The following is a 54,450-nucleotide window of genomic DNA, read 5'->3' on the forward strand; positions in this document are numbered from 1 at the left end:
CCGGAGGGCGAGGTCTACGCCGCGGTCCTCCCCGGCCTGTCGATCGTCTGCACCTGGGACGCCGCCGGCGACGCCCCGACCCAGCTCGACGAGCGCTTCGTCCGCGAGGCCGCCGGTCGCACCCTCTACCTGCACGCCATGCACAGCGTCGTGGACTTCTTCGCCTACGCGATCTGGGTGCCGGACGGCACGGTCCGGCGCGCGTTCAGCCTCTCCCCCGACAGCGGCGTGATCGAGGACGTCGGCACGCCCCTGCCGTTCGAGGAGAAGTACCTGGCGGGCGATCCGGAGTTCCTCGCCCAGTTGGAGGACGACGACGAGTACCCGTTCCGCTTCCACCCGCTCGACCTGGCCGAGGCGGCACTGCGCGCGTTGTTCGGCTTCAACTACGAAGGAGGCTACGAGGAGGACGACCCGGATCTGGGGCAGATCGTGCTGGCCGGCTACGCCGTGACGCCGCGCTGACCGGTCAGACGACCGCGGAGGGGTCCCTCGGCGCCACGCCGAACGTGCCGTCGAGCGTTTCCAGGATCATGTCGACCACGACGACGAGCTCCTCCGGCCGGACCGGGCCGTCGCCAGCGACGTGCACGAAACCGTCCTCGAAGGACAGTTCGAGGAAGTCCTGCCGGACTTTTCTGCGCGGCACGGGCATCGTCGCCACCTCGATCCAGTGCTCCCGCACCGCGGAGTCATCGGCGGCCTCGGTCACGCGGACGTGCCACGGCCCGCGCCGGAACGTCAGCGTCAGCTCGGGCTGAAGCTCCGAGCGCTGGAGGCGGGGAGTCCAGGCGGTCGCCTGACCAGGGCCGGACACCGAACCGCCCAGCTTCGCGGCCAGCTCGGCCAGGTCCGGGGCCTGCTCGGCGATCGCCTCGGCGCGGACACGGGCGCGGCGCCCCGGAAGCAGCGCGAGCATCACGACCATGATCACAATGAAGATCACGACGTACGGCTGCAGCAGGATCAGCAGGAATTCCATGGCCCCTCCAGCGAAGACGTGTCACGTCATCAAGTCGCCAGTGGCCTGGATTGTTGAGCCGAAACGCCGGACAGCCCCCAGGCGGGATGCCTGGGGGCTGTCCGGCTGAACTGCTAGATCACTCGGTCTCGGTCGCCGGGGCGTCCTGCGGCTCGGTGGCCGCGGGGGCTGCCAGGTCGACCGGCGGGGCGTCCGGCACGCGGTTCGGCTTGGCCTCGCCGCGGAAGACGAAGCGCGCCTTGTCGTGCTCGTCGGACACGCCGTCCCAGCCCTCGACGTCGGTGATGATGATCTGGCCCGGCTGCAGTTCGCCGAACAGGATCTTCTCCGACAGCTGGTCCTCGATCTCGCGCTGGATCGTCCGGCGCAGCGGGCGGGCGCCCAGCACCGGGTCGAAGCCGCGCTTGGCCAGCAGGGCCTTGGCCCTGTCGGTCAGCTCGAGAGCCATGTCCTTGTTCTTCAGCTGCGTCTCGACGCGGGCGATCATCAGGTCCACCATCTTGATGATCTCGTCCTGAGTCAGCTGGTGGAAGACGATGATGTCGTCGATGCGGTTGAGGAACTCGGGGCGGAAGTGCTTCTTCAGCTCGTCGTTGACCTTGTTCTTCATCCGCTCGTAGTTGGACGCGGTGTCCTGACCCGAGGTGAAGCCGAGGCCGACGGCCTTGCTGATGTCGGACGTGCCCAGGTTCGACGTGAAGATGATGACGGTGTTCTTGAAGTCCACCGTCCGGCCCTGACCGTCGGTCAGGCGGCCGTCCTCCAGCACCTGGAGCAGCGTGTTGTAGACCTCCTGGTGGGCCTTCTCGATCTCGTCGAAGAGCACGACGGAGAACGGCTTGCGGCGCACCTTCTCGGTGAGCTGGCCGCCCTCTTCGTAGCCGACGTAACCGGGAGGGGCACCGAAGAGCCGCGACGCGGTGTACCGGTCGTGGAACTCGCCCATGTCGATCTGGATGAGCGCGTCGTCCTCGCCGAACAGGAAGTTCGCCAGCGCCTTCGAGAGCTCGGTCTTACCGACACCGGACGGACCGGCGAAGATGAACGAGCCGGAGGGGCGCTTCGGGTCCTTCAGGCCGGCGCGGGTGCGGCGGATCGCCTGCGACACGGCCTTGACCGCGTCGACCTGGCCGATGATCCGCTTGTGCAGCTCGTCCTCCATGCGGAGCAGACGCGTGGTCTCCTCCTCGGTGAGCTTGAACACCGGGATGCCGGTCCAGTTGGCGAGGACCTCGGCGATCTGCTCGTCGTCGACCTCCGCGACGACGTCCAGGTCACCGTCCTTCCACTGCTTCTCCCGCTCGGCCTTCTGGCCCAGGAGCTGCTTCTCCGCGTCACGCAGCTTGGCCGCGCGCTCGAAGTCCTGCGCGTCGATCGCGGACTCCTTGTCGCGACGCACGTCGGCGATCTTCTCGTCGAACTCGCGCAGGTCCGGCGGCGCGGTCATCCGGCGGATGCGCATGCGCGCGCCCGCCTCGTCGATGAGGTCGATCGCCTTGTCCGGCAGGAACCGGTCGTTGATGTACCGGTCGGCCAGCGTGGCGGCGGCGACCAGCGCGGAGTCGGTGATCGAGACGCGGTGGTGCGCCTCGTACCGGTCGCGCAGGCCCTTGAGGATCTCGATGGTGTGCTCGAGCGACGGCTCGCCCACCTGGATCGGCTGGAAGCGGCGCTCCAGCGCGGGGTCCTTCTCGACGTGCTTGCGGTACTCGTCGAGCGTGGTGGCACCGATCGTCTGCAGCTCACCGCGAGCCAGCATCGGCTTGAGGATCGACGCGGCGTCGATCGCGCCCTCGGCGGCACCCGCGCCGACGAGCGTGTGGATCTCGTCGATGAACAGGATGATGTCGCCGCGCGTGCGGATCTCCTTGAGGACCTTCTTCAGGCGCTCTTCGAAGTCACCGCGGTAGCGCGAGCCCGCGACCAGCGAGCCGAGGTCGAGCGTGTAGAGCTGCTTGTCCTTGAGCGTCTCGGGCACCTCGCCCTTGACGACCATCTGCGCCAGTCCCTCGACGACGGCGGTCTTGCCGACGCCGGGCTCGCCGATGAGGACCGGGTTGTTCTTGGTGCGGCGGGACAGCACCTGCATGACCCGCTCGATCTCCTTGGTGCGCCCGATCACCGGGTCGAGCTTGCCCTCGCGGGCCGAAGCCGTGAGGTTGCGCCCGAACTGGTCCAGCACCAGGGACGACGACGGCGTGCCCTCGCCACGACCGGTCGACTCCGACGCGCCCTTCTCCGTCGAGTAGCCGGACAGCAGCTGCAGCACCTGCTGCCGCACCCTGTTCAGGTCGGCACCCAGCTTCACGAGGACCTGCGCAGCAACGCCTTCGCCCTCGCGGATCAACCCGAGCAGGATGTGCTCGGTGCCGATGTAGTTGTGGCCGAGCTGCAGCGCTTCGCGCAGCGACAGCTCCAGGACCTTCTTGGCGCGCGGGGTGAAGGGGATGTGTCCACTCGGAGCCTGCTGGCCCTGGCCGATGATCTCTTCGACCTGCTGGCGGACGCCCTCAAGCGCGATCCCCAACGACTCGAGCGCCTTGGCGGCGACACCTTCACCCTCGTGGATCAGACCCAGGAGGATGTGCTCGGTGCCGATGTAGTTGTGGTTGAGCATCCGTGCCTCTTCTTGGGCAAGGACAACCACCCGCCTCGCGCGGTCGGTGAACCTTTCGAACATTCGCACTCCCTGACTGCTGCGTCGGCGGTCCTCGGCTCCACCGATCTACCCTGGTGAGCGCGGCACCGTGGCTCCACTGTAGTGGGCGGTACCGAGGCCTGTGGTTCCCGTCAGCGCACAGTGGCGTCCGGCAAACCCTGACGTCGGCATCAACGCAGGTCGGGAGCAACGGATTCCACAGATCGGGCGATGTCCGCTCAGCGCGAACAACCCACCGTTGAGCGATACTCGTGTGACCGGCGCCACCACAGGGGGCGAAGAAAGGCCACCCTTCGCTAAGGTTAGGCAAGCCTCATTCGAATGAGAGAGGACTTGCGCGTTGACCGTACCGGCGAGGGTCTCACGACAGCACCCGCGTGCGCTCACGCCCCTGGCCGAGTCCATCGCCCGTCTGGAAGCGAACTCCGAGATCCGCTTCGGCACCCCGACTTCCCCGGACTGGACGATCTGCTCCGACCTGCTGGCCGAGCCGGCGCGCTTCGACCTGTGGCGCAAGGACCTCGCCGAGTGGATGGTCGAGCAGCACGGCAGGTCCGACGACCGCGCCACCGCCGGCTACGTCATGGGCTGGTACCTGCACGTCCCCGGCGCCCTCGCGGGCCTGCTCTTCCACACCGCCCGCCGCGTCCCCTCGCTCAGGCCGTCCGACATCGCCTTCCGCCTCAACGCCGAGGGCCGCCCGCACCCGGACGGCATCTCCCTGTTCTGCGACGAGTTCGCGTGCCTGCCGGACGACCCGGCCTCGAACCACCCGGCCGCCACCGTCGTCGCGAACGAGGCCGCGCTGGCCGCCCTGCTGCGCGCCCGCTACGCCGCCCACGCCGCCCAGTTCGTGGCCTCCTTCGGCCAGGTCGTCCGCTTCGGCCGCCGCACCCTCTGGGCCGCCGCGACCGACATGCTGGAGTACGGCGCCTGGGCCGCGGGCCGCGCGTGCGGCGACGAGAACGGCGGCGTCACGGACGCCGCGCTGATCCTGCCGGAGAAGCTGGAGCCGTTCGTCTCGGCGTCTACCCTGCACCTCTCCGCCGACGGCTGGAAGCGCAAGCGCAACAGCTGCTGCTTCCACTACGTGCTGCCGGATGCCGAGCCCTGCACGGCCTGCCCGCGCACCTGCTCCTGACCTGACCCCGTTCGACATGAAGGCCCCCTCGCGCCAACGAGGAGGCCTTCTGAGCTGCGTCATCCGGAGCTAGCAGAAGCCGCAGGGGCCGAGGCCCGCTGACAGCATGGCGGTTGTCGGACAGGGTCCGGAAGGGTTGCCAGGTTTCCAAACGACGGCCCGCGACGGTGCGTCTTTGTTTCCCCTCCGCCGCCACACCTTCCGCAACAAATCAGGAAGGTCCATTCTGGTGTCGAACGCAAGGGGTCTGCTGTAGCGCCAACTGCCGCGGACGCTCTCCCGGTGCTTTCACCCGAGCAGTCATCCGGAGCACAGAGCAAGCAGCAGGAGGTAACCGACGATGGCGTCGAAGCGACGTCCTGAGCCCAGCGCGCCCAAACGCGGGCGGCGGGAGAATCCCCTGGTAGGCCCACCGGGCTGCCCGCACGTGACCATCGCGGGCGCGCTGCGCGCCCTGCGCGACGACAAGGCCGGCCGGCCGTCCTACCGCTGGATGGCCAAGCAGGTGCCCATCTGCCAGACCGCGCTGGCCAGGGCGGCGAACGGGCGGCAGCAACCGAGGTGGGAGGTGGTCCGCCTGTACGTCCTGGCCTGCGGCGGGGACGTGGACCACTTCGAGCGCCTGTACCTGTCGCTGTACGGCAGCCTGCGGTGAACGACTTCGGCATCGCCCTGCACCGTCTCCGCAAGGAGAAGGGCATGTCGCTCGCGCAGCTGTCGAGCGCGACCCACTACTCCAAGGGCTATCTGAGCAAGCTGGAGAGCGGCGTCCGCACAGCGACGGAGACGTTCGCGCGGACCTGCGACAACGTCCTGGGCACCGACGGGCAGCTGCTCGCGGTGTTCAGGGAGAGCGAGGTGGCCAAGGCCGAACAGGCGCAGGCCCTCGCGCTCCTGCCCGCACCGGAGGCCCCGCGCGACGACCGCGCGGACAAGTTCCGCGGCAGCGTCGACGTCTACTGCCTGCAGCTGAAGGAGACCGACCAGACGCTGCGGAGGATGGGGCACTACATGAGCCCCGAGGTCATCCTCCCGATGGCGCTCACCAACGTCGACACGGCGAACAAGGTGCTCCGGTCGGCCCGGCCGGGCAGCACGGGCGAACTCCTGAAGGTGGTCGCGTCGATCAAGGAGTACGCCGGCTGGATGGCCCAGGAGAACGGCCAGATCGAGCTGGCCACGCGACTGACCGAAGAAGCGGCGGCCGTGGCGGAGGCCGCGGGTGACCCCCGGCTCAAGGTGTGGAAGCTGATCAGATCAGCCGACATCGCCCTGTACCGGGGCGACGGGCTCACGATCGTGCAGCTGACGAGCAGGACGCTCGATTCGGAGGACGTCGACACGCACACGCGCTCGGTCGCGTGGCAGCGCCGGGCTCAGGGGCACGCCCTGCTCGGAGATCGTCCGGGCTGCCTGTACGCACTGGACCGCGCCAAGGCGTTCCACGAGGCCGGGAAGGCGGAGGAAGCCGAACGGCCGCTCGGCACGACGAGCATCGCTCATCCGATCGAGATGACCAGAGGATGGGCGCTGGTCGACCTGTGTTCCCACGAGGAGGCCGCGGTCGACCTGCGCAAGGTGGTCTCCGAGATCGCGCCGGGCAAGGTGCGGTCACGGGTGCGGTTCACGACCCGCCTGGCGCTCGCCTACGCGTCCTGCGGAGACGTGGACCAGGCCTGCGAGACGATCCGCACGGTGCTCGCGGACATCCACCGCGTCGACTCCGACACGGTCCGCGTGGACCTGAGGGCGCTGGCCGGGGTGCTGCAGCACCGCTGGTCCCGCAACTCCCTCGTCATCGACCTCCTCTCCGAGCTGAAGCCGCAGCTGGGTGGATCGGCGGGTGTCGGATGAAGGTGTTCGTCAGCTACTCGCGCGCCGACCACCACGACGAGGCGTCCCTGCGCGAGCTCGAGGATCGGGTCAAGACGCTGTTCCCGGACAGCACCCCGTACATCTGCGACCTGCGGGGCGGCCACCACAAGCGGAACCAGGACGTGAAGCGCGCGTTCGAGGAGTGCGTCCAGTTCGTGGCGGTCGTGTCCCCCCGGTACCGGCGGACGCGGTGGACCCGCAAGGAGTACCGGTGGGCGATCAACCGCCGGATGCCGATCCACCTGATCCAGAAACAAGACCTCACGGCATTGGCCGCTTGAAACGAGGACGATGGCGATGACCTCCCCCACCAAGCCGTGCCCGACCTGTGGACACGTCCCCGCACCCGAGAAGCCCGAGACGAACGAACAGCGCGCGTTCATCAGCCAGCGGACGACCTTGATCACCGTCACCGCGTTCGCCTGCGCCGGTGTCGTGGGCGTGCTGACCTACCTGATGAACCACAACGTGCCCGGTGCGGTGCTCGCCGGTTTCTGCGCGCTGGGCACCGTGATCGTCGCCCTGCACCTGCTGCTGGGCGGCTAGCGGTGCCGCGACCCGACCGGGACGACGAGCGGCGTCCCGGCCACCGGGTCCTCCACGACGCGTGCGTCCAGCCCGAACACGTCGAGCAGCAGCTGCTCGGTCAGCACCTCGGCGGGCGTGCCCTGGGCGACGATCCGGCCGTCCCGCATCGCCACGATCGTGTCGGCGTAGCGGGCGGCCAGGTTCAGGTCGTGCAGCACCATCACGATCGTGCGGCCCATGGTGGCGTGCAGCTCCTGCACCAGGTCCAACACGTCGATCTGGTGTGCGAGATCGAGGTACGTCGTGGGTTCGTCGAGCAGCAACAGGTCCGTGCCCTGCGCCAGCGCCATGGAGATCCACGCGCGCTGCCGCTGGCCGCCGGACAGCTCGTCCACGGTCCGCTCGGCCAGGTCGGAGATGCCGGTCATCGCGAGCGCGGCGTCGACCGCGGCCGCGTCGTCGGTCGACCACTGCCGGTACCAGGCCTGGTGCGGGTGCCGTCCGCGCGCGACGAGGTCGGCGACGGTCAGGCCCTCCGGTGCCGACGGCGACTGCGGCAACAACCCCAGCACCCGTGCGACGTCCTTGGTCGCCATCCGGTCGATCTGCCGGCCGTCGAGCAGCACTGCGCCGGAACGCGCGGGCAGCAGGCGGCCCAGGGCGCGCAGCAGGGTCGACTTGCCGCAGCCGTTCGGGCCGATCACCGCAGTGACGGTGCCGCTGACGATCGACAGGTCCAGCGTGTCGACCACCAGCCTCTCGCCGTAGCCGACCGAGAGCGACGAAGCCTCAAGACGGACACTCATATCCGCGCCTCCCGGCGACTGCGAACCAGCAGGTACATCAGGTAGGGCGCACCCAGCACGGCCGTGACGACGCCGACGGGCAGTTCGGTGCGGTAGATCGTGCGCGCCACCAGGTCCGACAGCATCACCAGCGCGCCGCCGACGACCACGGACCCGAACAGCGGCGGTTGAGCCGTGCCGGCCAGCCGCAACGCGATCTGCGGCGTGGCCAGTGCCACGAAGGCGATCGGCCCGGCCGCGGCGGTGGCCACGGAGGCCAGCACGATCGCCACGACGATCAGCCCGGACCGCGCGAGGTCGACCCGGACGCCCAGCCCGCGCGAGGTCTCGTCGCCGAACTGCAGCGCCCCGAGCACGTGCCCGCCGACCAGCGCCACCGGCACGAGCACGGCCAGCGCCACCGCGACCGGCACGACGTGCTCCCAGCCGCGCCCGTTCAACGACCCGGTGATCCACACCATCGCGCGGCCGGCGTCCTGCACGTCGCCGACCGTCAGCAGGTAGTGCGTGAAGTTGCCGGCCACCGCGGTGACGCCGATGCCGACCAGCACCATCCGGAAGCCCTCGATGCCCCGCCGCCACGCCAGCGCGTACACCAGCAGCCCGGCGACCAGCCCGCCCGCCAGGCCCGCCATCGGCAACCCGACGCTGGCCGCGCTCCCGGTCACCACCCCCAGCGACCCGGCGAAGGTGATCACCGAGACCGCCCCGGCACCGGCTCCCCAGGTCACCCCGAGGATGTCGGGCGAGGCCAGCGGGTTGCGCACGATCGCCTGGAAGATCGCGCCGGACAGCCCGAGCGCGGCACCGACGAGCAGGCCGGTCAACGCGCGCGGCAGCCGCAGCTCCGTCACCACGAACTGGTCGCGGCGCGTGCCACCGCCCAGCAGCACGTCGACGACCTGCGCCGCGGTCAGCGGGAAGTCGCCGATCATGATGCCGACGACCAGCAGCGCCACCAGCACCACGAGCGCTGTCGCCACCACCAGCAGGGGGCGGCGCCGCAGCCTGAACGAGGCGGGACCGAGCCTCAGAGCGGTCAAATCTTCACCAGCCTCTTGCGGCGCACCAGGAAGATGAAGAACGGGGCGCCGAGCAGCGCCAGCATCACGCCGACCTCCACCTCGGACGGACGGGCGATCACCCGGCCGATGACGTCGGCGACCAGGATCAGCACGGCGCCGAGGAGCGCCGAGTACGGCAGGATCCAGCGGTAGTCCGGTCCGGTGAACGCACGCGCCACGTGCGGCACCACGAGGCCGAGGAACCCGATGGGTCCGCACGCGGCCACGGCCCCGCCGACCAGCAGCGTGATGGCCAAGATGCCCAGCGACCGCGTCCGGCCGACCTTCACGCCGAGCGACCTCGCCACGTCCTCCCCCAACGACAGCGCGTTGAGCCCCGGCGCGTTGAACGCGGCCACCACCAGACCGGCCGCGAGGAACGGCAGCACCTGCGTCAACACCGCAAGGTCACGTCCGGCGATCGCGCCGACCTGCCAGAACCGGAACGCGTCGAGCGACTGCTGGTCGAGCAGCACGATCGCCGACACCAGGCCGTTCATCAGCGCGGACACCGCGGCACCGGCCAGCGCCAGCGTCACCGGTGACGGGCCGCCCCGACCGGCCGAGCCGAGCAGGAACACCACCACGCTCGCGACCATCGCGCCGGCGAAGGCGAACCAGATGTAGCCGACCAGCGACGAGACGCCGAGCAGGAAGATCGAACCGACCACCGCCAGCGCGGCGCCGTGCGTGACGCCGAGGATGCCGGGGTCGGCCAGCGGGTTGCGCGTGTGGCCCTGCATCAGCGCGCCGCCGACGCCCAGCGCGACGCCCACGGCGATGCCGAGCAGCGTCCGCGGAATCCGCAGCCGGCGGATCACCACGTCGTCCTCGGCCCCGGTCGGCGTGAAGAGCCCGTGCCAGACGCCCGACAGCGGGATCTCCTTCGAGCCGATCGCGATGCTCACCAACGCCACGGCGACCAGCACGATCAGCAGGAAGAGCAGGCCGACCAACGGCTTACGGCCCAACGCCCACCCCTCCAGATGCCCGACATATGCTCCGCGAAAGACAGGTAAGCCTAACCGAATTTCCGGAGTCACCGATGCGAAGAACAGCTTTGATCAGTGTGGCGCTACTCGCGCTGACGGCCTGCGGTCAGGCGACGACGAGCCCGAGCGCACCCGCCGACCAGAGCTGGACTCCGGTGACGATCGACCACGCGATGGGCCGGACCGAGATCAGGAACCGGCCGGTGAAGGTCGCCGCGCTCGACAGCAGTTACGTGGACGCCGCGCTCGCCCTGGAGACCGAGGTCGTTGCGTACACCCGCTACCGCACCGACGGCCTTCCGGACTACCTGGCGCAGGACTCGGCGAAGTACGCGAAGAACGCCAAGGCGGTGGGTGAACTGGCCGACCCGAACCTCGAGGAGCTCGCCGCGATCGGCCCTGACCTGATCGTGTCCGCGAAGGTCAGGCACGAGCAGATCTACGACAAGCTGTCCAAGATCGGCCCGACGGTGTTCAGCGTGACGACCGGCCCGACCTGGAAGGACAACATCCGCCTGCTCGGCAGGGCGCTGGGCAAGGAGCAGCTGGCCAACGAGAAGATCGCCGCCTACGAGGCACGGGCGAAGAAGGTCGGCGACGCGATCCGCGCCAAGACCGGCCACAACCCGTCGATCTCGCTGGCGCGGTTCGTCGCCGGCGAGCAGACCGTGCGGCTCTACACGGAGAAGTCCTTCCCCGGCGGCGTCCTGTTCGCCGATGCCGGTCTCGCCCGCCCCCAGGGGCAGCCGACCTCGGACAAGATCGCGGTCGACCTCAGCCAGGAGCAGATCTCGTCACTCGACGCCGAGCGGATCTTCGTCTCCGCCTGGGCCGACCCGAAGGGCGATACGCAGAAGATCAAGCAACAATATTCGGCCAGCCCGTTGTGGGGTCAACTGAAAGGTCGGCAACAGGACGTCTCGGATGTCGTTTGGGTCTCTTCGGTCAGCCTTCAGGGCGCGCACGCGATGCTCGACGACCTCGCGAAGGGTTTCGGCGTGGACCCGGCACGTAGTTGAACGATCACCCAAATGACACCAGGGGTTCGGGGATCATCCCGAAAAACACTGCGGGCCACGTCGAAGGTGCGCAGCACCGAGCAAACGTGGCCCGCCTCGGGGTTCCGGGAATCTTCCCGGAACCCCTTCGTGTTTTAACGAATTTCAGCCCTGCTGGTGGTAGGCGTCGAGGACTTCGGCCGGGATGCGACCGCGATCCGACACCTTCATGCCCTGCTTGCGAGCCCACTCGCGAATGGCCTGGTTCTGCTCACGGTCCGCCGATGCCGGGCGCGCCTTCACACCCGCCGGACGACCTGGTCCAACGCGCTTACGGCCACCCGCGCGACGTGCACTACCGACGAAGTCGGCGAGAGCGTCCCGCAGTTTGCCCGCATTGCCCGAGGAAAGGTCGATCGTGTAGCTGACACCGTCCAGCCCGAACTCGACGGTCTCCTCCGCAGTGGAGCCGTCCAGGTCGTCGACGAGGGTCACGGTGACCTTCTGCGCCATGCGTATCCTCCTGGACCCCGAATGCGCGGTGCACCCGCGTCGCCAACTAAAGCCTTCTGCGAGGCAGGTTAGCGCACGAGTGGCACATTGCACCTATCGACATCCCGGAAAGTTACTCATTCAGGGCGAACGAGCGGGAACAAGATGGTCTCCCGGATACCCAGACCGGTGAGGGCCATCAGCAGCCGATCGATACCCATTCCGACGCCACCACTCGGTGGCATTCCGTACTCCAGTGATCGCAGAAAGTCTTCGTCGATCGGCATGGCCTCGTCGTCACCGGCCGCGGCAAGGCGGGCCTGCGCTTCGAGGCGTTCCCGCTCGATCACGGGGTCCACCAGTTCGGAGTAACCCGTTCCGAGTTCGAATCCGCGCACGTACAGATCCCACTTTTCGGCGACACCGGGCTTGCTGCGGTGCTGCCTCGTCAGCGGGGACGTCTCGACCGGGTAGTCGCGCACGAAGGTGGGCAGGTAGAGCGAGTCGCACACCAGGTGCTCCCACAGCTCCTCGACCAGCTTGCCGTGCCCGAACTTCGGGTTGAGCTCCAGTTCGTGCCGGTCGCAAAGCTTGCGCAGCACCTCGGCCGGCGTCTCGGGGGTGATTTCCTCACCGACCGCTCCGGACAACGACTCGTAGATGCTGATCGTCGTCCATTCACCCGACAGGTCGTACTCGCTGCCGTCCGCCAACGTCACGATCTGAGAACCCGTGACGGCTTCCGCGGCTTCCTGGATGAGCTCACGAGTCAGCTTGGCGTTCGTGTCGTACGTGGCGTACGCCTCGTAGTACTCCAGCATCGAAAACTCGGGCGAATGCGACGAGTCCACGCCCTCGTTGCGGAAGTTGCGGTTGATCTCGAAGACCTTCTCGATGCCGCCGACCACACAGCGCTTCAAGTACAGCTCCGGCGCGATGCGCAGGAACAGGTCGATGTCGAGGGCGTTCGAGTGCGTGATGAACGGACGCGCCGTCGCACCACCCTGCAGCGTCTGCAACATCGGCGTCTCGACTTCGAGGAATCCACGCCGGTGGAACGAGTCGCGCAGAGAACGGACGACGTTCGCGCGGGTCCGAACGGTGTCCCGCGCCAACGGCCGCAGGATCAGGTCCACGTAACGCTGCCGAATACGGGTTTCCTCGCCGAGTTCCTTGTGCGCGACCGGCAACGGGCGCAACGACTTCGACGTCAGCTGCCACGCGTCGGCCATCACGGAAAGCTCGCCGCGGCGCGAGCTGATGACCTCACCGTGGATGAAAACGTGGTCACCGAGGTCGACGTCGGTCTTCCACTCGGAAAGGGCTTCCTCGCCCACACCGGCGAGGCTCAGCATCGCCTGCAGTTCGGTGCCGTCGCCTTCGCGCAACGTCGCGAAGCACAGCTTTCCGGTGTTGCGCATGAACATCACGCGCCCGGTCACACCGACGACCTGGCCGGTCTGCGTGTCGGGTTCGAGTTCGGGATGCGCGTCGCGAATCTCGCGCAACGTGTGCGTGCGCTCGACTTCGACCGGATACGGCTCCTTGCCGGAAGCGAGCAGCCGCGCACGCTTCTCCCGGCGCACGCGCATCTGCTCGGGCAGGTCCTCTTCGCTGGTCACGGGGTTTTGCTTCGGCTGCTCACTCACGCGGAGAAGGGTACGGAAGTGCTCAGCGGCAAAGCGAACCGGATACCCCGGCGGATCTGCGACACCCTAAGTTGGGGTGATGGATCTACACGCGAGGCGAGCGGACTCGTTCGGCGCGCAGGCCGAGGCCTACGCCGAACACCGGCCTGACTATCCCGTGGCGGCGATCCGGTGGGCCCTGGAGCCACTGGGCACCTCAGCGCGGTTGGACGTGCTCGACCTGGCCGCCGGCACCGGCAAGCTGACCTCGGGACTCGTCGCGGAAGGCCACCGCGTCACGGCCGTGGAGCCTAACGAGCAGATGCTGACCGAACTCGTGCGCCGCGTTCACGACGTGCGCGCGTTGCCGGGTCACGCCGAGCACATCCCCGTGCCGGACCAGACGGTGGACGCCGTGCTGGTCGGCACCGCGTTCCACTGGTTCGACCAGGAGAAGGCACTACCGGAGATCGCCCGCGTGCTGCGCCCCGGTGGCGTCGTCGCGGCGATGTGGAACGAACCCGACCTGAGCGACGCCGAGTGGCTGGCCGAGCTCGAACAGCTGTCGGTCACCAGCGTCGAGTCGCAGCGGCAGGACCCGACGGGTGTCATGACGAACTCGTTCTTCGGCCCGGTCGAGACCAGGACGTTCCCGCACGCGCACCGCCGGGACTCGCCGGAAGCGCTCATCGCCACGGTCAACACGCACTCGCGGATGCTGGTCGTCGACGACGAGGAGCGGGCGGCGATCAACGAGAAGATGCTCGCGTTCCTCCGCTCGCGGCCGGAGACGTCGAACGGACCGTTCGACGTCCCCTTGCGCACCGAGGTGTTCCGAACGGTGCGCGTCAGCGAGTAGGCAGGTTGCGTTCGAAGACGAGCCGCAGCCCCAGCAGGGTCAGGTCGGGCACGTGGTGCGCGATCGTCGAGGACTCCGACACCACCAGCGGGGCGAGACCACCCGTGGCGATCACCGTCACGGGGCCGGGGTCGGTCTGCTGGAGCTCCTCGGTGATCTTGCGCACCAGCCCGTCCACCTGGCCGACGAACCCCCAGACGATGCCGGACTGCAGGCACTCCACGGTGTTCTTGCCGATCACGTTGCGCGGCCTGACCAGCTCGACCTTGCGCAGCTGGGCGGCACGGGCGGCCAGGGCGTCGACCGAGATCTCGATGCCGGGGGCCAGCGCGCCGCCGAGGAACTCGCCGCGCGACGAGATCACGTCGAGGTTCGTGGACGTGCCGAAGTCGACCACCACGCACGAGGTCGAGTAGAGGTGGTGCGCGGCCAGCGTGTTGATCACGCGGTCCGAGCCCACCTCCTTCGGGTTGTCCACGAGCAGCGGCACGCCCGTCTTCACGCCCGGCTCCACCAGGATCTTGGGCACGGAGTCGTAGTAGCGGCCGAGCATCACCCGCAGCTCGCGCAGCACCGCGGGCACGGTGGACAGCGCGGAGATGCCGGTGATCTTGTCGGCGTACTCGCCGAGCAGGCCGCGCATGGTCAGCGCGAGCTCGTCGGCGGTCATCCTGGCGTCGGTGCGCATCCGCCAGTCGCGCACGAGCGGGGCCGAGTCGCCGACCCCGTCGTACAGACCGAGCACGATGTTGGTGTTGCCGACGTCGATGGCGAGCAGCACGGTGCGATTCCTCAGTTCTCGGCTTGGATCAACGCGTCGAGCGCGGTCGCCTCGACGGTCTCGGACGACGGCGCCGAAGTCGAGCCGTTCACCAGACCGGAGCCCTCGGGGGCGTGCGCGGGGTCGGCACCGAGGTCGACGACCTTGTTGTCGGCGTCCACGAAGACGACGCGGGGCTGGTAGGTGCGGGCCTCGGCGTCGTCCATCTGCCCGTAGGCGATCAGGATGACGATGTCGCCGGGGTGCACGAGGTGCGCCGCCGCGCCGTTGATGCCCAGCACGCCGGTGCCGCGCTCACCGGGGATGACGTAGGTCTCCAGCCGCGCGCCGTTGGTGACGTCGACGATGGCGACCTGTTCGCCCGCCAGCAGGTCGGCGGCCTCCATCAGGTCCTCGTCCACCGTCACCGAGCCGACGTAGTGCAGGTCGGCCTGCGTCACGGTGGCCCGGTGGATCTTGGACTTCAGCATCGTGCGGAACATGTCATTCCCCCTACTCGTCGCCTTCGCCGAGCAACACCGCGATGTTGTCGATCAGGCGGGTGGAACCGACGCGGGCCGCGATGAGCAGGCGCGCGTCGCCGTTCTCCGGCGCGGGACCGAGGTCCGGCCCGCGCAGCTCCAGGTAGTCGAGCTCGATCTCGGGCGTCTGCGCCAGCACGTCGTGCGCGGCCTTGAGCACCGCGTCCGCGCCCTGCGAGGACACGTGGGCACCGGCGGTCAGCGCGGCCGACAGCGTGACGGCCTGCTGCCGCTGCTCCGGGCTCAGGTAGGCGTTGCGCGACGACAGCGCCAGGCCGTCGTGCTCGCGGACGGTCGGCACGCCGACGACGTCGAGCGGGAAGTTGAGGTCCCGCGCCATCTTGTGGATCAGCTGCAGCTGTTGGTAGTCCTTCTGCCCGAACACCGCGTACGTGGGCTGCACGATGTTGAACAGCTTCGAGACGACCGTGAGCACGCCGGCGAAGTGGCCCGGCCTGGACGCGCCCTCCAGCTCGTCGCCGAGCGGGCCGGGGTGCACGGTGACCTGCGCGCCCGCGGGGTACATGTCCTCGACGGACGGCGCGAACACCAGGCCGACGCGCTCCTCGCGGCAGATGTCCACATCGGACTCGAACTGGCGCGGGTACTTCGCGAGGTCCTCGTTCGGCCCGAACTGCAACGGGTTCACGAAGATCGACACCACGATCACCGTGTTCTGCATGACCTTGGCCTCGCGGATCAGCTGCCGGTGGCCCGCGTGCAGCGCGCCCATCGTGGGCACCAGCGCGACGTTGCGGCCGGCCCCCCGCAGGGCCCTGATCACCCGGTTCAGGCGGGCGGGGTCGCGGTGCACCGTGACGTCGTCCGGGCGGTAGTCGTCCTTGGTGAGTGGCTTGGTCACGTCAGTCCTCAAGAGTGGTGCGAACGTCGTTGGCCGCGTCGGGCTTGAGCAGCCCGGAGTGCTCTGCCCGTTCGGCGGTGCGGCGGGCGAGCACGCGGTAGCTGGGCAGGGTGTCGGGTGCCTGCGCGGCGAGCACGTCGAGGTGCTTGCGCAAGGTACCCGTGTCGCCGCGGGCGACCGGACCGGTGAGGGCGCGATCACCGTGGCGCAGCGCGTTGTCGAGCGCCGCGGACAGCAGCGGGCCGAGCAGGCGCTCGGCGTTCGCGACGCCGGCGTTCGTGAGCAGGTCCGCGGCGTCGCGGACCAGCGTGATCAGGTGGTTCGCGCCGTGGGCCAGTGCCGCGTGGTAGAGCGGGCGGACGGCCTCCGGCACTCGGATCGGCTCCGCCTCCATCTCGACGACCAGGGCCTCGCCGACGCTCCACGCCACCTCGTCGTCGTCCGCGGCCGTGACGCCGACGCACGCGGCGCGCATCCGCTGCAGGTCCTCCTCGCGACCGGTGAAGGTCATGACGGGGTGCAGCGCGAGCGTCAGGGCGCCCAGCCGGGCAGCGGGTTCGAGCACCTGCACGCCCTGGGCACCGCTGGTGTGCACGACGATCTGGCCCGCGCGCAGCGACTCGGTGGCGACCAGGCCCCTGACCAGGCCGGGCAGCTCGTCGTCCGGAACGGCCAGCAGCACCAGGTCGGCGCGCCGGGCGACCTCCGTCGGGTCCTCGACCGGGACGCCGGGCAGCAGCTCCTCCGCGCGGTTGCGGGAGGCCTGCGAGACGGCGGACGTGCCGACCACCACGTGACCCGTCCTGGCCAGCGCGGCACCCAGCACGGAACCGACCCGGCCTGCCGAGATGACACCGACGGCGAGCCTGGCCGGACGTGAGGTCGCGTCCATGCGACTAACTCCTTCAGACGTTCCAGTCCCTGTGCGGGTACCGGACGACGCCGCCGAGGGTAATCCCGCCGATCCTGGCCTGAGGCCGGTCGGTGACGGGATTCACCGGCGCGCGGCCGCCCTGGCTGCGTTCAACGTGTCGAGCAGCACCCCGTGGCGCTGCTCGGCGCTCTGGCCCGCCGTGCCCTGCTCGATGCGGTGCCGCAGGAAAGCCAGCTCGGTGACGGCGATCTGGTAGCTCTTCACCGACTTGACCGCCGCGTCACCGGACTTGCGCTTGACCGCCCGCAGCCAGTTCCTGCGGCCTTCGAGGCTCGCCAGCAACGCCACCTCGCTGGTCGCGATCCATCTGTTCTGCGCCATCGCCGCGAGCTGGCCCGCCACGACCCGCTGCTCACGCCGCCGCTGCCAGACCACCATCGCGATGCCACCCGCGAACAACGGCACCATGACCAGGAAGTAGAAGTTGATCAGCACCTTGGCGTTCCCGAGCGTGGCCGTCGCGTTCCACCCGGCGTGCATCAGGACGGCGGCCAGGTACCCGGCGATCGGTGCGATGACGCGCGTGGCGGCGCGGTTGGTGCTCGCCGCGATGCCGACACCGATACCGGTCATGCACGTGAACAACGGGTGCAGGAACGGCGTGAGCAGGCCGCGCAGCACGAACAACGCGACCACGCCGCTCTCCAGGTCACCGAACCCCTGCTGCACGAAGACCCGGCTGAAGTACATGATGTTCTCGGTGAACGCGAAGCCGGCGGCCGTGATGCCGGCGTAGACCATCCCGTCGACGACGCCGTCGAACTCGTGCCGCCGCCGCAGGAACACGGCCAGCAGGAACACGGCCTTGGTCGTCTCCTCCACCACCGGGGCGCTGATGACGCCCTGGATCAGGCTGCCTTCGCCGTGGGTGAGGATGTTGCCGACCACGAGCGCGGTCTGGTTGAACGCGAGCGAGGTGATCGTCGCGCCGCACGCACCCCAGAAGAACGCGAAGAGCAGCATCTTCGCCGGTTCCGGCTCCCAGCGGTCGATCCACAGGAACGCGCTGACCACCACGGCGACCGGGATGAGCGCGGCAGCCGCACCGACCAGGATCGGCTCGAAGCCGGTGGCCGACGTGCCCAGCGCGAGCAGCACGAGACCCGCCGCCGCGAGGGCGATCAGCGCCACGACCGGGAACAGGACGGTCCAGCGGCGCTGCTCGATGCGCTTGCGGGCCGGCGTCGGCGTGAGGTCGGCGTCGTTCACGGGAAATGACCTTAGAGGCACACTTGGCCCGTGTTCGACTGGGAAGCCGCTTGGCACGCCGCTCTGTACGGACCTTCCGGCTTCTTCGCGCGCGGCGAGAAGCCGTCGTCGCACTTCCGGACCTCGCCGCTGGTCGGGCCGGAGCTCGCGACGGCACTTCTGGAGCTGTTGGCGCGGGTCGACGCCGCACTCGGATTTCCCCCGGTCGTGGACTTCGTCGACGTCGGGGCGGGTGGCGGTGAGCTGGCCTTCGCGGTGCGTTCCCTGGCCCGCGGGTCGCTGGCCGCGCGGTTGCGCGTGACCGCCGTCGAGCTCGGTCCACCCGTTGAGCTGCCTGGGGTTCAGTGGGTGTCGTCCGTTCTGCCGTGCGTCGGGCTGCTGGTCGGGCACGAGTGGCTCGACTCGATTCCGTGTCCGGTGGTGACCGGGCCGTCCGCGGATCCGTGGATCACCCGGTGGTGGCCTTCGCTGCCCGACGGTGAGCAGGCCGAGGTGGGTGCGCCGCGGGACGCGGCCTGGGCTGCGGCGGTGTCGTCGGTGCGCGGGGCGGCGCTGGCGATCGACTACGGGCACCTGGTGTCGTCGCGGCGGTTCACGCTGACCGGGTACCGGGACGGGCGTCAGGTTCCGCCGGTGTTCGACGGGTCGTGCGACATCACCGCGCACGTGGCTCTGGACGCGTGCGCGGCGGCCGCCGGTGGGGACTTCGTGCTCGTGTCGCAGCGGGATGCGTTGGCGGCGTTGGGTTTGACCGGTGTCGTCTCCGGTTCCGGCTGGGACTGGCTGGAGTCGGCCGCGCGGGCCGGGCGGATCGCCGAGCTGCGTGACCCGCGCGGTCTGGGCGGGTTCGGGTGGTTGCTGCACGGGCGTGGCGTGGCGGTCGCGGACCTGCTGCCCGCACTGCCGCGCTGGCGTCCGATTCCCGCCAGCTTTTCGGTCCGCTGAGGACGATCGTGGTCGGCATGCGAATCCACAACGTGCCGCCATCAGCTGCTTTGTCCGACGCGGGTCGTGAGTACCGCGCCTCCGAGCCCGACGTGCCGTTGCGCTGCTGCCTGCGCAAGTCGCTCGCTGACGAACCGGTCTGGCTGTTCCGCTACTCCCCTGCCGCGGGCAAGGGCCCGTACGCCGAAGTCGGCCCGATCTTCACCCACGTGGACTGCCCGGACTCGCCGTCGCCGGATCGTCTCCCCGTAGAATTGTTGAACAATCCCCGCATCCTGCGTTCCTACAACGCGGCGGGCCAGATCCACGACGGCGAGCTGGTGGAGCCGGGATCGTTCGATCGTGCAATCGCCGAATCGTTCAACAATCCCACAATCGAAGCCCTGCAGGTCCGCAGCCTTTCCCACGGGTGCTTCCTCTTCGCGATCACGAGGGCGTGAAACCATGCTCTGGTGAGCGAGCAGATCACCGTCGGCGTGGGCGCGGGCGCCCAGTACCTGGGCGTGGACCGCGTGATCGACCTGGGCCCACTGCACCCGTCGGCCCACGGCGCCTACCGCCTGCGCCTGACCGTCACCCCGGACCTGGTGATCACCGCCGCCGAACCCCTGGTGGGCCACCTGCACCGCGGCGCCGAAAAGCTCTTCGAAGTCCGCGACTACCGCCAGGTGCTGACCCTCGCCAACCGCCACGACTGGCTGGCAGCCTTCTGCAACGAACTGGCCGTAGCACTGGCCGTAGAACGCATGACGGGCATGGACGTCCCAACCCGCGCCCAGTGGCTGCGCGCGCTGCTGTGCGAACTCAACCGCCTGATGGCACACATGGTCTTCCTGACCCCGTTGTCCCCCAACGCCGCCACGTACCGCGAGGGCGTGCAGACCCTGATGGAAGAGGCCTCAGGCGGCCGCATCCACTTCATGTTCAATCGAATCGGCGGCCTGCGCGAGGACGTCCCAGCCGGCTGGACCGACCGCGCCGCCGAATTCCTGTCCACTGTGGACGTCAACACCCTGGAGATCGACTTCTCGAAGCTGAACGGCCTGGGCGTACTGCCACACGCGGACGCCCTGGCGTACGGGGTGACCGGACCGATCGGACGCGCCAGCGGAGTGGACTTCGACCTGCGACGTGACGACCCGCTGCCCGCATACAGGTCGCTGGAGTTCACCCCCGTCGTACGAACCGAGGGCGACGCCGCAGCACGCGTGCGGTGCCTCCTGGACGAGGCACGCCTGTCGGTGTCGTTGGCCTCGGCCTGCCTGGAACAGCTGCCGTCGGGCCCGGTGAACGTGCGGCTGCCCAAGGCCATCAAGGCACCCGAGGGCTCGGTCTACACGCGCGTCGAGGCACCGCTGGGCACGTCGGGCGTGCACCTGTCGTCACGCGGCGAGAAGACACCGTGGCGGCTGAAGCTGCGCACTCCGTCGTTCAACAACATTCAGGCGCTGTCGGCGTTGCTGCCGGGCACCGCGGTGGACGACCTGCCGGCGGTGCTGAGCTCGTTCGCCGTGATCGTCGGGGACATCGACAAGTAGCGATCCGACTGGCCGTGGCGGCACGGCAACGGCCCACACCACGCGAACTCGCCGCAGCAACGAGCCGAACCCACGGCCCCACCCATCGCGACGAGCCAGACCGCACGGAACTCACCGAGCAATGCACCGACCGAGGTTCGGGCCGTCGCGACCAGCGCACCGCGCGGTCCCACTCATCGCGGCAACTCAGGCCGCACGCAGCTCACCCAGCAACACACCGAGCCGCCACGACAGCCCGCACCGCGGGCAACGCGCTCCGGGCAGAAGGCTCTAGTCGTCGCGACGACGGCGCCGACGCGGCGCGTCACCGCCACCGAGCGAGGCCAGCAGCTCGCTCACCGACTTGCCGTCCGCGTGCGCACCGGACGGGTCCTCCGGCGCCGCACGGCGTCCAGTCGACACCGCGGGCAGGCGCGTGGACGACTCCTCCGCCACCCGGCGACCGGCTACCGGCGGCTCGTCGGTGGCGGCGCGGCGGCCGGTCGGCATCACCGGCAGGCGGGTCGACGACTGCTCCGCGGCGCGGCGGCCCACCGGCGGCAGCGACACCAGTGAGTCCTCCGACGGGCGCGACGGGGTGTCGTCCGCTCGGCGGCGGCCGCTGGAGGTGCCGCCGCTCGACGGCTTCAGGGTTTCCCAGGAACCGCTGTTCTGCTCGGGTTCCTGCCGGTCGTCGGCGCGGCGGCGGCCGCCACCGGCGGGCTTGGCGCGCGAGTCGGCGAGCACCTGCGGGTTGATCATCTCGGTTCGCTCGGCCACGCGGGACCGCGGTTCCGGCTTGCGGGTCTCGACCGCCTTCGCGACGGCGGCGGGGGCCTTCGGCGGTTCCGCCGGGCGGGAGAGCGACTCGGTGCGGTTCTGCTGCGGCTGCGGGCGCGGCACCCGTTGGGTCGCCTGCGGAACCGCGACGGGTGGCTGCGGGGGCTTCGCCGCCGGTGGCTGGGCGACCTGGGGCGGGGTTCCGCCCAGTCGGGCGGCCACACCACCGGCGGGGCGCTGCTGCGGGCGCGCCGGTTCCTGCTTCGCGGCCTTCACCGGTTCGCGGCGCACGGCGGCGGGCTGCGGCCGGGGCGAGACCCTGGTCGGTTCCGGTCGTGCGGGCTCGGGGCGAAGCGGCTCGCGGCGCGGCGGCTGCACCTTCGCCTCGTGAGCGACGCGTTCGATCAGCTCGGTGCGCTCGGACGGCTTCTCCGCCGGCGAGGACGTCACCGAGGCGGTGATCGCGGGCTTGGCGTTGATGACGCGCTTGTCCGACAGCGAGGCCAGTCGCGCGGCGTCGGAGGCGAGCGAGCGCAGGCGGGTCGACTCGGCGCGCAGGGCCACGCGTTCGACGAGGACGTCACCGCCCAGCAGGGCTTCGAGGTTGTCCCGCAACGCTCGCAGGTCGGCGCGCAGCGACTCGATGTCCGCGCGCGACTCCTCCTCGATCCGCTTGCGGGTCTCGGACTCGATCTCCAGCTCGTACTCGCGGCGAGCGGCGACCTCGCGTTCGAGTTCCAGCTCGTAGACGGACTGGAGGTCGGCCACCTCGTCGTCGCGCTCAGTGACCTGCTTGCGGTACTTGGCGGCGAGGAAGGCGCCCACCAGGGCCGCCCACAGCGCGGCCACCACGGCCAGGCGCAGCATGCGGGCGCTGTCGCTCAGCACGAGCACCGCCGCGGCCACGAGAGCGAGCGCCAATGCCGCTACTAACAGCAATCGCCCGGAGCCACGACCGTGATCTTCCTGCTCGTCGTCGATCGACGCGCCTCGCCCGGTCATGGGGACTACGGTACCGCGTAGTTATGCGACTGAGACCTACGGCCGGGTATCTAATCCTTCCCGGGAGTCTCCGTCGGCGTCTTGCAGCAGTGCTCCAACCACAGCGCGGCCGCCGTCAGCCCGGCCGCCGACACCATCCCGACCACGGCCGCGAACAGGTCGTTCCCGGCCGCCGCGAACTCGTCGCGCACCGGCACGACGTAGATCAGCAACCCGGTCCAGGCACCGAACATCAACGCGCCCAGAACCGAGGAGGCCTTCGCCAGCGCGACAGCCCTGGCCGCGGTCAGCGGCTGCACGGGGCGTGCGCCCGGCCGCCGCTGGATCCTGGCGCGCAACGAGAACGCGAGCACCAGCTCGGCCACCGCCACGGCCAGCAGCGTCGAACCCGCCGCGAGCGGCAACGGCGGCAACGAGTCGTAGGCGAGTCGCAGCAGCAGGTGGGCCAGCAGCCCGGCGATGACCGCGATCGTCGCCAAATCACGAGGACGGGTGAACCTCACGAGTCCATCCAACCCGAAGTCAGCACCAGATCGTCGCGTCGCCGCACGCCCTCGGACGAGAACGGCAGCGCCGCAACGGGTCCGTGGCCCGGCAGCACGGCATCGGGTTCGACGTCGAGCCACGGGATGAGGACGGTTGCGCGCTCAAACGCCCCAGGATGCGGCAGAAGCAGCTCCGGGTGGTCCGAGGTCACCCCGTCCACCGAAACCACGTCCACGTCCAGCGTGCGCGGTCCCCACCGCTTCTCCCGCACGCGTCCGGCGGCGTTCTCCAGCTCCTGGCCGCGCCGCAGCCAGCCCCACTCGTCGACGTCGTCGGCCGCAACGATCACCACGGCGTTCAGGAAGTCCGGCTGGTCCTCCACGCCCCACGCCGCCGTTTCGTAGACCGGTGACACGGCCACGACGAACGGCTTCAACCCGTCCACGACCGACCGCAGGAACGCGAACCGGTCCCCCAGGTTCGAGCCGATCGAGAGGACCGCGCGGGTCACCGGGATTCCTTGGGCGGCAGCGGTGCGGCCAGCCGGCGCGAGCGGCGGATCGTCACCGACACGTCGTCGAACGTCAGCGGGATCGGCGCGGACGGCTTGTGGACGGTCACCTCGACCGCGTGCAGCCTGCTGTCGGTCATCGCGGCGTCGGCGATGCGCCCGGCCACGGTCTCGATGAGGTCGCACGGTTCGCCGCCGACGATCGCGGCGGCCATCTCGGCGAGCTCGCCGTAGTGGTAGGTCTCCTTGAGGTCGTCCGTCCTGGACGCGGACGACAGGTCCAGCCACAGCGTGATGTCGACGACGAACTCCTGGCCGTCGCGCTTCTCGTGCTCGAAGACGCCGTGGTTGCCCCGGACCCGCAGGCCCGTCAACGCGATCCGGTCAGCCATGTCCCCGCCTCCACGCACCGGCGACGGCGACCGCGTCCAAGGTCCGGTCGACGTCGTGCACCCGCACACCCCACGCTCCGTTGAACGCGGCCAGAGCGGACACCGCCGCGGTCGCGTCCTCCCTGCCGTCCGGTGGACGGTTGCCGAGCAAGGTGCCGAGGAAGCGTTTGCGCGACGCCCCCACCAGCACCGGGAAGCCCAGCTCGACCAGTTCGTCCAGGCGCTGCAGCAGCTCCCAGTTGTGGTCGCCGAGCTTCGCGAAGCCCAGGCCGGGGTCGAGCACGATCGCCGACTCCGCGACGCCCGCGGCCATCGCGGCCTCGACGCGCTGCAGGAGCTCGTCGCGAACGTCGCTCACCACGTCCTCGTAGGTCGCCAACGAGTCCATCTCCGTGCTGTGCCCACGCCAGTGCATCAGCACGTACGGCACGCCGGCCGCGGCCACGACGGCCGCCATCCCGGGATCCGCCAGGCCACCGGACACGTCGTTCACGATCGACGCGCCCGCCTCCAGCGCGGCCGACGCGACGGCGGCGCGCATCGTGTCCACGCTGACCGGCACGCCCTCGGCGACCAGCTCGCGGATCACCGGGACCACCCGCGCGATCTCCTCGGCGGCATCGACGCGCACGGCACCCGGCCTGGTCGACTCACCACCGACGTCGATCAGGTCGGCGCCGCGCTCGCGCATCTCGACGCCGTGCGCGACCGCGGCCCGGCGGTCGAGGTAGCGGCCACCGTCGGAGAACGAATCGGGCGTCACGTTCAGCACGCCCATCACGACGCACCGGCCGGGCCTGGGCAGAGGGCTCACCAGGGCACTCACCGGGTCCGGCCCCTGATCAGCTCGATCGCCTCCGCCCGCGTGGACGCGGACGTGCGCAGCAGCCCGCGCACCGCGGAGGTGGTCGTGCGCGACCCCGGCTTGCGCACCCCGCGCATGCCCATGCACAGGTGCTCGGCCTCGACGACCACGATCACGCCGCGCGGTTCGAGCCTGCGCACCAGCGCGTCCGCGACCTGCGACGTGAGCCGCTCCTGCACCTGCGGCCGCTTCGAGTAGAGGTCGACGAGCCGCGCGAGCTTCGACAACCCCGTCACGCGGCCCTGCTCGTTCGGGATGTACCCGACGTGCGCCACGCCGTGGAACGGCAGCAGGTGGTGCTCGCAGAAGCTGAACATCGGGATGTCGGTGACGAGGACGAGCTCCTCGTGGCTCTCGTCGAACGTCTTCGCGAGCACGCTGTCCGGATCGGTGTAGAGCCCGGCGAACAACTCCCGGTAAGCGCGCGCCACCCGAGCGGGTGTCTCGCGCAGGCCTTCGCGCTCCGGATCCTCACCGCACGCGATCAGCAGCTCGCGAACCGCAGCCTCGGCGCGCCCCTGGTCGAAGACCCGCCGCGCGGAGACGCCGGCCTCCCCGTTGCGGGTGAGGCCGGCGTCTCCGTCGAGCTGATGCTGCTCTGTCACTGCCGTTCGTCCTGGTCCGGCTGCGGCTTCTTCGGCTCCCAGACGTTGTGCGGCTTGCCGCCGGGCACGGTCGCCGGGGTCCATCCGGGCGGGGCGCCGTAGTTCGGCGGGCCCGACTGGTTCGGCGGACCGGACTGGTGCACGCCGTTGGAACCGTTCGGCGAGGGCAGCTCCTCGGTGGGCGCCGCGGCTGCGGGCTCCGTGGGCTGCGGCTCGTCGTCGAGGGTGTCCTCGACGACCGGGGGCCACGGCTCTCCGCGTTCCTTGGCGAGCTCACCGGGGGTCTTGACCGGCGGGATGTCGGACGGCGTGCGGTCACCGAAGTCGTTGAACTGGGTGATGCGCGGCCGCTTCTCGACGCGGGCGAAGATCCGCTCCAGGTCCTTCTGGTGCAGGGTCTCCTTCTCGATGAGCTCGAGCGTGAGGTCGTCGAGGACGTCGCGGTAGGTGTTGAGCACCTCGTACGCCTCGGTGTGCGCCGCCTCGATGAGCTTGCGCACCTCCTCATCGATCTCGTGCGCGACCTCGAGCGAGTAGTCCGCCTGCCGACCGGCCGAGCGGCCGAGGAACGGCTCGCCCTGCTCCTGGCCGTACTTGACGGCACCCAGCCGCGCGCTCATGCCGTACTCGGTGACCATCGCGCGGGCGATCTTGGTCGCCTGCTCGATGTCGTTGGACGCACCGGTCGTGGGCTCGTGGAAGACGAGCTCCTCGGCACTGCGCCCGCCGAGCGCGAACACCAGCCGCGCGATCATCTCGGACCTGGTCATCAGGTCCTTGTCCTCTTCCGGCACCGAGAGGGTGTGGCCGCCGGTGCGGCCGCGGGCGAGGATCGTGACCTTGTAGACCGGGTCGATGTCCGGCATCGCCCACGCGGCCAGGGCGTGCCCCGCCTCGTGGTACGCGGTGATCTTCTTCTCCTTCTCGGAGATGATCCGGCTCTTGCGGGCCGGACCGCCGATCACGCGGTCCACCGATTCCTCCAGCGCGGACGCCGTGATGACGTGACCGTTCTGACGGGCGGTGAGCAGCGCGGCCTCGTTGATGACGTTCGCGAGGTCGGCGCCGGAGAACCCGACGGTGCGCTTCGCGAGTCCGTCGAGGTCCGCGTCCGCGGCCAGCGGCTTGCCCTTCGAGTGCACCCGCAGGATCTGCTTGCGGCCCTTCAGGTCCGGCGCGGACACCGGGATCTGGCGGTCGAAGCGACCGGGGCGCAGCAGCGCGGGGTCGAGGATGTCGGGACGGTTCGTCGCCGCGATCAGGATGATCCCGCCGCGCGAGTCGAAGCCGTCCATCTCGACGAGCAGCTGGTTCAGCGTCTGCTCGCGCTCGTCGTGGCCACCGCCGAGACCGGCGCCGCGGTGGCGGCCCACCGCGTCGATCTCGTCGACGAAGATGATGCACGGCGCGTTCTGCTTGGCCTGTTCGAACAGGTCGCGCACACGCGAGGCACCGACACCGACGAACATCTCGACGAAGTCCGAACCGGAGATCGAGTAGAACGGCACGCCCGCCTCACCGGCGACGGCCCTGGCGAGCAGCGTCTTACCGGTTCCCGGCGGGCCGTACAGCAGCACGCCCTTCGGGATCTTCGCGCCGAGCGCCTGGTAGCGGCCGGGGTTCTGGAGGAAGTCCTTGATCTCCTCGAGCTCCTCGACGGCCTCCTCGGCACCGGCGACGTCGGCGAACGTCGTCTTGGGCATGTCCTTGGACAGCTGTTTGGCCTTGGACTTGCCGAAGTTCAGAACGCGGTTACCGCCGCCCTGAGCGTTGTTCATCATCCACATCAGCAACAGCAACAGCAGGCCGAGCGGCACGAGGTAGATCAGGATCTGCATCAGGATGGACTCCTGGCTGACCTTGGTCTCCACGGTCGGCTTGTTGCCGGCCTGGTCGAGGACGTTGAAGATCTCGTCCGTCGCACTGGCCGGGAACTGCGTGATGAGGCGGTTGCTGCCCTCGAAGGTGGTGCCGTCGGTGAGGGTGAGCCGGAGCCGCTGCTCCTTGTCCTCGATCGTGGCTTCCTTGACCTTGCCGTCCCGCACCTGTTGCAGTGCTTGGGACGTCTTGACCGGGTGGTAGCCCCGTGAGTCGTCGAAGAGCACGGTGAAGACGAAGTAGAGCAGCAACACCGCAGCGATCCACAGCAGCGGGTTGCGAAGCAGGCGCTTGCGGTCCATGCACTTACGGCCGGCGGGCGGCCTCGACCCTCCCTGACTTGCGCGTCGGGCAGTGGAAGACCCACATACCGCGTCCGACCAGCCTACCGCCCGCTGGTCGGGTACTGAGCAACCAACGGCCGGGGACGTTTCCTGGTTCCCGTCCGTGACCGCTGCCACGCATGTTCACGCTGTTCGGTTCATCCGGAACAAATACGGCCGTCCAGACGAGTGACGCAGGTCACGCCGTCTCACTACGTTTGGGGGTCACATGTCATCCTCATGCATCCCCCGAGTGTTCCCCCGCCACTCGAAAGAGTGAACACGTGACCGAAGGTCAGTAACTGTATGTCAGCACGTCACACGTCCCCCGGTCTGTTCCGGCGGGTGGCCCTTCCCGTGGGCGCTCTGCTCGGCGTGGTCGCGGCGGCGGGCGTCACGGTCGTGGCCCTGCGTGTCACCAGCGGCGCCGACTGCTCCGGCGCACTGCCGTTGAAGGTCGCCGTCACCCCCGCAGCGTTAGATGTGGTGAACGCGGCAGCGCAGGACTACCAGCGGTCGCAGCCGGTCGTGCGCGGCCGGTGCGTCCAGGTCCAGGTCGAGTCGCGCAACGCGGCCGACGTGGCGAACGAGCTGCCCACCGCGCAGATCAACCCCCATTCCCTGTGGATCCCCGACTCGTCGATGTGGGCGGCAGAGGCCCAGCGCCAGGCGGCCGAGACCGGCCCGGAGGCCCCGAAGCTGGACATCAAGCCCTCGCTGGCGTCCAGCCCGCTGGTGCTCGCCGGCTCAGAGCCGGCGATGGGCAAGATCGGCTACCCGGTCTCGCCCGTGTCCTGGTCCAAGGTCCTCGACCCCAAGGTCCAGGTCTCGATGAGCGACCCGACCATGACCTCCGAGGGCCTCGCCACGCTGTTCGTGATCCGCACCCTGCTGGGCAACGCGGACGGCACGCCGAAGCCCGAGCTGGTCGGCGCCCTGCTGAGGGTGGGCCGCAGTGCCATCCCGTCGGTGCGCGACGCCTTCGGCAAGGTCACCACGGACGCGGCGAAGGCACCGCTCTTCGCCGCCACCGAGCAGTCGATCGTGGCCAACAACCGCGCCGCCAAGGCCAACTCGGTGCTGGGCGCCCCGCCCAAGGAGGGCACGCTCTCGTTCGACTACCCGCTCGTCCGCGTCTCCCGTCCGAACGAGACCGAGGGCATCGGCGAGGCGGCCGCGGAGTTCGAGAAGGTGCTCCGCTCGAACGAGACGGTCAAGCGCTTCGGCGAGGCGGGCTTCCGCACCGCCCAGGGCGCCGCCCCGGCCAAGTGGTCGACGAAGGTCGAGGGCGTGCAGGCCGGTGACGTGAAGCTGATCGAGACGCCGAACGCCGACCAGGTCTCCGAGCTGCTGCGCACGTGGGGCGCCATCAGCCTGGACATGCGGATGCTGACCGTCATCGACGTCTCCGGCTCGATGATCGAGAAGAGCGGCAACGGCAAGACCCGGATCGAGGCCGCGACCGAGGCCTCGATGACCGCGCTGTCGATGCTGCCCGACACCACCCAGATCGGGCTCTGGGCGTTCTCGACGAACAAGAAGCCGCCGAACGACTGGATCGAGCTCGTCCCGATCGGCCCTCTCGGCGAACCTCTGTCCGGCGTGACCCGCCGCAAGCGCCTGGAAGCCGGCGCTTCGCAGCTGCCAGGACTCGTCGGCGGCGGCACGGCCCTGAACGACACCACGCTGGCGGCCTTCCGGCACGTGCTGTCCGGCTACGACCCGTCGAAGGTCAACTCGGTCGTCCTGATGACCGACGGCCGCAACGACGACGTCTCGTCGATCGACACGGCTTCGCTGATCGAGACCCTGAAGCGCGAGTCGGACCCGGCCAAGCCGGTGCCGATCATCATGGTGGGCCTCGGCGACGAGGTCGACATGGACGCCCTGCGGGCCATCTCCGCCGCCACCGGCGGCAAGGCCTACCAGGCGCGCAACCCCGAGGACATCCGCGGCGTGCTGCTGGACGCGATCTCCCAGCGCCGCTGCCGTCCGAACTGCTGAACGAAAACGGCCGAGGGGCAGCCCCCACCCTTCCCGGGGGGACGGCCCCTCGGCCATTCTATTGCCCCTTCACCTGCGGAAACGACCGTTCGCAGATCTGTGGACAACTCAGCTGGAGTAGACCTTCGGGTCCAGCGTGCCGATGTAGGGCAGGTCGCGGTAACGCTCGGCGTAGTCCAGGCCGTAGCCCACGACGAACTCGTTGGGGATGTCGAAGCCGACGTACTTGACCGGCACCTCCACCTTGACCGCGTCGGGCTTGCGCAGCAGGGTGCACACCTCCAGCGACCGGGGCTTGCGCGACTGCAGGTTCTTCAACAGCCACGACAACGTCAGACCGGAGTCGATGATGTCCTCGACGATCACCACGTTCCGGTCGGCGATGTCACGGTCCAGGTCCTTCAGGATCCGCACCACGCCGGAAGAGGACGTGGAGGAGCCGTAGGACGAAACGGCCATGAACTCGAGCTGCACCGGAACGGGCAGCGCACGTGCGAGGTCGGCCATGAACATCACCGCGCCCTTGAGGACGGTGATCAGCACGAGGTCGGAGTCACCTTCTGGGTGATCAGCCGCGACCTGCTTGGCGAGTTCGGTGACCTTGTCGCTGATCTCCTGCTCGGTGATGAGCACGGATGCGATGTCTCCGTCGTACACGGACAGGTCCCCTCTGCTTAAGACTCTGGTTCTGCGACGAGCCTGCCATGCGCACGCCGCACGACAAAGCCACCCGGCAGCCAGACACCGCCCTGACCGCGCCATTCACTCACCAGTGCGTCAACACGGCGCAGGTGCGAATCGGACAGTTCCGGCACACCGGAGTCGATGAGCCACGACCTGAGCACTCTGCGTCGAAGTGCGACGGGCAACTCGGCGATGTCGTCCACGGCACAGCAGTCGCCGGCGAAGGCCGCGGCGAGAGAGTCGAGTGCGTCACAGTCCTCGCGCAGCTGTGCCGCCGTGCGCGCCAACGACGACGCGACACCGCCCTGCAACACGTCCTCCAGCAACGGCAGAACCTCCGTGCGCAACCGCACGCGCGTGAACGACGGGTCGGCGTTGTGCGGGTCCTCCCACACCTCGATGCCCTGCTCGGCGCACAGGGCACGCGTCACCGCGCGGGACACGCCCAGCAGCGGTCGGCCCCACGGCGGGTCGAACGCGCGCATGCCGGCGATCGAGCGCGGACCGGAGCCGCGCCCGAGCCCCAGCAGCACGGTCTCGGCCTGGTCGTCCAGCGTGTGGCCGAGCAGCACGACACCGGACGCGGGCCTCAGTGCGGCGTAGCGGGCCTTGCGGGCCGCCGCCTCCGGTCCGCCCGGCCCGGTCACCTCGACCGCCTCCACGCGCGACACCAGGCCGAACTCCGCGCACGACGCCGCCGCGCGCAGGGCCACTTCGGCCGAACCCGGCTGCAGCTGGTGGTCGACGACCACCGCGGACGCACCGGGCATCAGGCGTCCCACGCAGAACGCCAGCGCCATCGAGTCCGCGCCGCCGGAGACCGCGACGGTCACGGTGTCCGGGCGCACCTCGTCGAGGAACCTGCGGACCGCCGTCCTGACCTCGGCGACCGGTCCGTTCACGGTGCCACGCGGCGCAGCCAGGTCATCGGCTCGGCGATCTCCGCGCGCGTCGGCAGGGTCTCGGCGGAGGTCCAGATCGCGTTGAAGCCGTCCATGCCGACGCGTTGCACGACGTACTCCGTGAACGCCGCGCCCTCCTCGTACTGGCGCACCTTGGCGTCGACGCCGAGCAACGTCCTGAGCACCCGGTCGAGCAGGCCACCGCCCTTGCGCCGCTCGGTGAACCGGCTGCGGATCGTCCCGACCGACGGCACGACGGTGGGGCCCACGGCGTCCATCACGTGGTCGGCGTGGCCTTCGAGCAAAGTGGACAGTGCGATCAGCCGGTCCAGCACGACCTTCTGCTGTGGCGACTGGATGAGCTCGATCAGTCCGATCGGGCCGTCGCCCGCGCGCAGCTTGTGCCGGAAGTCGCGGATGACGTCGGGCAGCGGCGCGCGGTCGTCGTCCATTGTGGAGAGCAGGGTGGTGACCTGGTCGGAGAAGTACTTCCGCAGCCACGGCACACCGGTGAACTGCAGGCGGTGCGTGCACTCGTGCAGGCACACCCACATCCGGAAGTCGTCCGCGGGGACGTCCAGAGCCTGTTGCGCGCCAACGATGTTCGGCGCGACGAGCAGCAGCCGTCCGGCGAGCTGGTCCTGCGGGCTGAACGGGTCGTACTGGCCGAGCACCCGCGACGACAGGAACGCCATCACGACGCCCGCCTGCACACCCGCGGTACCCGCGAGGATGCTCGCCATCGCACCGGACTGGCGCGGCAGCGCGGGCGCGGTCAGCGCGGCGAGGCCCTGCGCGGCGGCTCTGACCCACGCGGGACGGTCCACGACCTCGCCCGGCAGCAGCGGCAGCCCCTGCCCGAGCCCGGTCAGCTCGCGGACGTGCACCTCCGCCTGCGGCGCGAGCTCGCGAAGTCTGCCGACCACGTGGTCGGCCTCGTCCTTCCCGATCACCGGACCTGGCCGCACGAGCCGGACGGCGGTCGCCACCGCCAGCTCCCAGTCCACCGGGCCGAGCTCTGCCTCCGTCGCGCCGTTCACCCTGCCGAAGTTACCTGCGCACGCCCCGCTACGAACAGCCACAGCCCCGCAACGCAGCGGCCATCACGTCCAGCGCGGGCCGCACCTCGGTCTCCGGGTTGCGGTTGCTCGCGGACATGAACGCGAACACGAGCACCCGTCCGTCCACGTCGACGACCATGCCGGCCAGCGCGTTGACGCCGGTGAGCGTGCCCGTCTTCGCCCGCACCCAGCCCTTGCCGTCGGACGCGCTGCCGCCGTACCGGCCGGCCAGCGTGCCGCTGCCGCCCGCCACCGGCAGTGCCGTCAGCAACGGCCGCAGCTTCGCCGTGCGCGGGTCGTCCAGCGAGGGCTTGGCCGCCGTGGCCAGCACCTCGGTGAGCAGCCTGGCCGGGATCCTGTTCGTCGCGCTCAGGCCGCTGCCGTCGACGAAGTTCGCGCCGGTGAGGTCGAACCCGTTCTTGGTGAGGATGTCGCGCACGGCCTTCACACCACCCGCGAACGACGGCTCGTTGCCCGACTTGATCGCGACCTCGCGGGCGACCGCCTCGGTGAGGACGTTGTCGGAGATCTGCATCATGTTGTCGACGAGCTGCTCGATCGGCGCGGACTTGACCTCGCCGAGCACCTGCGCGCCCTGCGGAGCCGTGCCCGCGGTGGCACCGGGAGCCCCGATGCGCTGCGCGAACGCGTCCGCCGCGGACTGCGCGGGACTGCCGGTGCGCGCGGACACGTCCTTCTTCGGATCGAGCCGGCCGCCGTCCAGCATGAACGGCACGATCGGCGCCACCGAACCGCCCGCGATGTCCGCGGTCTCCCACTGCGGCCCCAGCGCCTCGCCCGTGTACCGGCTCAGGTCGAACAGGACTTTGGTGACCGGTCCCTTCTGCTTCACCTGGTTGACGAGGTCGTCGAGCGTCGCCGCGCCGGGGTAGACGGAGCTGCCGGGCGTGCCGGAGATCGTCGGGTCACCACCGCCCACGATCACCACGGTGCCGGGCTCCGCGCCCTGGACGACCTTGGTGGACAGCTGCGCGGTCTTGTCGAGGCTCAGCAACGCCGCGGCCGCCGTGAGGATCTTGAGGCTCGACGCGGGCGTCGCCGGCGTGGTGTCGCCCTGCTGCCACAGCGCGGCGCCGCTGGCGGGGTCGATCACGCTGCCGGTCAACGTGCCGAGCGCTCCGCTGCCCGCCGGACCGGTCAGCGCGGCCTTCACGCCGGCCGCGGTCGGCGCCGGAGCGCCCGCGGTGGCGGCCTTGACCAGCGGCTGGACGTTCGCCGGTGGGGCAGGCGGCTTGGTCTCGACGGCCGCGGGGCCGCCGAACTCCTTCACCGCGTAGATCGTGGCGCCGGCGAGCGCCGCCACGACCAGCAGGGCCAGGACCGCGGCGAGCGGCTTGCGGCTCTTCTTCGGCTGGTCGGAGGACAGCCGGTCTTCCGGCTCCTCGTCGTAGCCGGAGACCGGGAGGGTCTCGCGGATCGGCTCCTGGCGCGTGGGCTGGTCGACGGTGGCGCGGGGCGGCTCGGCGCGCAGTGGTTGCTGGTGCTGCGGCGGCTCTTGGCGCTGCGGCTGGTCGGCGCGCGCGGGTTCGTGGCGCTGCGTCGGTTCCTGACGCGGCAGCTGATCGGCGCGCGCGGGCTCGTGGCGCTGCGTGGGTTCCTGGCGCTGTGACTGTGCTGGTTCCTGGCGCTGCGTCGGTTCCTGACGCTGGAGCGGTTCCTGGCGCTGCGGCGGCTCTTGGCGTTGTAGCTGCTCGGTGCGCGAGGGTTCGTGACGCTGGAGCTGGTCCACGCGCAGCATCTCGGTGCGCTGCGCCTCCGGCCGCTGCGGCTCGGTGCGCCCAGGCTCGGTGCGGGTCTGCTCCTGACGCGGCGACTCCGGTCTGACGGGCTGGTCGAACCACGACGGCTCGGCCTTCGGCAGCTGGTCGACCCGCGCCGTCTTGGCGTTCGGGGCCATGCTCGCGCGAGGGTCCCCTCCCTGGGGTCCCCCGTTTTCAATCTTGCCAGGTGGCACCGACAGTTCGGTCGTCTTCTGGTCCGGCCTGTGGACAACTTCGGGCTTCGGCACCACGCGGGTCTGGTCGCCCCTCGGCTCCACCACCGGCGCCGGCCTGCCGTGCTCGCCGGGCGCGATTCGCACCGGCACCGCCCGCGGCGGCTCGGCGGGAGCGGAACGGACGGGTGACGACCGCGGAGGCTCCGGAGTGGACGGTGACGTCAGCACCGCCGCGAGGGGGAACCGCATGGTCGGCTGATCGGCTGACGGGCGGCTGACCTGCACCGTCGACTCGGCGAGCGGCTTTTCCAGGTCCGCGTCGTCATCGTCGGTCGGCCACTGGGGCTCGTCCGGCAAGGGGACCTCCGTCAGCTCGGTACGGGCAATCTCACACCCTCCTGCCGCCGCTCCGATGAGGGTTGACAGGGCGTCGTGGTCCACACTAGTGGCGTCACGAATGGGCTACATGAGCGAGGACCAGTGGAGTTCGACGTCCTGATCGAGATCCCCAAGGGCGTGCGCAACAAGTACGAGGTGGACCACAAGTCTGGTCGCATCCGCCTCGACCGCACGTTGTTCACGTCGACGCAGTACCCGGCCGACTACGGGTTCATCGAGAACACCCTGGGTGAGGACGGCGACCCCCTGGACGCCCTCGTTCTCGTCCAGGAACCGACGTTCCCCGGCTGCCTGATCGCCGCCCGCGCGATCGGCATGTTCCGCATGACGGACGAGAAGGGCGGCGACGACAAGGTCCTGTGCGTCCCGGCCTTCGACCCGCGGCACGAGCACCTGCGCGACATCCACCACCTGGCGGAGTTCGACCGCCTGGAGATCCAGCACTTCTTCGAGGTCTACAAGGACCTGGAGCCCGGCAAGAGCGTCGAGGGCGCGACCTGGGTGGGTCGCACCGAGGCCGAAGCCGAGATCAAGCGCTCCTACCAGCGTCTGAAGGACGCCGAGGCACGCGGCGAGACCTTCCACTGAGACAACGCGAAAGGGCCGTCCCCCGCGAGGAGGACGGCCCTTTTCCGTTAGTGCGTCAAGCTCAGACCGCGATGGACTCGGCGTCGGCCACCCGCTCCAGGCCCGACTTGGTCGACAGCGGCTTCTCGCGCAGGAACCACACGAGGACGAACGCCGCCACCATCACGATCCCGCCGGTCATGAAGACCGTGTCGATCGCGCTGGAGAAGCCGTCCAGGAACGGACGCGCCAGCACCGGGTCGAGGTTCTTGAGGAACTCGGTGTTGTTGATGTCGACGCCGGATCCGCCACCGGCCTGCAGGGCCTTCGCGAAGCCGGGGTTGTGGCTCAGCGCCACCTTGAACGCCTCGGTCTGCATGGCGGCCTTCAAGCCCTCGGCGATCTTGTCGCCGACCGTGCTGAACAGGATCGACAGGAACACCGCGGTACCGACGGTGCCACCGATCTGGCGGAAGAACGTCGCCGAAGCGGTCGCGACACCCATGTCACGCGGCTCCGCGTCGTTCTGAATCGCCAGCAGCAGCGTCTGCATGCACTGGCCCAGACCGGCGCCCATGATGAACATGTAGACCATGACCTGCCAGTTCGGCGTGCCCGTCCCGATGGTGCTGAACAGGAACAGCGCGATCGACATGAGCGCGGCGCCGATGATCGGGAAGATCTTGTAGCGCCCGGTCTTCGACGTGATCCGGCCCGCGGTCGCGGTGGCCGACATGATGCCGAACGTCATCGGCAGCAGCATCAGACCGGAGACCGTCGGCGAGACGCCCTTCACGATCTGCAGGTACAGCGGGATGGAGACCATGCCGCCGAACATGCCGATGCCGAGCACGAAGTTGATCGTGTTGCCCAGCGCGAACGTGTGGTTGCGGAACATCCGCATCGGCAGCAGCGCCTCGTCGCCCATGCGGGTCTCGACGAAGACGAACGCCACCAGACCCAGCGCACCGATCACGTACATGGCGATCGACGTACCGGACGCCCAGCCCCACTCGCGGCCCTGTTCGGCCACGATCAGCAGCGGCACCAGGCCGACGGTCAGCGTCAGCGCACCGAAGTAGTCGATGCGGTGGTCGACGCGGTTGTGCGGGATGTTCAGCACACGGCCCACGACGAACAGCGCGAGCAGCGCGATCGGCACGTTGACCAGGAACACCCAGCGCCAGCCGGTGACGCCGAGGAACGTGTCCAGACCGGCGAACACACCGCCGATGACCGGCCCGAGCACGCTCGCCGAACCGAACACGGCCATGAAGTACGCCGAGTACTTGTTGCGCTCACGCGGCGAGATGATGTCCGCCATGATCGCGAACGCCAGCGACATCAGACCGCCGGCACCAAGACCCTGGACCGCGCGGAACGCGGCCAGCTCGTACATCGACGTCGCGATGCCCGACAGCAGCGAGCCGGCCAGGAACAGCGAGATCGCCGCGAGGTACATCGGCTTGCGGCCGTAGATGTCCGACAGCTTGCCGTACAACGGGGTCGTGATGGTCGCGGTGATCAGGTAGGCGGTGGTCGCCCACGCCTGCAACGTCTGACCGTGCAGCTGGTCCGCGATGGTCTTCATGGCGCTGGCGACGATCATCTGGTCCAGCGCCGCGAGGAACATGCCCAGCAGCAGGCCGGACAGCACCGTCATGATCTGCCGGTGCGTCAGGGAGACCCCTGGTGCGGGTGTCGCCTCGGTGGTTGATGACATCTCTACTTTTCCCCTCCTGCGCGGGTCCCCGTCCCGCGTTCGATCAAGAGCGCCGGAACCGTGCGCTCGTAGTCCTGGACGAAGCGTTCGAACAGCTCCGCGAAAATCTTCAGATCCTCATCCGGCCAGTCCGCGAACATCTGCTCGATGGCCTCGTTGCGCTGCCGGCGCCGGTCGATGAGCAGCTTGCGTCCCGCTTCCGTCACCGCGAGAACGCTGGCCCGGCCGTCGCCCGGATCAGCTCGCCTCTCCACGAGCCCGTCCTTCACCAGCCCGGCCACCTGCCTGCTGACCGTGGACGGGTCGGAGAGCACCGCCTCCGCGAGCGCGCTCGAACGGCACTCACCGAGACCGGAGAGCGTCGCGAGGAGCACGAAGGCCGACTTGTCCATGCCCTGCTTGGCCATCTGATGGGCGACCTGAGCGTGCATCTTGTTCAGTCGGACCATGGCCATGCCCACCCGATCCGCGAGCTCGTGCTCGGGATCGATGCCGACGCACCTGCCCGGATCGACCATCTGACACCTCGATGCTTGTATCACCCAACTAGTTGCTCGCTACAAGCATCCATCTCGGCGGGCGGGATTGCAAGTGAGTTTCAGGTCTCACTCCACAGTGGAGCTGTACCAGCGCGGGGAGTAGCGGTTACCGACGGGTAGCAAGGCGGGTTACTCGTCGGTAGCATCCGTCTCATGAGCCAAGATGTGTCGTTCCTCGCCGCTGCGATGAAGCAGGCGGTGCCGTACGTGAAGACCACCGGCATCGAGTTCGAGGAGGTCTCGCCCGGCCGCGTCGTCGCGTCGCTGCCGGACGACGAGACGCTGCACAACCACATCGGCGGACCGCACGCCGCGATGATGTTCGGCCTCGGCGAGTCCGCGTCCGGCGCTGTCGTCATGTCGGCGTTCGCCGCCCACCTCGGCAAGGCCACGCCGCTCGCGGTCCGCGCCGAGATCGCCTACAAGAAGGTGGCGATGGGCGTCGTGCGAGCTGAGGCCGTTCTCGACCGGTCCGCGGAGGACGTTCTGGCCGAGTTGGAGTCCGGTGCGCGGCCCGAATTCCCGGTGACGGTGACGATCACCAACGCCGAGGGCGTGACCACTTGCGAGATGACCGTCGTCTGGACGTTGAAGCCCGCACGCTGAACTGGGCATCTCCGTATTTCAGTTCGGACTACCTGTGAACCGATCCGGGCCAAATACGTAACCTTGGCCACACTCCGGCCGGAGAGCACTATTCGGGTTCATGTCGGGGTGGAGAACTGTGAGCGGAGTCCTGCTGGTCGCGCTCACCGCGGGATGCACCGCGCAGGCGCAGCAGACGACTCCCGTTGCCGTCGAGAAGCCGGCCGTGGACACACCGGTCACGACGACGCCGTCGGTGCCACCGGCCATGCTGGGCATCACCGTGGCGTCGATCGTGGACGGCCGTTCCGTGATGCTTTCCGACGGTTCGAAGGCCGAGGTCAGCGGCCTCGCCCAGCCGGGACCGTGCTGGGCGGAGGCGGCCGCGGGCTTCGCCAAGAGCATGCTGCTGGGCCAGCAGGTGCGCTACGACCGCACCACCGGCACGCTCAGCCTCGCGGACGGCACGGACTTCGCGCTGCTCGCGCTGGGCAACGGCGCCGGGCGGACCACCGGCACCGCGACGCCGGGGCAGAAGGAGGCCGAGGGGGCGGCACAGCGGGTCCCCATCGGACTGTGGGGTGAGCCGTGCGGTGGCAAGGACACCACCGAGACGCCCACGCCTCCTCCCCCGCCACCACCCCCGCCGCCCGCTCCCAAGCCGACCACGACGACCCCCAAGCCCAAGCCGGTGTTCTTCGCGAACTGCGAGGAGGCGTGGCGGGCCGGTGCGGCACCCATCTACTGGGGACAGCCGGGTTACCGGGTCGAACTGGACGCGAACCGGAACGGAATCGCCTGCGAGCCCCCGCGCCGCTGATCGCCGGTCATACGCTCGGACCATGCGACTGCACGTCCACCGGTGGGGTTCGGGTCCGCGCGTGGTCCTGGTGCACGGTGGCGTGCTGGGCGGCCGGGAGGCCTGGCGGGCCCAGCGACCGCTCACCGAGCGCTGGACGCTGCTCGCACCGGACCGGCCGGGCCACGGCCAGTCGCCGCCCGCGCGGCAGGACTTCGAACCGGAGGCCGCGCTCGTCGCCGATCAGCTGCTGGACCTGCCGAGCCACCTCGTCGGGCTGTCGTACGGCGCGATCGTCTCCATGTACGCCGCCGCGCTGCGGCCGGAGCACGTGCGGTCGTTGACGATCATCGAGCCGCCGTGCGCCGGGGTGGCGCGCGGCGTGCCGGTCGTCGACGCGTTCGGGGCCGCCACGCGGGCCGTGGTCGAGTCGGCCGATCTTGATCCGGTGGCGGCGTTGCGCCGCTTCTTCCCCGTCGCCGGCGTTCCGGTCGAGGTCCCCGAACGGCCGCACGAGACGCTGGTCAAGGGCATGCGGCAGCTGCTGGGCGCACGTCCGCCGGACGAGGCGGAGCCGCCGTTGGCCGCGTTGCGCGCCGCCGGGTTCCCGATCCTGGTGGTCTCCGGTGGCCACAGCGAGGCGAACGAGATCATCTGCGACACGATCGCCCGCGAGACCGGCGCGCGACGGGCGGTGTGCCGCGGTCGCGACCACCTGGTTGCGGAAGCTCCGGAGTTCAACGCGCTGCTGGAGAGTTTTCTAACCTCAACGGCATGAAGCTGGACAGCAGTGCCGTCGACTACACCCCCGCCGGCGCCGGGGACATCGCGAAGCAGGCGGAAGCACAGGGCTACGACGGCTTCTGGCTCGCCGAGACCAAGCACGACCCGTTCCTGGCGCTCGCCGGTGCGGCCGCGGCGACCGAGCGGATCGAGCTCGGCACGGCGATCGCGGTGGCGTTCGCGCGCAACCCCATGACCGTGGCCACCACCGCGAACGACCTGCAGCTGCTGTCCGGTGGCCGGTTCAACCTCGGGCTCGGCTCGCAGGTCGAAGCGCACATCACCAAGCGGTTCGCCATGCCGTGGAGCAAGCCGGCCGCGCGCATGCGGGAGTTCGTGCTGGCGATCCGGGCGATCTGGCACGCGTGGGAGACCGGCGAACGGCTGGCGTTCCGCGGCGAGTTCTACAAGCACACGCTGATGACGCCGTTCTTCGACCCGGGCCCGAACCCGCACGGCACCGCGCCGATCTACCTCGCGGGCGTCGGCGAGCTGATGACCGAGGTGGCCGGCGAGGTCGCGGACGGCTTCCTGTGCCACAACTTCACGACCGAGCGGTACCTGCGCGAGGTGACGCTGCCGGCGCTCGCCCGCGGGCGGGCCAAGGCGGGCAGGACGTTGGAGGGCTTCGAGATCAGCGGTCCGGTGTTCGCCGCGACGAACGACGAGGAGATCGCCGACGTGAAGCGGCAGATCGCGTTCTACGGGTCGACGCCCGCGTACAAGCCGGTGCTGGACCTGCACGGCTGGGGCGGGCTGCACGAGGAGCTGCACCGGATGTCCCGCAGGCAGCAGTGGGCCGAGATGAGTGAGCTGGTCACCGACGAGGTGCTGCACGAGTTCGCCGTGGTCGGCTCGGCGGACACCGTCACGGCGGGCCTGATGGACCGCTTCGGTGACGTGGTCACGCGGATCTCACCGCCGAAGAACGTGCTTCAACGACCGGAGAAGTGACTGAGGCCCTGCCGAGCCAGCTCGTCGTGGAAGGCGGCGAGCTCGGCGCGCACTCTGGCCACGCCCCTCTTGCGAATCCACCTGCGTCTGCCCACGTTGGCCGCGGTCAGCGCGAACGGCAGGGCCAGCAGAGTCAGGACCAGCATCGTGATCATGTGTCTCCTCAGGGTTGCGAACAAGCAACGACCAATCGAGACGCCGCTTACGGTACCGGGTGCAAAGCCACCCAGGTGGAGCAAAGTCACCGACAGCAAGTCAGTTCTTGACTAAATTTGTTTTCGGTGCGACGGTGGAGCCATGTTCGAAGTGGCGGTGATCGAGGACCCGGCCGCGGCCGAGGTGTCGCTGGACCCGGTGCGGGCGCGGCTGCTCGCGGAGCTGGCGGAGCCGGGATCGGCGACGATGCTCGCCGCGAAGGTCGGCCTGCCCAGGCAGAAGGTGAACTACCACCTGCGGACGCTGGAGCAGCACGGCCTGGTGGAGCTCGTCGAGGAACGGCGCAAGGGCAACGTGAACGAGCGCCTGCTGCAGGCGACCGCCGCGTCCTACGTGATCTCCCCGACCGCGCTCGCGGCCGTGCAGCCGGACCCGGCGCGCTCACCCGACCGACTGTCGGCGCGCTGGCTGCTCGCGGTCTCGGCACGGCTGGTCCGCGACGTCGGCACGTTGATCACGGGCGCGACCAGGGCGAAGAAGCGGCTCGCGACGTTCGCGCTGGACGGCGAGGTCCGGTTCGCCACGGCAGCCGACCGCGCCGCATTCGCCGAAGAGCTGGCCACATGCGTGACGCGGCTCGTCGCGAAGTACCACGACGAACAGGCCGAAGGCGGGCGAGCGCACCGAGTCGTCGTCGCCCTGCACCCCAGCGTCGCCCCGAAGGAGGAAGAGTCGTGACCCGCGAGTTCGAGATCAGGAAGGAAGTCGAGGTCGAGGGGACCCCGGAGCAGGTCTGGGACGCCATCGCGACCGGGCCTGGCATCGACTCGTGGTTCATGGGCCCGCACACGGTCGACGGCCGCCTCGGCGGGCGGATGTCGATCGACATGGGCTTCTTCCAGGACGGCTCCACCATCACCGGGTGGGAGCCGGGCAAGCGCCTGGCCCACTCCTCGGACCAGGGCGAGGACGGCACGTTCCACGCGTTCGAGTACCTGATCGAGGGCCGTGACCAGGGCTCGACCGTGCTGCGGTTCGTGCACAACGGCATCCTCGGCGACGGCTGGGGCGACGAGTACCTCGACCAGACCTCGCACGGCTGGGACATGTACCTGTTCACGCTCGGCCAGTACGTGCGGCACTTCACCGGCCGGCGCGGCACGTACGTGTTCGCGCAGGCTCCGGCCGAGCAGCCCGACGACGCGTGGCCCCGGCTGGCCGCCGCGCTCGGCGTGCCGGCGGACTTCCAGGTCGGCGACGAGGTGAAGCTGGAACCGTTCGGCATCGACGGTGTCGTCGACTACGGCGTTCCAGGCCTGATGCTCGGCGTGCGCGGACCCGAGGGTCTGTACCGGTTCCACGGCACGCACGCCGTCGGCCACCACGTCTTCGGTGACGCGACCGGCCAGCACGAGAAGTGGTCCGCGTTCCTCGCTCAGGCGCTGGGACAGACCTCGTAGACGTAGTCGTCGTGCCCGTACGGCACCACGTTCCGGTCACGGCGGATGATCGACCCCTTGCCGCCGTGATCGGCACACGACTTCTGGAACGCCTCGTCGGTGTACTCGATCTGGAAGACGTTGTCGCCGAACGCGTCCGCGTACGGCTTGCACTCGTTGTGGACCTGGCAGTCCTCGGTGATCGCGAAGTCGAAGCCGATGTACTTCTTGCCCGAGTCGCCGAGCTCACCGCCGTTCTTCTGCGCGACCGCGAGACCCTTCTGGTGCGCGTGCTTGACGAACGCCTTCATGAACTCCTTGGTGGCGTTGATGTCGAACGCGCCGCCGGCCCGCGTGTGCGAGTCGAGGTTGTCGGCCTCGATGGCCTGGTAGCGCGACGTCTTGCAGCCCTCGATCCACTTCTTCTGGATGTCGAGGATCTTCGTGCGCTTCTCGGCGGTGGAGATGTCGAGGATGCCCTCGTCCCACTCCGGGTCGACCATCGGCTCGCCGTCCGGCTTCTTGACCAGCAGGTCGCCGTGGTTCTGCTTCCACCAGCTGAGGCTGCCGTCCATCGGGTCGGGCTGGGTCTGCAACGCGTTGAGGTAGCAGATGTTGTAGCGGTCGCCGACGGGGATCTTGCTGCGGTCCCGCACCACGATCTTGACCCGTGCGTCCGGCTGGTAGATCCCGCCGATCTGGTAGTCGAACTTGGCACCACTGGGCGGGAGCTCGACGGACTGCGCCTCGGAGTCACTCCCACTGCAGGACGCGACGAACAGGAGCAGGGCGGCAGCCGCCGCGGCTGGCTTCATGCGCGGCAGTCTGTCACCCGTCAGATAACGGAGGTGTAACACAAGGGCACTCCATAGCTCACAAATGAGATTTACCTTCCACCATGTGAAAAACAGGTCGCTCTTCCTGCAGCTCCTCGTCGCCGTCGTCGCGGGCGTTCTCGTGGGCCACTTCTTCCGGTCGTTCGGCGCGGACCTGAAACCGATCGGGGACGGCTTCCTCAAGCTGATCAAGATGGTGATCGCACCACTGATCTTCTGCGTGGTGGCGACGGGCATCGCGAAGGCAGGCGACCTGCGCGCGGTCGGCCGGATCGGTGTGAAGGCGCTGATCTACTTCGAGGTGGTGTCGACGGCAGCGCTCGCGCTGGGGCTGCTGGTCGGCAACGTGGTGCGACCGGGTGCGGGCATGAACGTGGATCCGTCCACGTTGGACGCCTCCGCCGTCGAGGCGAAGACGCAGGGTGGTCACCTCCCCGGCGTCGTGCAGTTCCTCCTGGATCTCATTCCGTCCAGTGTGGTGGACGCGTTGGCGCGCAACGCGTTGCTTCAGGTGCTGCTGTTCGCGGTGCTGTTCGGCTGCGCGCTCGCTCAGCTCGGCGACCGCGTCACCCCCGTCGTGGACCTGTTGGAACGCGTCAACCTGGCGTTCTTCACGGTGCTGGGCTACGTGATGAAGCTGGCGCCGCTCGGCGCGTTCGGCGCGATGGCCTTCCTGATCGGACAGTACGGACTGGGCTCACTGGTCACGTACCTGTGGCTGATCCTGTCGGCTTACGGCGCGGCACTGCTGTTCTGCGCGTTGCTCGGCGTGATCGCGTGGACGTTCGCGCGCGTGAACCTGCTGCAGTTCGTGCGGTACGCCAAGGAGGAGTTCCTGCTGGCGCTCGGCACCGCGTCGTCGGAAGCCGTGCTGCCGCGGATGATGGTGAAGCTGCAGCGGGCCGGCTGCGCGCCCACGTCGGTCGGTCTGGTGCTGCCGACCGGGTACTCGTTCAACCTCGACGGCGCCTCGATCTACCTGTCGCTCGCGACGGTGTTCCTCGCCCAGGCGTTGAACGTGCCGCTCGACCTCGGCGACCAGCTGACGATCGTGCTCGTGCTCGTGCTGACCTCGAAGGGCATGGCCGGCGTGCCCGGCTCGGCGTTCCTCGCCCTCTCGGCCACGGTCGCCGCGGTCGGCTCGATCCCGGCCGCGGCGGTCGCGTTGCTGCTCGGCGCGGACCGGATCATGGACTCGATGCGCGTCTTCACGAACCTGCTGGGCAACTGCGTGGCGACGTTCGTGGTGTCGCGCTGGGAGGGCATGCTCGACGTCGAGCAGATGCGGTCAGTTCTCGGCGAGCCAGTCCGCGACGACCTGGTCGAGCAGCGCGAGGGTTAGCCGTCCCTGGCCGAGCACGATCTCGTGGAAGTCGCGTACGTCCCGGCCGGCCCGGTCCGAGGCGGCCCGCAGTTCGTCGAACTTGAGGCCTCCCACCGCGTACGCGAGCGCCTGGCCCGGTTCGGCGAGGTAGCGGTCCACCTCGGCCTCGGCCAGTTCGCGCGGCATCGGGGTGTTGCCGAGCAGGTAGTCGACGGCCCGCTGCCTGCTCCAGCCCTGAGCGTGCAGGCCGGTGTCGGCGACCAGCCGGCCCGCGCGCTTGGCGGCCATGGTGAGCATGCCGAGCCGGAACTCCTCGCTGCTGTACAGGCCCATCTCCTCGGCCAGGCGTTCGCAGTACAGCGCCCAGCCCTCGCTGAACACGCTGATGTGCGCCTTGCGGCGGAGCAGCGGCAGATCCGGGAGCAGCGCCATCCTGGTCGCCTCGAAGTGGTGGCCCGGCACGGCCTCGTGGAACGCCGTCGCCTCCGCGACGTCGCGGAGCCGCGTTTGCGGTTCCGCGGTGTTGACGAAGTAGGTGCCGGGGCGGCTGCCGTCGAGTGCGGCGGCCAGGTAGTGCGGCGGCGTGCTCGCAGGTACCGGCGGTGCCATCGCGGCGATCACGCAGCGCTCGTCCGGAGTCGTCCGGAACCATTGCGGGGCAACGGCTTCGGCTCTGCGCACGGCTGCTTCGGCGTCCTCGATCATCTCCTGCGCGCTGCCGTACGCGACGCCTCGATGATCGCCGAGCTCGCGCTTGAGGTCCTCGACGAGCCGTCGGCCGGTGGCGTGCAGCTCGTCCGGGTCGAGATCCGCGGTGGTGTGCGTGCGGATCGCCCTGCGGTACAGCTCTTCGCCGTCCGGCAGCCAGCACAGCCCCGCGTGCTCCTCATCGCGGCCGTGCGGAAGCACGTCGTTCACCAGCACCTCGCCGTAGCGCCGGACGGCCGGATCGTCGTACCGGCCGACGAGCTCGATCGCCTGCTCCACGAGGTGCCGGACCGGCGTCCGGCCTGCCGCGATGCCCGCACGGTGCCGTTCCGCGACGGTCGCGAGGAACCCCGGCACGGCGTGGTGGCTCTTCAGGTGCCCGAGGAAGTACAGCAGCTCGGGCACCGCGGACCGCACGTACGCGCTCACCCCGAACTCGACGACCCTCGACTCGATCGAGTCGCACTCGGCGCGGGCCAGGTGCAGGACGAGCTCCTTCGTGATGCGGTCGTCGAGGGTTTGCGCGGTCCGTCGTTCCGCTTCCTCGGCGATCTCCCGATAGCGCCGCAGATAGCGCTGGTCCGCCTCCTCGCTGTGGTCCTGCAGCGCGCCGTCGTCGCGCAGCCCCATCAGGTTCGGCCGCAGCGTGTGGTGGTCGAGCACGGTCTCGAAGAGACGGTCAGCGAGCGCGTTGACTTCGGACATCTGTCCCCCAGGAGTTACGCCGTTGAGCGGCCATCGCCGCCCGTTCCGGCGGGTATGCCCTGCTCATGCGGTGGTTACTGCTGATCATCCTGCTGGCCAGCTGTTCCGCGATACCCCTGTCGTCCACGCCCCAGCTCGACCACGTGCCAGAGGGAACCCTCGATGCCGGTGCCGCCCGTACCTCTCTCGCGGCACTCCCCATCGCCACCCCGGGCCGTCTGGACGGCTACGTGCGCGATTGTGACGACGGAAAAGCATGCGTGTTCGGCCAGCCGTGGTTCGACACCGACGGCGACGGCTGCGACCAGCGCAGCCAGGTCCTGGCCCGCGACCTGACGAACGTCGAGCGCAAACCCGGCCGCTGCGGCGTGCAGTCCGGGACCCTCGACGACCCGTACACCGGCTCGCGCATCACCAGCGTGTCGAAGATCCAGATCGACCACGTGGTGCCGCTCGCCGAGATGTGGCGGAGCGGGGCGGCCGCCTGGGCACCTGATCGGAGGGTGGCCGCGGCCAACGACCTGCGGAACCTGGTGGCGGTCTCCGGCAAGGAGAACCAGTCGAAGGGCGACAAGACGCCTGACGAGTGGATGCCGCCCAACGCCGCGTATGCGTGTTCGTACGGGCGGATCTACGTGACGGTCAAGGCGGCGTACGGGCTGAGCGTCACTCAGGCGGAACGTTCGGCGTTGGAGAAGGCCCTGTCGACCTGTGCGCCGGCACCCACGACCTGATCAGTCAGTTCTCCGGATCAGGCTGGAATACCCGACCACGACGAGCGTGGCCAGAATCCACACGGCGACCTGCAGCAGCCAGATCACCGCGGCGAAGACCTGGCCGCGGTGACTGGTCGTGTCGAGGTCGCACCGCTCACGCACGCCGGTCGCCGCGAGCGGAAGACCCCGGTCGATTCCCAGACCCACTTGCTCGAACGTCGAACAGGGCGTGAACGGCTGCTCTGCGCGTCTCGTGTGGCCGGCCGCGTACCTGCCGTCCCGGATCGGGGTGTGACCGGCCCACAGCCCGAGAAGACCGGCCAACACGAGAACCACCAGTGTTGCGACGACCGTGCGACTGATGCGATATCCGTAGCCGGCCGCCCAGCTTCAGAGGCCCCTCAATCGTCATCCCCGACGCACGCAGGGCAGGCCCGGACGAATTGCTCAGCTTCGAGTCCAACAGATCCACACTGCCCCGAACAAATGCCCCGCGCAGTGACACCGCACCTATCGGTGAGTCCGCAGCCGCCGAGAACCCGTGGCGGAGAAAGAGGTTTCCTCCGATTCGAATGTCCTCGGCGTGCAACGCCGGCCCGCCTGCCGAGATGAGCGACGCCTTGTCGAGCTCGAGATTCCCGCCGATGTGCGCACCGGGCAGTCTGACCGCCCTCAGCTCGGTACCGGCCGCCGTGAACCCATGACGGAGGAACAGACCACCGATCACCCTGAGCCGATCCGCCAGCAGCGCCGGAACCTGGCAGCCTTCCAGCTCCAGCCAGGGCAACTCCGCATCCCTGGCGACCACCGGACGCGAGAACAGGCAATCAGTGAGGTTCAGACCTGCTTTGCTGAGCACGCCTTCCAGGTCGAGCGTTCCCTCCACGCGCGCGCCGGTCAGCCGCACACCCCTCGGATCCAGCTCTCCACGACGACCCAGCAACAGATCGCGAATCACGTCCGCCCGGATGACCTGCGTGCCATCGCATCGAAGACGCTGGCCGTGCCGGGCCGCCGCCACGAGCTTGCGTTCCTGAACGCTCAGACCTCGCCTGCGCCACACACGAACAACGTCGTGACCAGGATCGCAGCGTTACGAGGTCAAACAAAAACCGGCGGACCCTCCGAGGAGGATCCGCCGGTCATCTCACCGAGCCGCCTGTCGGAATCGAACCGACGACCTGCTCATTACGAGTTCCACAGTGATCGTGTTGAGGGCTGACGGGTAGTACCGCACCGGTCTGCTTGATCCTGGTCAGGCCGGTGCGGCTGCCGCTCGGTGTCGTTGTCGATCAGCTCGTTTCGGAGCGTTCGGGCACACAATGGGCACACCTTGCGAGCCCCCATCTCGTCCCCGCTGACCAGCACGGATGCCGCTCCGCAGACGGCGAACCAGAGTGCGATCCCCCGGAAGTCGATCGGCCGTGCCGTCGCTTCGACCGCGTGCAGCAACGACCGGAAGACACCGGCTGCTGGTCTGACTACGGCGTCCACAGGATCGGCCCGGTCGCCTTCACGAGCCGAGGCGCGAGCCGATCGCCAGGAGCGGGAACGCTCAGCAGCTCCTGAACCACGTGCGTCAGCGAACCTGTGCGCTCCCACACGATGCCGGGCGGCTCATCCCCATCGGTGCGCAACGCCATCGCGTCGTCCTCATCGCGAACGCGGACGGCGTCGATCCAGCCACCCGGCCAGACCCTGTAGCCGTCGACCTGTGTCGGCACTCCTTCGACCGCGTCGCGGTGGACGAAGGTCCAGCCCGCCTCTCTGATCGCGATAAGCGCAGCGAGTGCGGGAAAGGCACGGATCGCCGCGTCGTCGTTCATGCGGCATCACTCGACGCCCGGACGCGAACACCCGTCGCCACAACCAGTTCGGGCAATGGGTCGCCGTTCACGCGGTGGACCACGCGCTGCCCGGTGAATGCTCGTCGACCGTGCAACCAGCGGTGGTTGTCCAGGACGTAGCCCTGCCCGGCAGCGAGCCCGAACTCGAACGCGTGGCGGTCGATCGCCGCCCGGAGTGCCGGAATCCATCGGTTGACCTCAGGCGAGCTCGTCGAGCCGAAGTCTGACGGCGATTCGACCTCGACCGTTGTCGCTGAAGATCGAGCTGAGATGCCCTGCCGCACCGCCGAACAGCACGGAACGCGGCGTGCTCAACGCGGTGAGCGCTTCGGGCTCCGACTCGGCGAGATCGTCGTACACGGCCTGGCCGTCGATGAGCACGCACTCGCCACCGGTTGTCGCAGCCTGTGTGCAGCTCATCATCAGCAGGGCAGGCGGGTGCGGAACGCCTGAGCGATCGGTGTGCGGGTTGAGCGCACAAGCGCTGAAGCCTGCGAACCCGCTACGCACGATCGACTCACCAAGGTCAGCGATCGTGGTGACGCCATCAGGTCCGCTGTCCCGGTGCGGCACGACGATGGCAATCGACTGCACGAGCCTCAGCAGGTCCTCAGGGCCGTCGAGTCCATCGACTACAGCGAGTCCCTGCTCGGCGATCAGCTCGACCAGGTTGGCGGAGTCCGCGTTGACGCGATACTGCTCGATCATGGCGTCTACCTCCCGAAACGACTCGTCTACGGGATCAGCAGAACGCTGTTCTGTCCACCACGTCCAGTGACAGGTTGTCAACACCGCGTCGCCTCGGCATGGTGGGTTCCGGTGCTACGTTGCCGGTGAGCAGCCTGCCCGCGAGTCACGGAGGACACCTCGATGAGCCAGCTTGCCTACCCCGTCTCGATCAAGGGCGTGGTGGTCCGCGACGGCAAGGTGTTGCTGCTGAAGAACGAGCGCGAGGAGTGGGAGCTGCCGGGCGGTCGGATCGAGCCCGGAGAGACGCCAGAAGAATGCGTTGCCCGCGAGATCACCGAAGAGACGCAGTGGAAGGTGACGACCGGGCCGATCCTCGACACGTGGATGTACTACATCAACGTTGCCGAGAAGAACGTGTTCATCGTGACCTACGGGTGCCACCCAGACGGCGACAGCGAGCCCGTGCTTTCCCACGAGCACAAGGAAATCGGGCTGTTTGCCGAGGATGAGGTGCCCGGCTTGAACATGCCCGAGGGCTACAAGCGCTCGATCGCTACGTGGTTCGAGCGGCTACGCGCGGACGCGGTCATGTAAGCCATGACGGGCGGACGGTGTGACGCGTGTGGAGCCGAACTCAGTCGGCTCGCCGTCGAGCCGATCTGTCCCACCTTGTCACGCCAGTGCGCGTCACGTCGCCCCGGTCGTTCCTGCTCGTCGGCTCATGCCCGCCGTGTGGTTGTGGTCGGCACCAGAGGCAACCGCGGCCCTCAGAAGTCGTGATCTCGCAACAATCCTGCGCACCTACCGCAAGCTGAACAAGCTCAGTCAGGAACGGCTCGCCGCGCTGCTCGGCTACGACAAGACCTACGTGTCGATGATCGAGACCGGTCGCCGGAACATCAGCGACGTCGCCACCCGCCGGCACATCGCGCGGACGCTCGGACTCCGATGCACGTCCTCGGCGTGACCGACAACGACGATGCCGACTTTGCCGCGATGATCCAGTTCGGCGACTCGACGATTCGGCTTGCCGAGATCGCGCGCCAGGCTGGTCGAGCAGTCGATGCGGTCAACGAACTGTGGCCGCTGGTGGCTCGGCTTGAGGCACGAGCCGCTGAGGGGCGAGCTGAACGGGACACGATGATCCTGCTCGGGCAGGGTCGTGCCGCGCTCGGCGTCTCGCTCGGCACGGTGCTGCCCGAGGAACGGCTGACGGCTGCTGCCCGCTGGACGGGCAAGGCACTCGTGATCGCTGAACGCCTCGGCGACCGGGCGTTCCTCGCTCACGCGCTTCGGATGCACGGGAACGAGCTGCGCAAGGCTGACCACGTCGGCGCCGCCATTGCTCGACTCAGCCGGGCTGTTGCCGTGTCCGAGGATCGTGAGGGGCAGGGAGCCAAGTTCGCGCTACTCGCTCGTGCCGCAGGCGAGCACGGCGACCCAGACCTGTTCGACCTTGCGATCAACGGCTACCGCGAACGACTCGACGACGGTGGCGACCGAAGCATGCTGTTCAACCCGTTCACGTTCCGGGAGATCGAACTACGCGGACTGGTCGCAACCGGCCGAGCTGCGGCCGCTGCGCGCGTCATGCAAACGGGGCAACCCGATGCCGCACCCGTCGCGCCGCAGTGGCACATCATCGAGCGCGTGACCGCTGGCGAGGTTCTGCTCGCCGCTCGGCAACGTGATGGAGCAGAGGCGTCCTTGCGCGCCGCGCTCTTGGCTGCCGAGATCCACCGGTTGCCGCACCAGATCCAACGCACGATCCGTGCTGCAAAGGCTGGCGAGTTGTCTCAGGTCGAGGTCGAGGGCCGCGCTGCTCTCCAACGATTGAACGACTTGCTGACCGTCAGATAGGTGCGACGTAGCCACGACGCTTCTACGTGACCGCGTCCCTGGAACACCTCAGCAATGGCACTTCTGCTCAAACTCCGGGCGACGCTGCGAGCAGCGCTGAACGACGCGATCGCGCAGCAGATCATCACGTTCAACCCGGCTGCTCACGTCGAGGTCGAGCCAGGCAAGCGCCCTAAGGCGCTGGTGTGGACCGCCGAGCGCGTCGAGCAGTGGCAGCGGACCGGCGAGAAGCCGTCACCAGTCATGGTCTGGACTCCAGAGCAGACGGGCGAGTTCCTCGACCTGGTGCACGACGACAGGCTGTACGCGCTGTACCACCTGATCGCGTTCCGGGGTCTGCGTCGGGGCGAGGGTTGCGGGCTGCGCTGGTCAGACGTCGACCTCGACGCGAAGACGGCGACGGTCGCGACTCAGCTCGTCCTCGACGGCTGGGACGTCGAGGAGGGATTCCCGAAGACGTCCAGCGGCGCGCGAGTCGTCGCACTGGACGCCGAGACGGTCAAGGTACTGCGGACCCACAAGGCGCAGCAGGCAGCCGAACGGTTGGAGTGGGGCGACGCCTGGGTCAACACGGGCCGTGTGTTCACCGAAGCCAACGGAACGCTGCTGCACCCCGGCAAGGTGTCCGAGGCGTTCGAGAAGATCGTGCGGACGTCGAGCCTCCCGCCGATCCGGCTGCACGACTTGCGGCACGGTGCGGCGACGCTCGCGCTCGCTGGTGGTGCGGACATGAAGACCGTGCAGGAAATGCTCGGCCACTCGTCCATCACCATCACGTCGGACATCTGCACGAGCGTTCTCCCCGAGGTCGCTCACCGTGCCGCCGAAGCAGCGGCCAAGCTCGTCCCGCGCAGGTCCACCGGAACTGATGGGACACTTCGGGCACACACGAGGCCCAAGGCAGCGCAGCTCTACAACTCGTCACGAACCTGGGACAAAAGAAAGACCCAGGTCAGGAAGCCTGACCTGGGTCTTATCTCACCGAGCCGCCTGTCGGAATCGAACCGACGACCTGCTCATTACGAGTGAGCCGCTCTGGCCGACTGAGCTAAGGCGGCGAGACGCGATAACTATAGCGGGTCCGCGGACCCGTCACTCACGGGGGTCGGCTTCGTTGTACGGACCGTGACCGATGTCACCACCTTCTCACCGTCGAGGAGTGGGTTCATGCGCCGATCGTTGTCCGTGCCGCTGGCCGGGGTGCTGCTCGCGCTCGTTGCCGCGCCCGCGCTCGCGCAGCCTCCCACCACGCCGGTGCCGGGGCCGCGTGACCCGAACCAGCCGCCCGCGTCGGCGCCGAACGGGCCGCAGTCGCTTGCGCACGCGGTCGGGGATGCCGGGACCGGGCTCAGCGTTGTCCGGCTGGGGCCGCAGGGGGTGCCGACGAACACGATCCTGCCCGGGCTGAGCGACCAGCTGCCGAAGCAGTCGGTCACCGAGTTCGGGTTGGGGCTGGCCAGTGCGCAGGTCAACACCGAGGCGTTCCTGAGCACCGAGCGGGTGGTGACGCAGGCCAGTCCGTTCGGGTTCGCGGTGGCCGGGCGGTCGCCGCAGTCGCCGGGGACGCTCGTGCAGACGGCGATTCCGGACAACCCGCGGCCGGCCAGCGGCGGGTTGCCGATTCCCGAGACGCCGCTGGGCCGGCTCAGGGTCCTCAACGGCAGCGTGCAGGCGCGGTGGGACGAGAAGCTCGGGCCGTGCGTGAGTCCGCTGGCCACGGCGAGGACGTCGCTGGCTGGGCTTGAGGTGCTCAGCGCGTTGCCGGCCGAGGTGCCGTTGCCGTCCAGGAGCCTGGTCAGCATTCCGGACACGTTCGAGGCGAACTCCGGCGTGCGGCTGGTCGACCTGCCCGGCAGCAGGAACAAGGCGGTCGAGTCGACGTCGACCATGCGTGCGGTCAGCGTGGAGATCGCGGGCGGCATCAAGATCGATGTCGTGAGCCCGCCGACGCTCACGGCGACCGCCACCGGCGACGAGGGAACGTCCAAGATCACGTACACGGCACCGGTGCTGAAGGTCAGTCAGAACGGCAAGGAGCTCGGCACGTTGGACGCCGCGCATCCGGTGCTGGACGTGCCGCTGCTGCTCGACCTGGTCGTCGTCAAGCTGCAGATCGCCGGGCTCACCGAGAAGAAGGCGAGCTTCTCCGGCAACGGGTTCAGCGGGTTCCAGCTCGGGGCCACGGCACGGATGCTGGACGTGCAGCTGTTGCCGACGGACAAGCTGAAGCTGCCGAACCTGCCGACGGCGCTCGCGCAGATCTCGCTCGGTGAGCAGATCGTGCGGGCCGCGGCGCCGCGGGGTGGCGTGATCTGCGGAACGGCTCAGCCGCCGGAGCAACCCGGCGGACCGGCGGCGCCTCCGCAGCAGAAGACGCCGCCGCTCGCCTACACCAACGCCGCGTACCAGGCGATCCCGCTGTTCTGGTCCGGCACGGGACTGCTGCTCGCGGGCGTGGTCGTGGTGGCCGCGCTGCCGGTCAGAGGCCGATCGCGCGGCCGAGCTCGCGAGGTTTCAGCACCCTGAGCAACGCCTCCATGAGGTAGTAGTCGCCGTAGGGCAGGGAAACCTCGATGCCGGTCTCGGTACGACGGTTGCGGGTGCCGCGCGCCAAGATGGCCTCGTGCTTCTCGGCACGGGTCGTCAAACACGTGCGGCACAACGCGTCCAGGATCCGCAACGCGGACACGCGGTACGCCAACCGTCCGGATGCGGCGGCAAGATCCAGCAGACCGCACGCCATGACGGCGCCCGCCGACGAGTCCTTGATGTCGTTGGGCGCCAACGGTGAGCGGTAGTCCCACACCGGAATGTGGTCCGGGGTAAGAACATCCAGCGCGAAGTCCGCCAATCTGCAGGCCGCGTCGAGGAACTCACGACGGCGAGAACGCCGGTACATCGTCGTGAACCCGTAGATGCCCCAGGCCTGGCCTCGCGACCAGCACGACGTCGGGCTGTAGCCCTGGTTCGTGTTGGGGCCGATGTCCTCACCGGTGTCCGGGTTGAAGTCGAAGACGTGCGGCGTCGAGCCGTCCGGCCGGATGAACTTCACCCGCGTGGTCTCGGCGTGCGCGACCGCGACGTCCAGGAACCGCGACTCCCCCGTCTGCTGCGACGCGAACGTCAGCAGGTCGAGGTTCATCATCGTGTCCATGATCGCCCGGCCCGCGTTCGCGGGTGTCCCGAGCGCGCCCCACGCCCTGATGAAACGGCCTTTGTCGTTGTAGCGCTGGATCAACGACGACGCGGCCTGCACCGCGCCGTCACGCCAGGAGGCGTCGCCCGTCATCCGGAACGCGGTCACCCACGACGGGTAGAAGAGGAAGCCCAGGTCGTGGGTCGACGTGTCGGTGCGCCGCGGGGCCAGCCGCAGCGCGGACTCGACCGCCCACTTCTTGAACTGCTCGTCACCGGAGTCGAGGAACGCGAGCCAGTGCATGCCCGGCCAGAAACCGCCGACCCAGCCGCCGGAGCTGACGTAGGTCCACTTCTCGAACTTCGTCTCCTCCGGGAACGACGTGACGTTCGGCGCGACCTGGCGCAGCTTGCCGAGCGCGTAGTCCAGAGACTCCCGGAA

The 54,450-nt window shown here is 69.1% G+C and carries 60 protein-coding genes and 1 tRNA gene (2 of these 61 cut by a window edge); 27 read left to right on the forward strand and 34 right to left on the reverse strand.

Annotation, left to right across the window (positions count from 1 at the left end):
- Window positions 1-465 carry the 3' portion of a DUF6928 family protein gene (locus ACWEIJ_RS32735; RefSeq protein ID WP_449841105.1) on the forward strand. 168 nt of this gene lie to the left of the window's left edge, so 465 of the gene's 633 nt are visible here — the last part of the coding sequence; its start codon lies beyond the left edge, outside the window; it ends in the stop codon at window positions 463-465.
- A 4-nt stretch (window positions 466-469) separates the two neighbouring features.
- On the opposite strand, the gene ACWEIJ_RS32740 is transcribed toward ACWEIJ_RS32735, so the two are convergent.
- Entirely contained in the window at window positions 470-982 is a 513-nt protein-coding gene (locus tag ACWEIJ_RS32740) for a hypothetical protein (RefSeq protein WP_449841106.1), read from the reverse strand.
- Between the two features lie 118 nt (window positions 983-1,100).
- Window positions 1,101-3,662, reverse strand: a complete 2,562-nt coding sequence (locus tag ACWEIJ_RS32745) for an ATP-dependent Clp protease ATP-binding subunit (RefSeq protein WP_449841107.1) — start codon at window positions 3,660-3,662, stop codon at window positions 1,101-1,103.
- 319 nt (window positions 3,663-3,981) lie between these two features.
- On the opposite strand from ACWEIJ_RS32745, the gene ACWEIJ_RS32750 reads away from it, so the two are divergent.
- The 5 genes from ACWEIJ_RS32750 to ACWEIJ_RS32770 all read left to right on the forward strand — a co-directional run bounded on the left by ACWEIJ_RS32750 (window position 3,982) and on the right by ACWEIJ_RS32770 (window position 7,203).
- Complete coding sequence (locus ACWEIJ_RS32750) at window positions 3,982-4,782, forward strand: (2Fe-2S)-binding protein (protein WP_449841108.1); 801 nt, start codon at window positions 3,982-3,984, stop codon at window positions 4,780-4,782.
- A 427-nt stretch (window positions 4,783-5,209) separates the two neighbouring features.
- A complete protein-coding gene (locus tag ACWEIJ_RS32755; protein ID WP_449841109.1) occupies window positions 5,210-5,437 on the forward strand; it encodes a hypothetical protein in 228 nt (75 codons plus the stop codon).
- The gene (locus ACWEIJ_RS32760; protein ID WP_449841110.1) at window positions 5,434-6,636 is read left to right on the forward strand and encodes a helix-turn-helix domain-containing protein; all 1,203 of its coding nucleotides are present in this window, start codon (window positions 5,434-5,436) and stop codon (window positions 6,634-6,636) included. Before ACWEIJ_RS32755 ends, ACWEIJ_RS32760 begins: the two co-directional genes overlap by 4 nt.
- Window positions 6,633-6,938, forward strand: coding sequence for a TIR domain-containing protein (locus ACWEIJ_RS32765; protein WP_449841111.1), 306 nt, complete (start codon window positions 6,633-6,635; stop codon window positions 6,936-6,938). Before ACWEIJ_RS32760 ends, ACWEIJ_RS32765 begins: the two co-directional genes overlap by 4 nt.
- 16 nt (window positions 6,939-6,954) lie before the next feature.
- Window positions 6,955-7,203, forward strand: coding sequence for a hypothetical protein (locus tag ACWEIJ_RS32770; RefSeq protein ID WP_449841112.1), 249 nt, complete (start codon window positions 6,955-6,957; stop codon window positions 7,201-7,203).
- Here ACWEIJ_RS32770 and ACWEIJ_RS32775 read toward each other — a convergent pair.
- The 3 genes from ACWEIJ_RS32775 to ACWEIJ_RS32785 are packed head-to-tail and all read right to left on the reverse strand — an operon-like array spanning window position 7,200 to window position 10,026.
- Window positions 7,200-7,991, reverse strand: a complete 792-nt coding sequence (locus ACWEIJ_RS32775; RefSeq protein ID WP_449841113.1) for an ABC transporter ATP-binding protein — start codon at window positions 7,989-7,991, stop codon at window positions 7,200-7,202. The two genes, ACWEIJ_RS32770 and ACWEIJ_RS32775, sit on opposite strands and share 4 nt — an antisense overlap.
- Complete coding sequence (locus tag ACWEIJ_RS32780) at window positions 7,988-9,034, reverse strand: FecCD family ABC transporter permease (RefSeq protein WP_449841114.1); 1,047 nt, start codon at window positions 9,032-9,034, stop codon at window positions 7,988-7,990. The genes ACWEIJ_RS32775 and ACWEIJ_RS32780 overlap by 4 nt, the downstream gene beginning before the upstream one ends.
- Complete coding sequence (locus ACWEIJ_RS32785) at window positions 9,031-10,026, reverse strand: FecCD family ABC transporter permease (protein WP_449841115.1); 996 nt, start codon at window positions 10,024-10,026, stop codon at window positions 9,031-9,033. Before ACWEIJ_RS32785 ends, ACWEIJ_RS32780 begins: the two co-directional genes overlap by 4 nt.
- Window positions 10,027-10,100: 74 nt before the next feature.
- Between ACWEIJ_RS32785 and ACWEIJ_RS32790 the strand changes: the two genes are divergently transcribed.
- Window positions 10,101-11,066 (forward strand): ABC transporter substrate-binding protein, encoded by a 966-nt coding sequence (locus tag ACWEIJ_RS32790; protein WP_449841116.1) that lies wholly within the window; start codon window positions 10,101-10,103, stop codon window positions 11,064-11,066.
- Between the two features lie 144 nt (window positions 11,067-11,210).
- Here the strand turns inward: ACWEIJ_RS32790 and ACWEIJ_RS32795 are convergent, their stop codons facing one another.
- Window positions 11,211-11,558 carry a histone-like nucleoid-structuring protein Lsr2 gene (locus tag ACWEIJ_RS32795; RefSeq protein WP_030471050.1) on the reverse strand — a complete coding sequence of 116 codons (348 nt, stop codon included), beginning with the start codon at window positions 11,556-11,558 and terminating at the stop codon, window positions 11,211-11,213.
- A gap of 116 nt (window positions 11,559-11,674) precedes the next feature.
- On the reverse strand, window positions 11,675-13,129 hold the full coding sequence (lysS, locus tag ACWEIJ_RS32800; RefSeq protein ID WP_449841202.1) for a lysine--tRNA ligase: 1,455 nt from the start codon (window positions 13,127-13,129) through the stop codon (window positions 11,675-11,677).
- 136 nt (window positions 13,130-13,265) lie between these two features.
- On the opposite strand from lysS, the gene ACWEIJ_RS32805 reads away from it, so the two are divergent.
- Window positions 13,266-14,024, forward strand: coding sequence for a class I SAM-dependent methyltransferase (locus ACWEIJ_RS32805; RefSeq protein ID WP_449841117.1), 759 nt, complete (start codon window positions 13,266-13,268; stop codon window positions 14,022-14,024).
- Here the strand turns inward: ACWEIJ_RS32805 and ACWEIJ_RS32810 are convergent.
- The 5 genes from ACWEIJ_RS32810 to ACWEIJ_RS32830 all read right to left on the reverse strand — a co-directional run bounded on the left by ACWEIJ_RS32810 (window position 14,014) and on the right by ACWEIJ_RS32830 (window position 18,331).
- Window positions 14,014-14,805 (reverse strand): type III pantothenate kinase, encoded by a 792-nt coding sequence (locus ACWEIJ_RS32810; protein WP_449841118.1) that lies wholly within the window; start codon window positions 14,803-14,805, stop codon window positions 14,014-14,016. The genes ACWEIJ_RS32805 and ACWEIJ_RS32810 overlap by 11 nt on opposite strands.
- An 11-nt stretch (window positions 14,806-14,816) precedes the next feature.
- Complete coding sequence (gene panD, locus ACWEIJ_RS32815; RefSeq protein WP_167978192.1) at window positions 14,817-15,287, reverse strand: aspartate 1-decarboxylase; 471 nt, start codon at window positions 15,285-15,287, stop codon at window positions 14,817-14,819.
- Window positions 15,288-15,297: 10 nt separating this feature from the next.
- Complete coding sequence (gene panC, locus ACWEIJ_RS32820) at window positions 15,298-16,188, reverse strand: pantoate--beta-alanine ligase (protein WP_449841119.1); 891 nt, start codon at window positions 16,186-16,188, stop codon at window positions 15,298-15,300.
- 1 nt (window position 16,189) lies between these two features.
- Complete coding sequence (locus ACWEIJ_RS32825; protein ID WP_449841120.1) at window positions 16,190-17,080, reverse strand: Rossmann-like and DUF2520 domain-containing protein; 891 nt, start codon at window positions 17,078-17,080, stop codon at window positions 16,190-16,192.
- A 102-nt stretch (window positions 17,081-17,182) separates the two neighbouring features.
- A complete protein-coding gene (locus tag ACWEIJ_RS32830) occupies window positions 17,183-18,331 on the reverse strand; it encodes a PrsW family intramembrane metalloprotease (RefSeq protein WP_449841121.1) in 1,149 nt (382 codons plus the stop codon).
- A 30-nt stretch (window positions 18,332-18,361) separates the two neighbouring features.
- On the opposite strand from ACWEIJ_RS32830, the gene ACWEIJ_RS32835 reads away from it, so the two are divergent.
- The 3 genes from ACWEIJ_RS32835 to ACWEIJ_RS32845 are packed head-to-tail and all read left to right on the forward strand — an operon-like array spanning window position 18,362 to window position 20,814.
- On the forward strand, window positions 18,362-19,276 hold the full coding sequence (locus tag ACWEIJ_RS32835; protein ID WP_449841122.1) for an SAM-dependent methyltransferase: 915 nt from the start codon (window positions 18,362-18,364) through the stop codon (window positions 19,274-19,276).
- 17 nt (window positions 19,277-19,293) lie between these two features.
- Window positions 19,294-19,716, forward strand: coding sequence for a DUF1203 domain-containing protein (locus tag ACWEIJ_RS32840; protein WP_449841123.1), 423 nt, complete (start codon window positions 19,294-19,296; stop codon window positions 19,714-19,716).
- A 12-nt stretch (window positions 19,717-19,728) separates the two neighbouring features.
- A complete protein-coding gene (locus ACWEIJ_RS32845; RefSeq protein WP_449841124.1) occupies window positions 19,729-20,814 on the forward strand; it encodes an NADH-quinone oxidoreductase subunit D in 1,086 nt (361 codons plus the stop codon).
- 270 nt (window positions 20,815-21,084) lie between these two features.
- Here the strand turns inward: ACWEIJ_RS32845 and ACWEIJ_RS32850 are convergent, their stop codons facing one another.
- Genes ACWEIJ_RS32850 through ftsH form a run of 7 tightly spaced genes read right to left on the reverse strand, consistent with a single transcriptional unit; the run spans window position 21,085 to window position 27,614 of the window.
- A complete protein-coding gene (locus ACWEIJ_RS32850) occupies window positions 21,085-22,575 on the reverse strand; it encodes a DUF6779 domain-containing protein (RefSeq protein ID WP_449841125.1) in 1,491 nt (496 codons plus the stop codon).
- Between the two features lie 50 nt (window positions 22,576-22,625).
- Window positions 22,626-23,078, reverse strand: a complete 453-nt coding sequence (locus ACWEIJ_RS32855; RefSeq protein WP_449841126.1) for a DUF3180 domain-containing protein — start codon at window positions 23,076-23,078, stop codon at window positions 22,626-22,628.
- Window positions 23,075-23,572: a 2-amino-4-hydroxy-6-hydroxymethyldihydropteridine diphosphokinase gene (gene folK / locus ACWEIJ_RS32860; protein WP_449841127.1), complete on the reverse strand. Its 498-nt coding sequence runs from the start codon at window positions 23,570-23,572 to the stop codon at window positions 23,075-23,077. Before folK ends, ACWEIJ_RS32855 begins: the two co-directional genes overlap by 4 nt.
- Window positions 23,569-23,964 (reverse strand): dihydroneopterin aldolase, encoded by a 396-nt coding sequence (folB, locus tag ACWEIJ_RS32865; RefSeq protein WP_449841128.1) that lies wholly within the window; start codon window positions 23,962-23,964, stop codon window positions 23,569-23,571. The genes folK and folB overlap by 4 nt, the downstream gene beginning before the upstream one ends.
- Window positions 23,957-24,742, reverse strand: a complete 786-nt coding sequence (folP, locus tag ACWEIJ_RS32870; protein WP_449841203.1) for a dihydropteroate synthase — start codon at window positions 24,740-24,742, stop codon at window positions 23,957-23,959. The genes folB and folP overlap by 8 nt, the downstream gene beginning before the upstream one ends.
- 44 nt (window positions 24,743-24,786) lie before the next feature.
- A complete protein-coding gene (gene folE, locus ACWEIJ_RS32875; RefSeq protein WP_355433830.1) occupies window positions 24,787-25,434 on the reverse strand; it encodes a GTP cyclohydrolase I FolE in 648 nt (215 codons plus the stop codon).
- Entirely contained in the window at window positions 25,431-27,614 is a 2,184-nt protein-coding gene (ftsH, locus tag ACWEIJ_RS32880; RefSeq protein ID WP_449841129.1) for an ATP-dependent zinc metalloprotease FtsH, read from the reverse strand. Before ftsH ends, folE begins: the two co-directional genes overlap by 4 nt.
- Window positions 27,615-27,941: 327 nt before the next feature.
- On the opposite strand from ftsH, the gene ACWEIJ_RS32885 reads away from it, so the two are divergent.
- A complete protein-coding gene (locus ACWEIJ_RS32885) occupies window positions 27,942-29,639 on the forward strand; it encodes a substrate-binding domain-containing protein (protein ID WP_449841130.1) in 1,698 nt (565 codons plus the stop codon).
- Window positions 29,640-29,747: 108 nt separating this feature from the next.
- On the opposite strand, the gene hpt is transcribed toward ACWEIJ_RS32885, so the two are convergent.
- Genes hpt through dacB form a run of 4 tightly spaced genes read right to left on the reverse strand, consistent with a single transcriptional unit; the run spans window position 29,748 to window position 34,600 of the window.
- On the reverse strand, window positions 29,748-30,296 hold the full coding sequence (gene hpt / locus ACWEIJ_RS32890; protein ID WP_449841131.1) for a hypoxanthine phosphoribosyltransferase: 549 nt from the start codon (window positions 30,294-30,296) through the stop codon (window positions 29,748-29,750).
- 17 nt (window positions 30,297-30,313) lie between these two features.
- Complete coding sequence (gene tilS / locus ACWEIJ_RS32895) at window positions 30,314-31,225, reverse strand: tRNA lysidine(34) synthetase TilS (protein WP_449841132.1); 912 nt, start codon at window positions 31,223-31,225, stop codon at window positions 30,314-30,316.
- Entirely contained in the window at window positions 31,222-32,265 is a 1,044-nt protein-coding gene (locus tag ACWEIJ_RS32900) for a zinc-dependent metalloprotease (RefSeq protein WP_449841133.1), read from the reverse strand. Before ACWEIJ_RS32900 ends, tilS begins: the two co-directional genes overlap by 4 nt.
- A 28-nt stretch (window positions 32,266-32,293) precedes the next feature.
- Window positions 32,294-34,600 carry a D-alanyl-D-alanine carboxypeptidase/D-alanyl-D-alanine endopeptidase gene (gene dacB, locus ACWEIJ_RS32905; protein ID WP_449841134.1) on the reverse strand — a complete coding sequence of 769 codons (2,307 nt, stop codon included), beginning with the start codon at window positions 34,598-34,600 and terminating at the stop codon, window positions 32,294-32,296.
- 123 nt (window positions 34,601-34,723) lie between these two features.
- Here dacB and ACWEIJ_RS32910 point away from each other — a divergent pair, with 123 nt between their 5' ends.
- A complete protein-coding gene (locus tag ACWEIJ_RS32910; RefSeq protein WP_330853529.1) occupies window positions 34,724-35,230 on the forward strand; it encodes an inorganic diphosphatase in 507 nt (168 codons plus the stop codon).
- A 61-nt stretch (window positions 35,231-35,291) separates the two neighbouring features.
- Here the strand turns inward: ACWEIJ_RS32910 and ACWEIJ_RS32915 are convergent, their stop codons facing one another.
- Together ACWEIJ_RS32915 and ACWEIJ_RS32920 are read right to left on the reverse strand one after the other, a co-directional pair.
- Complete coding sequence (locus tag ACWEIJ_RS32915; protein WP_449841135.1) at window positions 35,292-36,932, reverse strand: MDR family MFS transporter; 1,641 nt, start codon at window positions 36,930-36,932, stop codon at window positions 35,292-35,294.
- Between the two features lie 2 nt (window positions 36,933-36,934).
- The gene (locus ACWEIJ_RS32920; RefSeq protein WP_449841136.1) at window positions 36,935-37,450 is read right to left on the reverse strand and encodes a MarR family winged helix-turn-helix transcriptional regulator; all 516 of its coding nucleotides are present in this window, start codon (window positions 37,448-37,450) and stop codon (window positions 36,935-36,937) included.
- A 174-nt stretch (window positions 37,451-37,624) separates the two neighbouring features.
- On the opposite strand from ACWEIJ_RS32920, the gene ACWEIJ_RS32925 reads away from it, so the two are divergent.
- The 4 genes from ACWEIJ_RS32925 to ACWEIJ_RS32940 all read left to right on the forward strand — a co-directional run bounded on the left by ACWEIJ_RS32925 (window position 37,625) and on the right by ACWEIJ_RS32940 (window position 40,592).
- The gene (locus tag ACWEIJ_RS32925) at window positions 37,625-38,077 is read left to right on the forward strand and encodes a DUF4442 domain-containing protein (RefSeq protein ID WP_449841137.1); all 453 of its coding nucleotides are present in this window, start codon (window positions 37,625-37,627) and stop codon (window positions 38,075-38,077) included.
- Window positions 38,078-38,195: 118 nt separating this feature from the next.
- Window positions 38,196-38,876 carry a thermonuclease family protein gene (locus ACWEIJ_RS32930; protein WP_449841138.1) on the forward strand — a complete coding sequence of 227 codons (681 nt, stop codon included), beginning with the start codon at window positions 38,196-38,198 and terminating at the stop codon, window positions 38,874-38,876.
- A 22-nt stretch (window positions 38,877-38,898) separates the two neighbouring features.
- On the forward strand, window positions 38,899-39,633 hold the full coding sequence (locus ACWEIJ_RS32935) for an alpha/beta fold hydrolase (protein ID WP_449841139.1): 735 nt from the start codon (window positions 38,899-38,901) through the stop codon (window positions 39,631-39,633).
- Window positions 39,630-40,592 (forward strand): TIGR03617 family F420-dependent LLM class oxidoreductase, encoded by a 963-nt coding sequence (locus ACWEIJ_RS32940; protein ID WP_449841140.1) that lies wholly within the window; start codon window positions 39,630-39,632, stop codon window positions 40,590-40,592. The genes ACWEIJ_RS32935 and ACWEIJ_RS32940 overlap by 4 nt, the downstream gene beginning before the upstream one ends.
- Here ACWEIJ_RS32940 and ACWEIJ_RS32945 read toward each other — a convergent pair.
- The gene (locus ACWEIJ_RS32945) at window positions 40,574-40,747 is read right to left on the reverse strand and encodes a hypothetical protein (RefSeq protein WP_449841141.1); all 174 of its coding nucleotides are present in this window, start codon (window positions 40,745-40,747) and stop codon (window positions 40,574-40,576) included. The two genes, ACWEIJ_RS32940 and ACWEIJ_RS32945, sit on opposite strands and share 19 nt — an antisense overlap.
- A 142-nt stretch (window positions 40,748-40,889) precedes the next feature.
- On the opposite strand from ACWEIJ_RS32945, the gene ACWEIJ_RS32950 reads away from it, so the two are divergent.
- Complete coding sequence (locus tag ACWEIJ_RS32950; RefSeq protein WP_449841142.1) at window positions 40,890-41,486, forward strand: ArsR/SmtB family transcription factor; 597 nt, start codon at window positions 40,890-40,892, stop codon at window positions 41,484-41,486.
- Entirely contained in the window at window positions 41,483-42,208 is a 726-nt protein-coding gene (locus tag ACWEIJ_RS32955) for an SRPBCC family protein (protein WP_449841143.1), read from the forward strand. Before ACWEIJ_RS32950 ends, ACWEIJ_RS32955 begins: the two co-directional genes overlap by 4 nt.
- Here ACWEIJ_RS32955 and ACWEIJ_RS32960 read toward each other — a convergent pair.
- A complete protein-coding gene (locus ACWEIJ_RS32960; RefSeq protein WP_449841144.1) occupies window positions 42,184-43,002 on the reverse strand; it encodes an endo alpha-1,4 polygalactosaminidase in 819 nt (272 codons plus the stop codon). The genes ACWEIJ_RS32955 and ACWEIJ_RS32960 overlap by 25 nt on opposite strands.
- Window positions 43,003-43,087: 85 nt before the next feature.
- On the opposite strand from ACWEIJ_RS32960, the gene dctA reads away from it, so the two are divergent.
- Entirely contained in the window at window positions 43,088-44,365 is a 1,278-nt protein-coding gene (dctA, locus tag ACWEIJ_RS32965; protein ID WP_449841145.1) for a C4-dicarboxylate transporter DctA, read from the forward strand.
- Here dctA and ACWEIJ_RS32970 read toward each other — a convergent pair.
- The gene (locus tag ACWEIJ_RS32970; RefSeq protein WP_449841146.1) at window positions 44,312-45,760 is read right to left on the reverse strand and encodes a DUF885 domain-containing protein; all 1,449 of its coding nucleotides are present in this window, start codon (window positions 45,758-45,760) and stop codon (window positions 44,312-44,314) included. The two genes, dctA and ACWEIJ_RS32970, sit on opposite strands and share 54 nt — an antisense overlap.
- Before the next feature lie 65 nt (window positions 45,761-45,825).
- Here ACWEIJ_RS32970 and ACWEIJ_RS32975 point away from each other — a divergent pair, with 65 nt between their 5' ends.
- Entirely contained in the window at window positions 45,826-46,494 is a 669-nt protein-coding gene (locus tag ACWEIJ_RS32975; protein WP_449841147.1) for an HNH endonuclease family protein, read from the forward strand.
- Here ACWEIJ_RS32975 and ACWEIJ_RS32980 read toward each other — a convergent pair whose 3' ends face one another.
- Window positions 46,495-46,803: a hypothetical protein gene (locus ACWEIJ_RS32980; RefSeq protein WP_449841148.1), complete on the reverse strand. Its 309-nt coding sequence runs from the start codon at window positions 46,801-46,803 to the stop codon at window positions 46,495-46,497.
- Window positions 46,804-47,017: 214 nt separating this feature from the next.
- Between ACWEIJ_RS32980 and ACWEIJ_RS32985 the strand changes: the two genes are divergently transcribed.
- Entirely contained in the window at window positions 47,018-47,698 is a 681-nt protein-coding gene (locus ACWEIJ_RS32985; protein WP_449841149.1) for a hypothetical protein, read from the forward strand.
- Window positions 47,699-47,957: 259 nt separating this feature from the next.
- On the opposite strand, the gene ACWEIJ_RS32990 is transcribed toward ACWEIJ_RS32985, so the two are convergent.
- Genes ACWEIJ_RS32990 through ACWEIJ_RS33000 form a run of 3 tightly spaced genes read right to left on the reverse strand, consistent with a single transcriptional unit; the run spans window position 47,958 to window position 49,031 of the window.
- Window positions 47,958-48,302 carry a hypothetical protein gene (locus ACWEIJ_RS32990; protein ID WP_449841150.1) on the reverse strand — a complete coding sequence of 115 codons (345 nt, stop codon included), beginning with the start codon at window positions 48,300-48,302 and terminating at the stop codon, window positions 47,958-47,960.
- A complete protein-coding gene (locus ACWEIJ_RS32995; protein WP_449841151.1) occupies window positions 48,299-48,607 on the reverse strand; it encodes a TauD/TfdA family dioxygenase in 309 nt (102 codons plus the stop codon). The genes ACWEIJ_RS32990 and ACWEIJ_RS32995 overlap by 4 nt, the downstream gene beginning before the upstream one ends.
- A complete protein-coding gene (locus tag ACWEIJ_RS33000; RefSeq protein WP_449841152.1) occupies window positions 48,522-49,031 on the reverse strand; it encodes a TauD/TfdA family dioxygenase in 510 nt (169 codons plus the stop codon). The genes ACWEIJ_RS32995 and ACWEIJ_RS33000 overlap by 86 nt, the downstream gene beginning before the upstream one ends.
- A 162-nt stretch (window positions 49,032-49,193) precedes the next feature.
- Between ACWEIJ_RS33000 and ACWEIJ_RS33005 the strand changes: the two genes are divergently transcribed.
- From ACWEIJ_RS33005 to ACWEIJ_RS33020, 4 genes are all read left to right on the forward strand, one after another.
- Complete coding sequence (locus ACWEIJ_RS33005; protein WP_449841153.1) at window positions 49,194-49,607, forward strand: NUDIX hydrolase; 414 nt, start codon at window positions 49,194-49,196, stop codon at window positions 49,605-49,607.
- Window positions 49,608-49,734: 127 nt separating this feature from the next.
- Complete coding sequence (locus tag ACWEIJ_RS33010; RefSeq protein ID WP_449841154.1) at window positions 49,735-49,980, forward strand: helix-turn-helix domain-containing protein; 246 nt, start codon at window positions 49,735-49,737, stop codon at window positions 49,978-49,980.
- Window positions 49,977-50,873, forward strand: a complete 897-nt coding sequence (locus tag ACWEIJ_RS33015) for an XRE family transcriptional regulator (protein WP_449841155.1) — start codon at window positions 49,977-49,979, stop codon at window positions 50,871-50,873. Before ACWEIJ_RS33010 ends, ACWEIJ_RS33015 begins: the two co-directional genes overlap by 4 nt.
- Before the next feature lie 243 nt (window positions 50,874-51,116).
- Entirely contained in the window at window positions 51,117-51,902 is a 786-nt protein-coding gene (locus ACWEIJ_RS33020; RefSeq protein ID WP_449841204.1) for a site-specific integrase, read from the forward strand.
- Here the strand turns inward: ACWEIJ_RS33020 and ACWEIJ_RS33025 are convergent.
- Window positions 51,858-51,931: transfer RNA gene (locus ACWEIJ_RS33025), tRNA-Thr, on the reverse strand. The genes ACWEIJ_RS33020 and ACWEIJ_RS33025 overlap by 45 nt on opposite strands.
- A 109-nt stretch (window positions 51,932-52,040) precedes the next feature.
- Between ACWEIJ_RS33025 and ACWEIJ_RS33030 the strand changes: the two genes are divergently transcribed.
- Entirely contained in the window at window positions 52,041-53,399 is a 1,359-nt protein-coding gene (locus tag ACWEIJ_RS33030) for a hypothetical protein (RefSeq protein ID WP_449841156.1), read from the forward strand.
- On the opposite strand, the gene ACWEIJ_RS33035 is transcribed toward ACWEIJ_RS33030, so the two are convergent.
- Window positions 53,353-54,450: the 3' portion of a glycoside hydrolase family 88 protein gene (locus tag ACWEIJ_RS33035; RefSeq protein WP_449841157.1), read on the reverse strand. Its footprint extends 96 nt past the window's final position; 1,098 of the gene's 1,194 nt are visible here — the last part of the coding sequence; its start codon lies off the right edge, out of view; it ends in the stop codon at window positions 53,353-53,355. The two genes, ACWEIJ_RS33030 and ACWEIJ_RS33035, sit on opposite strands and share 47 nt — an antisense overlap.

The sequence above is a fragment of the Lentzea sp. NPDC004789 genome, assembly GCF_053601075.1.

Excerpts from the sequence above, each read along its gene's own strand:
- ACWEIJ_RS32740 (WP_449841106.1), bottom strand. The coding sequence starts at position 982 with ATGGAATTCCTGCTGATCCTGCTGCAGCCGTACGTCGTGATCTTCATT.
- ACWEIJ_RS32745 (WP_449841107.1), bottom strand. The coding sequence starts at position 3,662 with ATGTTCGAAAGGTTCACCGACCGCGCGAGGCGGGTGGTTGTCCTTGCC.
- ACWEIJ_RS32765 (WP_449841111.1), top strand. The coding sequence starts at position 6,633 with ATGAAGGTGTTCGTCAGCTACTCGCGCGCCGACCACCACGACGAGGCG.
- ACWEIJ_RS32770 (WP_449841112.1), top strand. The coding sequence starts at position 6,955 with ATGACCTCCCCCACCAAGCCGTGCCCGACCTGTGGACACGTCCCCGCA.
- ACWEIJ_RS32775 (WP_449841113.1), bottom strand. The coding sequence starts at position 7,991 with ATGAGTGTCCGTCTTGAGGCTTCGTCGCTCTCGGTCGGCTACGGCGAG.
- ACWEIJ_RS32790 (WP_449841116.1), top strand. The coding sequence starts at position 10,101 with ATGCGAAGAACAGCTTTGATCAGTGTGGCGCTACTCGCGCTGACGGCC.
- ACWEIJ_RS32795 (WP_030471050.1), bottom strand. The coding sequence starts at position 11,558 with ATGGCGCAGAAGGTCACCGTGACCCTCGTCGACGACCTGGACGGCTCC.
- lysS (WP_449841202.1), bottom strand. The coding sequence starts at position 13,129 with ATGCGCGTGCGCCGGGAGAAGCGTGCGCGGCTGCTCGCTTCCGGCAAG.
- ACWEIJ_RS32805 (WP_449841117.1), top strand. The coding sequence starts at position 13,266 with ATGGATCTACACGCGAGGCGAGCGGACTCGTTCGGCGCGCAGGCCGAG.
- panD (WP_167978192.1), bottom strand. The coding sequence starts at position 15,287 with ATGTTCCGCACGATGCTGAAGTCCAAGATCCACCGGGCCACCGTGACG.
- ACWEIJ_RS32825 (WP_449841120.1), bottom strand. The coding sequence starts at position 17,080 with ATGGACGCGACCTCACGTCCGGCCAGGCTCGCCGTCGGTGTCATCTCG.
- ACWEIJ_RS32840 (WP_449841123.1), top strand. The coding sequence starts at position 19,294 with ATGCGAATCCACAACGTGCCGCCATCAGCTGCTTTGTCCGACGCGGGT.
- ACWEIJ_RS32850 (WP_449841125.1), bottom strand. The coding sequence starts at position 22,575 with ATGACCGGGCGAGGCGCGTCGATCGACGACGAGCAGGAAGATCACGGT.
- folB (WP_449841128.1), bottom strand. The coding sequence starts at position 23,964 with ATGGCTGACCGGATCGCGTTGACGGGCCTGCGGGTCCGGGGCAACCAC.
- folP (WP_449841203.1), bottom strand. The coding sequence starts at position 24,742 with ATGGGCGTGCTGAACGTGACGCCCGATTCGTTCTCCGACGGTGGCCGC.
- ftsH (WP_449841129.1), bottom strand. The coding sequence starts at position 27,614 with ATGGACCGCAAGCGCCTGCTTCGCAACCCGCTGCTGTGGATCGCTGCG.
- ACWEIJ_RS32885 (WP_449841130.1), top strand. The coding sequence starts at position 27,942 with ATGTCAGCACGTCACACGTCCCCCGGTCTGTTCCGGCGGGTGGCCCTT.
- ACWEIJ_RS32915 (WP_449841135.1), bottom strand. The coding sequence starts at position 36,932 with ATGTCATCAACCACCGAGGCGACACCCGCACCAGGGGTCTCCCTGACG.
- ACWEIJ_RS32920 (WP_449841136.1), bottom strand. The coding sequence starts at position 37,450 with ATGGTCGATCCGGGCAGGTGCGTCGGCATCGATCCCGAGCACGAGCTC.
- ACWEIJ_RS32925 (WP_449841137.1), top strand. The coding sequence starts at position 37,625 with ATGAGCCAAGATGTGTCGTTCCTCGCCGCTGCGATGAAGCAGGCGGTG.
- ACWEIJ_RS32935 (WP_449841139.1), top strand. The coding sequence starts at position 38,899 with ATGCGACTGCACGTCCACCGGTGGGGTTCGGGTCCGCGCGTGGTCCTG.
- ACWEIJ_RS32940 (WP_449841140.1), top strand. The coding sequence starts at position 39,630 with ATGAAGCTGGACAGCAGTGCCGTCGACTACACCCCCGCCGGCGCCGGG.
- ACWEIJ_RS32945 (WP_449841141.1), bottom strand. The coding sequence starts at position 40,747 with ATGATCACGATGCTGGTCCTGACTCTGCTGGCCCTGCCGTTCGCGCTG.
- ACWEIJ_RS32950 (WP_449841142.1), top strand. The coding sequence starts at position 40,890 with ATGTTCGAAGTGGCGGTGATCGAGGACCCGGCCGCGGCCGAGGTGTCG.
- ACWEIJ_RS32960 (WP_449841144.1), bottom strand. The coding sequence starts at position 43,002 with ATGAAGCCAGCCGCGGCGGCTGCCGCCCTGCTCCTGTTCGTCGCGTCC.
- ACWEIJ_RS32970 (WP_449841146.1), bottom strand. The coding sequence starts at position 45,760 with ATGTCCGAAGTCAACGCGCTCGCTGACCGTCTCTTCGAGACCGTGCTC.
- ACWEIJ_RS32975 (WP_449841147.1), top strand. The coding sequence starts at position 45,826 with ATGCGGTGGTTACTGCTGATCATCCTGCTGGCCAGCTGTTCCGCGATA.
- ACWEIJ_RS32990 (WP_449841150.1), bottom strand. The coding sequence starts at position 48,302 with ATGAACGACGACGCGGCGATCCGTGCCTTTCCCGCACTCGCTGCGCTT.
- ACWEIJ_RS33000 (WP_449841152.1), bottom strand. The coding sequence starts at position 49,031 with ATGATCGAGCAGTATCGCGTCAACGCGGACTCCGCCAACCTGGTCGAG.
- ACWEIJ_RS33005 (WP_449841153.1), top strand. The coding sequence starts at position 49,194 with ATGAGCCAGCTTGCCTACCCCGTCTCGATCAAGGGCGTGGTGGTCCGC.
- ACWEIJ_RS33010 (WP_449841154.1), top strand. The coding sequence starts at position 49,735 with ATGCCCGCCGTGTGGTTGTGGTCGGCACCAGAGGCAACCGCGGCCCTC.
- ACWEIJ_RS33020 (WP_449841204.1), top strand. The coding sequence starts at position 51,117 with ATGGTCTGGACTCCAGAGCAGACGGGCGAGTTCCTCGACCTGGTGCAC.
- ACWEIJ_RS33030 (WP_449841156.1), top strand. The coding sequence starts at position 52,041 with ATGCGCCGATCGTTGTCCGTGCCGCTGGCCGGGGTGCTGCTCGCGCTC.